The sequence below is a fragment of the Jatrophihabitans endophyticus genome, from assembly GCF_900129455.1.
Classification (GTDB): Bacteria; Actinomycetota; Actinomycetes; order Mycobacteriales; family Jatrophihabitantaceae; genus Jatrophihabitans; species Jatrophihabitans endophyticus.
On sequence record NZ_FQVU01000005.1, the window covers coordinates 110,174 to 165,523 of the forward strand.

Annotated in this window: 55 protein-coding genes, 1 tRNA gene and 1 riboswitch (2 of these 57 only partly in view); of the genes, 31 read left to right on the forward strand and 25 right to left on the reverse strand. The window is 73.1% G+C overall.

The features are described from left to right. From BUE29_RS17185 to BUE29_RS17195, 3 genes are all read left to right on the forward strand, one after another. A protein-coding gene (locus tag BUE29_RS17185; RefSeq protein WP_073391933.1) for a histone-like nucleoid-structuring protein Lsr2 crosses the window boundary here: on the forward strand, positions 1-297 show its 3' portion. Its footprint begins 42 nt before the window's first position; 297 of the gene's 339 nt are visible here — the last part of the coding sequence; the start codon falls outside the window, past its left edge; its stop codon occupies positions 295-297. A gap of 297 nt (positions 298-594) precedes the next feature. Next, a complete protein-coding gene (locus BUE29_RS17190) occupies positions 595-3,105 on the forward strand; it encodes an ATP-dependent Clp protease ATP-binding subunit (protein ID WP_073391675.1) in 2,511 nt (836 codons plus the stop codon). Between the two features lie 129 nt (positions 3,106-3,234). Continuing rightward, positions 3,235-3,891: a TMEM175 family protein gene (locus BUE29_RS17195; RefSeq protein ID WP_073391676.1), complete on the forward strand. Its 657-nt coding sequence runs from the start codon at positions 3,235-3,237 to the stop codon at positions 3,889-3,891. Here BUE29_RS17195 and BUE29_RS17200 read toward each other — a convergent pair. Next, positions 3,873-4,769: an HhH-GPD family protein gene (locus BUE29_RS17200; protein WP_073391677.1), complete on the reverse strand. Its 897-nt coding sequence runs from the start codon at positions 4,767-4,769 to the stop codon at positions 3,873-3,875. The two genes, BUE29_RS17195 and BUE29_RS17200, sit on opposite strands and share 19 nt — an antisense overlap. A 117-nt stretch (positions 4,770-4,886) precedes the next feature. On the opposite strand from BUE29_RS17200, the gene BUE29_RS17205 reads away from it, so the two are divergent. Continuing rightward, entirely contained in the window at positions 4,887-5,573 is a 687-nt protein-coding gene (locus BUE29_RS17205; RefSeq protein WP_073391678.1) for a hypothetical protein, read from the forward strand. A 7-nt stretch (positions 5,574-5,580) separates the two neighbouring features. On the opposite strand, the gene disA is transcribed toward BUE29_RS17205, so the two are convergent. The 3 genes from disA to BUE29_RS17220 form a co-directional block, all read right to left on the reverse strand. Beyond that, positions 5,581-6,663, reverse strand: a complete 1,083-nt coding sequence (gene disA, locus BUE29_RS17210; protein WP_073391679.1) for a DNA integrity scanning diadenylate cyclase DisA — start codon at positions 6,661-6,663, stop codon at positions 5,581-5,583. A 37-nt stretch (positions 6,664-6,700) separates the two neighbouring features. Continuing rightward, on the reverse strand, positions 6,701-8,200 hold the full coding sequence (radA, locus tag BUE29_RS17215) for a DNA repair protein RadA (protein WP_073391680.1): 1,500 nt from the start codon (positions 8,198-8,200) through the stop codon (positions 6,701-6,703). Between the two features lie 93 nt (positions 8,201-8,293). Continuing rightward, entirely contained in the window at positions 8,294-9,193 is a 900-nt protein-coding gene (locus BUE29_RS17220; RefSeq protein WP_073391681.1) for a copper chaperone PCu(A)C domain-containing protein, read from the reverse strand. 273 nt (positions 9,194-9,466) lie between these two features. Here BUE29_RS17220 and BUE29_RS17225 point away from each other — a divergent pair, with 273 nt between their 5' ends. Genes BUE29_RS17225 through ispF form a run of 3 tightly spaced genes read left to right on the forward strand, consistent with a single transcriptional unit; the run spans position 9,467 to position 11,153 of the window. Continuing rightward, positions 9,467-9,958 (forward strand): CarD family transcriptional regulator, encoded by a 492-nt coding sequence (locus BUE29_RS17225; protein ID WP_073391682.1) that lies wholly within the window; start codon positions 9,467-9,469, stop codon positions 9,956-9,958. Between the two features lie 44 nt (positions 9,959-10,002). Beyond that, positions 10,003-10,674, forward strand: a complete 672-nt coding sequence (gene ispD / locus BUE29_RS17230; RefSeq protein WP_073391683.1) for a 2-C-methyl-D-erythritol 4-phosphate cytidylyltransferase — start codon at positions 10,003-10,005, stop codon at positions 10,672-10,674. Further along, a complete protein-coding gene (gene ispF / locus BUE29_RS17235) occupies positions 10,674-11,153 on the forward strand; it encodes a 2-C-methyl-D-erythritol 2,4-cyclodiphosphate synthase (RefSeq protein WP_073391684.1) in 480 nt (159 codons plus the stop codon). The genes ispD and ispF overlap by 1 nt, the downstream gene beginning before the upstream one ends. Here ispF and BUE29_RS17240 read toward each other — a convergent pair. Then, the gene (locus BUE29_RS17240; RefSeq protein WP_073391685.1) at positions 11,134-12,243 is read right to left on the reverse strand and encodes a trans-sulfuration enzyme family protein; all 1,110 of its coding nucleotides are present in this window, start codon (positions 12,241-12,243) and stop codon (positions 11,134-11,136) included. The genes ispF and BUE29_RS17240 overlap by 20 nt on opposite strands. Before the next feature lie 39 nt (positions 12,244-12,282). Between BUE29_RS17240 and cysS the strand changes: the two genes are divergently transcribed. Together cysS and rlmB are read left to right on the forward strand one after the other, a co-directional pair. Beyond that, positions 12,283-13,662: a cysteine--tRNA ligase gene (gene cysS, locus BUE29_RS17245; protein WP_073391934.1), complete on the forward strand. Its 1,380-nt coding sequence runs from the start codon at positions 12,283-12,285 to the stop codon at positions 13,660-13,662. Beyond that, positions 13,662-14,621 (forward strand): 23S rRNA (guanosine(2251)-2'-O)-methyltransferase RlmB, encoded by a 960-nt coding sequence (rlmB, locus tag BUE29_RS17250; protein ID WP_073391935.1) that lies wholly within the window; start codon positions 13,662-13,664, stop codon positions 14,619-14,621. Before cysS ends, rlmB begins: the two co-directional genes overlap by 1 nt. Here rlmB and BUE29_RS17255 read toward each other — a convergent pair. Together BUE29_RS17255 and BUE29_RS17260 are read right to left on the reverse strand one after the other, a co-directional pair. Continuing rightward, entirely contained in the window at positions 14,613-15,368 is a 756-nt protein-coding gene (locus BUE29_RS17255; RefSeq protein WP_084181337.1) for a lysophospholipid acyltransferase family protein, read from the reverse strand. The two genes, rlmB and BUE29_RS17255, sit on opposite strands and share 9 nt — an antisense overlap. Positions 15,369-15,430: 62 nt before the next feature. Beyond that, the gene (locus tag BUE29_RS17260) at positions 15,431-16,228 is read right to left on the reverse strand and encodes a hypothetical protein (protein ID WP_073391686.1); all 798 of its coding nucleotides are present in this window, start codon (positions 16,226-16,228) and stop codon (positions 15,431-15,433) included. A 70-nt stretch (positions 16,229-16,298) separates the two neighbouring features. Between BUE29_RS17260 and BUE29_RS17265 the strand changes: the two genes are divergently transcribed. Continuing rightward, a tRNA-Thr gene (locus tag BUE29_RS17265) sits at positions 16,299-16,372 on the forward strand. A 105-nt stretch (positions 16,373-16,477) separates the two neighbouring features. Continuing rightward, the gene (locus BUE29_RS17270) at positions 16,478-17,230 is read left to right on the forward strand and encodes a class I SAM-dependent methyltransferase (protein ID WP_200800287.1); all 753 of its coding nucleotides are present in this window, start codon (positions 16,478-16,480) and stop codon (positions 17,228-17,230) included. Positions 17,231-17,330: 100 nt separating this feature from the next. Here the strand turns inward: BUE29_RS17270 and BUE29_RS17275 are convergent, their stop codons facing one another. Continuing rightward, a complete protein-coding gene (locus BUE29_RS17275; RefSeq protein ID WP_073391687.1) occupies positions 17,331-17,837 on the reverse strand; it encodes a hypothetical protein in 507 nt (168 codons plus the stop codon). A 167-nt stretch (positions 17,838-18,004) separates the two neighbouring features. Here BUE29_RS17275 and BUE29_RS17280 point away from each other — a divergent pair, with 167 nt between their 5' ends. Beyond that, the gene (locus BUE29_RS17280) at positions 18,005-19,141 is read left to right on the forward strand and encodes a glycosyltransferase family 4 protein (protein ID WP_073391688.1); all 1,137 of its coding nucleotides are present in this window, start codon (positions 18,005-18,007) and stop codon (positions 19,139-19,141) included. A gap of 7 nt (positions 19,142-19,148) precedes the next feature. Here BUE29_RS17280 and BUE29_RS17285 read toward each other — a convergent pair whose 3' ends face one another. The 9 genes from BUE29_RS17285 to BUE29_RS17325 all read right to left on the reverse strand — a co-directional run bounded on the left by BUE29_RS17285 (position 19,149) and on the right by BUE29_RS17325 (position 29,675). Beyond that, positions 19,149-19,784, reverse strand: coding sequence for a response regulator (locus BUE29_RS17285; protein WP_073391689.1), 636 nt, complete (start codon positions 19,782-19,784; stop codon positions 19,149-19,151). Then, complete coding sequence (macS, locus tag BUE29_RS17290; RefSeq protein WP_143168227.1) at positions 19,781-20,920, reverse strand: MacS family sensor histidine kinase; 1,140 nt, start codon at positions 20,918-20,920, stop codon at positions 19,781-19,783. The genes BUE29_RS17285 and macS overlap by 4 nt, the downstream gene beginning before the upstream one ends. Before the next feature lie 32 nt (positions 20,921-20,952). Then, positions 20,953-21,399, reverse strand: a complete 447-nt coding sequence (locus BUE29_RS17295; RefSeq protein ID WP_073391690.1) for an acyl-CoA thioesterase — start codon at positions 21,397-21,399, stop codon at positions 20,953-20,955. After that, a complete protein-coding gene (locus BUE29_RS17300) occupies positions 21,396-22,652 on the reverse strand; it encodes an MFS transporter (RefSeq protein WP_073391691.1) in 1,257 nt (418 codons plus the stop codon). Before BUE29_RS17300 ends, BUE29_RS17295 begins: the two co-directional genes overlap by 4 nt. A 44-nt stretch (positions 22,653-22,696) precedes the next feature. Next, positions 22,697-23,353 carry a DUF4232 domain-containing protein gene (locus BUE29_RS22585; protein ID WP_159440892.1) on the reverse strand — a complete coding sequence of 219 codons (657 nt, stop codon included), beginning with the start codon at positions 23,351-23,353 and terminating at the stop codon, positions 22,697-22,699. Then, positions 23,350-26,211: a fibronectin type III domain-containing protein gene (locus BUE29_RS17310; RefSeq protein ID WP_073391693.1), complete on the reverse strand. Its 2,862-nt coding sequence runs from the start codon at positions 26,209-26,211 to the stop codon at positions 23,350-23,352. The genes BUE29_RS22585 and BUE29_RS17310 overlap by 4 nt, the downstream gene beginning before the upstream one ends. 174 nt (positions 26,212-26,385) lie before the next feature. Beyond that, positions 26,386-28,014 carry a long-chain fatty acid--CoA ligase gene (locus tag BUE29_RS17315; RefSeq protein ID WP_073391694.1) on the reverse strand — a complete coding sequence of 543 codons (1,629 nt, stop codon included), beginning with the start codon at positions 28,012-28,014 and terminating at the stop codon, positions 26,386-26,388. Between the two features lie 75 nt (positions 28,015-28,089). Beyond that, a complete protein-coding gene (locus BUE29_RS17320) occupies positions 28,090-29,337 on the reverse strand; it encodes a PGAP1-like alpha/beta domain-containing protein (protein ID WP_073391695.1) in 1,248 nt (415 codons plus the stop codon). Next, positions 29,334-29,675, reverse strand: coding sequence for a hypothetical protein (locus BUE29_RS17325; RefSeq protein ID WP_073391696.1), 342 nt, complete (start codon positions 29,673-29,675; stop codon positions 29,334-29,336). The genes BUE29_RS17320 and BUE29_RS17325 overlap by 4 nt, the downstream gene beginning before the upstream one ends. A gap of 203 nt (positions 29,676-29,878) precedes the next feature. Between BUE29_RS17325 and BUE29_RS17330 the strand changes: the two genes are divergently transcribed. The 4 genes from BUE29_RS17330 (at position 29,879) to BUE29_RS17345 (ending at position 33,080) form a co-directional block, all read left to right on the forward strand. After that, positions 29,879-30,181: a nucleoid-associated protein NapA gene (locus BUE29_RS17330; RefSeq protein WP_073391697.1), complete on the forward strand. Its 303-nt coding sequence runs from the start codon at positions 29,879-29,881 to the stop codon at positions 30,179-30,181. Positions 30,182-30,206: 25 nt separating this feature from the next. Further along, complete coding sequence (locus BUE29_RS17335; RefSeq protein WP_073391698.1) at positions 30,207-30,779, forward strand: LytR C-terminal domain-containing protein; 573 nt, start codon at positions 30,207-30,209, stop codon at positions 30,777-30,779. Positions 30,780-30,823: 44 nt separating this feature from the next. Then, positions 30,824-30,957, forward strand: a riboswitch (SAM riboswitch). A gap of 17 nt (positions 30,958-30,974) precedes the next feature. Next, on the forward strand, positions 30,975-32,243 hold the full coding sequence (gene thrC, locus BUE29_RS17340; protein WP_073391699.1) for a threonine synthase: 1,269 nt from the start codon (positions 30,975-30,977) through the stop codon (positions 32,241-32,243). A 636-nt stretch (positions 32,244-32,879) separates the two neighbouring features. Then, the gene (locus BUE29_RS17345) at positions 32,880-33,080 is read left to right on the forward strand and encodes a cold-shock protein (RefSeq protein ID WP_073391939.1); all 201 of its coding nucleotides are present in this window, start codon (positions 32,880-32,882) and stop codon (positions 33,078-33,080) included. A gap of 48 nt (positions 33,081-33,128) precedes the next feature. Here the strand turns inward: BUE29_RS17345 and BUE29_RS17350 are convergent, their stop codons facing one another. The 5 genes from BUE29_RS17350 to BUE29_RS17370 are packed head-to-tail and all read right to left on the reverse strand — an operon-like array spanning position 33,129 to position 37,507. Continuing rightward, positions 33,129-33,782: a nucleoside/nucleotide kinase family protein gene (locus BUE29_RS17350; protein WP_200800288.1), complete on the reverse strand. Its 654-nt coding sequence runs from the start codon at positions 33,780-33,782 to the stop codon at positions 33,129-33,131. Beyond that, positions 33,779-34,663 (reverse strand): sugar phosphate isomerase/epimerase family protein, encoded by an 885-nt coding sequence (locus tag BUE29_RS17355; protein WP_073391700.1) that lies wholly within the window; start codon positions 34,661-34,663, stop codon positions 33,779-33,781. The genes BUE29_RS17350 and BUE29_RS17355 overlap by 4 nt, the downstream gene beginning before the upstream one ends. Continuing rightward, positions 34,660-35,421 carry an ATP-binding cassette domain-containing protein gene (locus BUE29_RS17360; protein WP_073391701.1) on the reverse strand — a complete coding sequence of 254 codons (762 nt, stop codon included), beginning with the start codon at positions 35,419-35,421 and terminating at the stop codon, positions 34,660-34,662. Before BUE29_RS17360 ends, BUE29_RS17355 begins: the two co-directional genes overlap by 4 nt. Continuing rightward, positions 35,418-36,431 carry an ABC transporter permease gene (locus BUE29_RS17365; protein WP_073391941.1) on the reverse strand — a complete coding sequence of 338 codons (1,014 nt, stop codon included), beginning with the start codon at positions 36,429-36,431 and terminating at the stop codon, positions 35,418-35,420. The genes BUE29_RS17360 and BUE29_RS17365 overlap by 4 nt, the downstream gene beginning before the upstream one ends. 26 nt (positions 36,432-36,457) lie before the next feature. Then, a complete protein-coding gene (locus BUE29_RS17370) occupies positions 36,458-37,507 on the reverse strand; it encodes a substrate-binding domain-containing protein (protein WP_073391702.1) in 1,050 nt (349 codons plus the stop codon). A 147-nt stretch (positions 37,508-37,654) separates the two neighbouring features. On the opposite strand from BUE29_RS17370, the gene BUE29_RS17375 reads away from it, so the two are divergent. Continuing rightward, the gene (locus tag BUE29_RS17375) at positions 37,655-38,917 is read left to right on the forward strand and encodes an ROK family transcriptional regulator (RefSeq protein ID WP_073391703.1); all 1,263 of its coding nucleotides are present in this window, start codon (positions 37,655-37,657) and stop codon (positions 38,915-38,917) included. 23 nt (positions 38,918-38,940) lie between these two features. Here BUE29_RS17375 and BUE29_RS17380 read toward each other — a convergent pair whose 3' ends face one another. Together BUE29_RS17380 and BUE29_RS17385 are read right to left on the reverse strand one after the other, a co-directional pair. Continuing rightward, the gene (locus tag BUE29_RS17380; protein ID WP_073391704.1) at positions 38,941-40,110 is read right to left on the reverse strand and encodes an ABC transporter permease; all 1,170 of its coding nucleotides are present in this window, start codon (positions 40,108-40,110) and stop codon (positions 38,941-38,943) included. Further along, on the reverse strand, positions 40,107-41,030 hold the full coding sequence (locus BUE29_RS17385) for an ABC transporter ATP-binding protein (RefSeq protein WP_073391705.1): 924 nt from the start codon (positions 41,028-41,030) through the stop codon (positions 40,107-40,109). Before BUE29_RS17385 ends, BUE29_RS17380 begins: the two co-directional genes overlap by 4 nt. Positions 41,031-41,242: 212 nt before the next feature. Here BUE29_RS17385 and groL point away from each other — a divergent pair, with 212 nt between their 5' ends. Then, on the forward strand, positions 41,243-42,871 hold the full coding sequence (gene groL / locus BUE29_RS17390; RefSeq protein ID WP_073391706.1) for a chaperonin GroEL: 1,629 nt from the start codon (positions 41,243-41,245) through the stop codon (positions 42,869-42,871). 133 nt (positions 42,872-43,004) lie between these two features. On the opposite strand, the gene BUE29_RS17395 is transcribed toward groL, so the two are convergent. Next, positions 43,005-43,421 carry an MSMEG_6728 family protein gene (locus tag BUE29_RS17395; RefSeq protein WP_073391707.1) on the reverse strand — a complete coding sequence of 139 codons (417 nt, stop codon included), beginning with the start codon at positions 43,419-43,421 and terminating at the stop codon, positions 43,005-43,007. Positions 43,422-43,631: 210 nt separating this feature from the next. Here BUE29_RS17395 and BUE29_RS17400 point away from each other — a divergent pair, with 210 nt between their 5' ends. The 13 genes from BUE29_RS17400 to BUE29_RS17460 form a co-directional block, all read left to right on the forward strand. Beyond that, positions 43,632-43,886: an acyl carrier protein gene (locus BUE29_RS17400; RefSeq protein WP_073391708.1), complete on the forward strand. Its 255-nt coding sequence runs from the start codon at positions 43,632-43,634 to the stop codon at positions 43,884-43,886. A 58-nt stretch (positions 43,887-43,944) separates the two neighbouring features. Next, positions 43,945-44,952 (forward strand): hypothetical protein, encoded by a 1,008-nt coding sequence (locus BUE29_RS17405; RefSeq protein WP_073391709.1) that lies wholly within the window; start codon positions 43,945-43,947, stop codon positions 44,950-44,952. Continuing rightward, complete coding sequence (locus tag BUE29_RS17410) at positions 44,949-45,869, forward strand: diiron oxygenase (protein ID WP_073391710.1); 921 nt, start codon at positions 44,949-44,951, stop codon at positions 45,867-45,869. Before BUE29_RS17405 ends, BUE29_RS17410 begins: the two co-directional genes overlap by 4 nt. A 25-nt stretch (positions 45,870-45,894) precedes the next feature. Continuing rightward, positions 45,895-46,152, forward strand: coding sequence for an acetyl xylan esterase (locus tag BUE29_RS17415; RefSeq protein WP_073391711.1), 258 nt, complete (start codon positions 45,895-45,897; stop codon positions 46,150-46,152). Further along, positions 46,136-47,005 (forward strand): aminoacyl--tRNA ligase-related protein, encoded by an 870-nt coding sequence (locus BUE29_RS17420; protein ID WP_143168229.1) that lies wholly within the window; start codon positions 46,136-46,138, stop codon positions 47,003-47,005. Before BUE29_RS17415 ends, BUE29_RS17420 begins: the two co-directional genes overlap by 17 nt. Next, positions 47,002-47,724, forward strand: coding sequence for a 4'-phosphopantetheinyl transferase family protein (locus BUE29_RS17425; protein ID WP_073391712.1), 723 nt, complete (start codon positions 47,002-47,004; stop codon positions 47,722-47,724). The genes BUE29_RS17420 and BUE29_RS17425 overlap by 4 nt, the downstream gene beginning before the upstream one ends. Next, on the forward strand, positions 47,717-49,126 hold the full coding sequence (locus BUE29_RS17430; protein ID WP_073391713.1) for an NAD(P)/FAD-dependent oxidoreductase: 1,410 nt from the start codon (positions 47,717-47,719) through the stop codon (positions 49,124-49,126). Before BUE29_RS17425 ends, BUE29_RS17430 begins: the two co-directional genes overlap by 8 nt. Further along, positions 49,123-49,803 (forward strand): SGNH/GDSL hydrolase family protein, encoded by a 681-nt coding sequence (locus BUE29_RS17435; RefSeq protein ID WP_073391714.1) that lies wholly within the window; start codon positions 49,123-49,125, stop codon positions 49,801-49,803. The genes BUE29_RS17430 and BUE29_RS17435 overlap by 4 nt, the downstream gene beginning before the upstream one ends. 64 nt (positions 49,804-49,867) lie before the next feature. Beyond that, positions 49,868-50,674, forward strand: a complete 807-nt coding sequence (locus BUE29_RS17440; RefSeq protein WP_073391715.1) for an SAM-dependent methyltransferase — start codon at positions 49,868-49,870, stop codon at positions 50,672-50,674. A gap of 31 nt (positions 50,675-50,705) precedes the next feature. Continuing rightward, positions 50,706-51,995 (forward strand): cation:proton antiporter domain-containing protein, encoded by a 1,290-nt coding sequence (locus tag BUE29_RS17445; RefSeq protein WP_073391716.1) that lies wholly within the window; start codon positions 50,706-50,708, stop codon positions 51,993-51,995. Further along, positions 51,992-52,987 (forward strand): ferritin family protein, encoded by a 996-nt coding sequence (locus BUE29_RS17450; RefSeq protein WP_073391717.1) that lies wholly within the window; start codon positions 51,992-51,994, stop codon positions 52,985-52,987. The genes BUE29_RS17445 and BUE29_RS17450 overlap by 4 nt, the downstream gene beginning before the upstream one ends. Positions 52,988-53,003: 16 nt before the next feature. Beyond that, the gene (locus tag BUE29_RS17455) at positions 53,004-54,644 is read left to right on the forward strand and encodes a GMC family oxidoreductase (protein ID WP_073391943.1); all 1,641 of its coding nucleotides are present in this window, start codon (positions 53,004-53,006) and stop codon (positions 54,642-54,644) included. Positions 54,645-54,716: 72 nt separating this feature from the next. Continuing rightward, positions 54,717-55,350: the beginning of an aspartate aminotransferase family protein gene (locus BUE29_RS17460; RefSeq protein WP_073391718.1), read on the forward strand. Its footprint extends 659 nt past the window's final position; the window shows 634 of its 1,293 coding nt (coding positions 1-634); the start codon lies at positions 54,717-54,719; the stop codon falls past the right edge of the window.

Genomic DNA, 55,350 nt, shown 5'->3' on the forward strand with positions numbered 1-55,350 from the left:
GAAGGCACGGCGGACGAAACCGTTCTGTTCGGCATCGACGGGTCGAGTTACGAAATCGATCTTTCGTCGAAGAACGCCGCGCAGCTGCGTGACTCGCTCGCGAAGTACGTGGCCAATGCGCGACGCGCTTCGGGCAGGTCGCGGCAGCCCGGCGCGGTCCGCCGGGGGCGCCCGGCGCGGGGCGACCGCGAGCAGACGCAGGCAATTCGGGAATGGGCCCGTAATCACGACTACAAGGTGGGCGAGAAGGGTCGAATCCCGGCGCACATCGTCGAGGCGTACAACGCGCAGAACTGACGTCGCACCGAATTCGCGGGGCACGGCGGCACCGACCGTCGCCTCGTCCGAGCCCGGGCCGGGCACCGCGCCGGCCCGGGCTCGTGCCCGTCGTGGGCGGCGGCCGTTCGCCCGCGGCTTAACGACCGCCGGCATCATCGGGGCCGCTGCGTCGTTGACCCCGGTGGATGCCCCGCCACCGCGCCTCGGGCGTCCGGACCGGTCCACCACGGGTGAGCCGGGTGTTCGTCACCTGTGCGGACTACAGTTGGACGTGCAGGACGCAGCGGAAATCGGCGCGGAAGGAGCTGCCCCCAGATGTTCGAACGGTTCACAGACCGCGCGCGGCGCGTAGTCGTCCTGGCCCAGGAAGAGGCCAGGATGCTCAACCACAACTACATCGGCACCGAGCACATCCTGCTCGGGCTCATCCACGAGGGCGAGGGCGTGGCGGCCAAGGCCCTGGAATCCCTCGGCATCTCCCTCGATGCCGTCCGCCAGCAGGTCGAGGAGATCATCGGCCAGGGCCAGCAGGCGCCGAGCGGGCACATCCCGTTCACGCCGCGGGCCAAGAAGGTGCTCGAGCTCTCGCTGCGCGAGGCGCTGCAGCTCGGCCACAACTACATCGGCACCGAGCACATCCTGCTCGGGTTGATCCGCGAGGGCGAGGGCGTGGCCGCGCAGGTGCTGGTCAAGCTCGGTGCCGACCTCAACAAGGTCCGCCAGCAGGTCATCCAGCTGCTCAACGGCTACCAGAGCAAGGAGCCCGCCGGCACCGCGGCCGAGGCCACGCCGTCCACGAGCCTGGTGCTCGACCAGTTCGGCCGCAACCTCACCCAGGCCGCCCGCGAAGGCAAGCTCGACCCGGTCATCGGGCGCGAGAAGGAGATCGAGCGCCTCATGCAGGTGCTCAGCCGCCGCACCAAGAACAACCCGGTGCTCATCGGCGAGCCCGGCGTCGGCAAGACCGCCGTCGTCGAGGGGCTGTCGCAGGCCATCGTCAAGGGCGAGGTCCCCGAGACGCTGAAGGACAAGCAGCTCTACACGCTCGACCTCGGCTCGCTGGTCGCGGGCTCCCGCTACCGCGGTGACTTCGAGGAGCGCCTGAAGAAGGTGCTCAAGGAGATTCGCACCCGCGGCGACATCATCATGTTCATCGACGAGATCCACACCCTCGTCGGTGCCGGTGCCGCCGAGGGCGCGATCGACGCGGCGTCCATCCTCAAGCCGATGCTCGCGCGCGGCGAGCTGCAGACCATCGGTGCGACCACCCTCGACGAGTACCGCAAGTACCTGGAGAAGGACGCCGCGCTGGAGCGGCGCTTCCAGCCCATCCAGGTGGGTGAGCCGACGGTCGCGCACACCATCGAGATCCTCAAGGGCCTGCGCGACCGCTACGAGGCGCACCACCGCATCTCGATCACCGACGCCGCGCTGGTGTCGGCCGCCGGGCTGGCCGATCGCTACATCAGCGACCGGTTCCTGCCCGACAAGGCCATCGACCTGATCGACGAGGCCGGCGCCCGCATGCGCATCCGTCGCATGACCGCGCCGCCGGACCTGCGCGAGTTCGACGACCGCATCGCCGACGTGCGGCGCGAGAAGGAGAGCTCGATCGACGCGCAGGACTTCGAGAAGGCCGCGTCGTTGCGCGACAAGGAGAAGAACCTGCTCGCCGAGAAGGGCAAGCGCGAGGCCGAGTGGAAGGCCGGCGACCTCGATGTCGTGGCCGAGGTCGACGACGAGCAGATCGCCGAGGTGCTGGCGATCTGGACGGGCATCCCGGTCTTCAAGCTGACCGAGGAGGAGACCGCCCGGCTGCTGCGCATGGAGGACGAGCTGCACAAGCGCGTCATCGGCCAGGAGCAGGCGATCAAGGCCGTCTCGCAGGCGATCCGGCGTACCCGCGCCGGCCTGAAGGACCCGAAGCGTCCCGGTGGCTCGTTCATCTTCGCCGGGCCGTCCGGCGTTGGTAAGACCGAGCTGTCCAAGACGCTGGCCGAGTTCCTCTTCGGCGACGACGACGCGCTCATCCAGATCGACATGTCCGAGTTCCACGACCGGTACACCGTGTCGCGGCTCGTCGGTGCGCCCCCCGGCTACGTCGGCTACGACGAGGGCGGCCAGCTGACCGAGAAGGTGCGGCGCAAGCCGTTCAGCGTGGTGCTCTTCGACGAGGTCGAGAAGGCCCACCCGGACGTCTTCAACACGCTGCTGCAGGTGCTCGAGGACGGTCGGTTGACCGACGGCCAGGGCCGGATCGTGGACTTCAAGAACACGGTGCTGATCCTGACCACCAACCTCGGGACGCGGGACGTCTCGAAGGCGGTCTCGCTCGGCTTCGCCGCGGCCAACGACACCGAGTCGAACTACGAGCGGATGAAGCAGAAGGTCAACGACGAGCTGAAGCAGCACTTCCGCCCGGAGTTCCTCAACCGCATCGACGACATCATCGTGTTCCACCAGCTCAGCCAGGCCGAGATCGTGCGCATCGTCGATCTCATGCTCGCCCGCCTCGACGTCCAGCTGCGCAACAAGGACATGGGCATCGAGCTGACCCAGGACGCGAAGAACCTGCTCGCCGAGAAGGGGTACGACCCCGTGCTGGGGGCGCGTCCGCTGCGCCGCACCATCCAGCGTGAGATCGAGGACCCGCTCTCGGAGAAGATCCTCTTCGGCGAGCTCGAGGCCGGCCAGATCGTGCTGATCGACGCCGAGCCGGTCGACCCGATGAAGAAGGACGGCGCCCAGCAGTTCTCCTTCCGCGGCGAGGCCAAGCCCTCCGCGCTCGCCCTCGACGAGCCGGCGGCGAACGTCTCCGCCGACTGACGCGACGCACGACCGACGAGGCCCCGTGGACACCGTCCGCGGGGCCTCGTCGCGTCACCGCCTCTCACCACTCGAGCTGCGTTCCGGCCGCCGGGCGTGGACGGGGCGGCTGCTCGCTAGGGTGCGGGCGTGCCCGACACCGACTCACCGGAGCAGGAACGCAGCCGCGATCTCGACCGGCTGCTGACCTTCGTCGACGCCATCGTGGCGATTGCGATCACGCTGCTGGTGCTGCCGCTCGCCGAGCTCGCCGGCGAGGTGCACGAGGGCGACTCGGCGTGGCACACGATCCGTGAGCACGGGGGTGAGTTCGGGGCCTTCGTGCTCAGCTTCCTGGTCATCGCGCGCATCTGGCTCGCCCAACACCGCGTGGTGCGCGGGGCGATCGACAGCGACCGGCGTTTCGCCGCCGGGCTGCTGGCGTGGTCGCTGACGATCGTCTTCCTGCCGTTTCCCACCGCCCTCCTCGCCGACGCGGGCAGCCAGGCCGTGACGAAGGTCTGCTACATCGGGACGCTCGCACTGAGCTCGGCCCTGCTCGCCCTCGTGGCCGTCGGCGTGCGCCGGCAACTGCCCGCAGGTGCCGCGGCCCGGCCACGGGTGGCGCCGGCCGCGATCGATGCGGTCATCTTCGCCGTCGCGCTCGGCCTCTGCCTGCTGCTGCCGGTGCTGAGCTACTGGCCGCTGCTGCTGCTCACCGTCGCCGACAACGTCGACGGGCTGCAGCACCGCTACGTCACGCGCCGCCGCCGGCACCGCGTCGAGGGTCAGGACGGCAGCGCGTAGGTGCCGTCGGGCAGCGGGTCGACCAGGCCGTCGGCCACCAGGCTGTCCAGCGAGCGCTCCCGCTGCACGTCGTCGGTCCAGACGACGTCCAGGGCGGCCTTGCCGACCGGGTGCCGCGCGTCGCGCAGGACGCCGAGCAGCAGCCCGCGCACCTGCCGGTCGGTGCCCACGAACCGCTGCGGCCGGACGGTCGGGCCCTCGTACGCCGGTGAGCCGGCGGCCAGCCACGCACAGTCCGCCGCGACCGGGCACGAGCCGCAGCGGGGTGTCCGCGCGACGCACACCAGCGCGCCGAGCTCCATGAGCGCGACGCCGAAGCGGGCCGATCGCTCGGCGTCGGCCGGCAGCAGCGCCTCGACCGCGGCGAGGTCACGCGTCGTCGCGGGCGGCCCGGGGTCACCCCGGCCCAGCACCGCGCGGGCGACGACCCGTCTCACGTTGGTGTCGACGACGGGATGCCGCTGCCGGTAGGCGAACGCCGCCACCGCTCGCGCGGTGTAGGCGCCGATGCCGGGCAGGGCGAGCAGCGCGTCGACGTCGTCCGGAACGATCCCGTCGTGCCGCGCGACGAGCTGCCGGGCGCACTCGTGCAGGCGCAGTGCCCGCCGGGGGTAGCCGAGCCGGCCCCACATCCGCACCGCGTCGCCCGGCGCGGCCGCGGCGAGCGCCGCCGGCGTCGGCCAGCGCGCGAGCCACGCGGCGTACGCGGGCAGCACCCGGTTCACCGGAGTCTGCTGCAGCATGATCTCGCTGACGAGCACCGCCCAGGCCCCGGCGCCCGGCTCCCGCCAGGGCAGCTCGCGCGCCTCCCGGTCGTACCAGGCGAGGACGGGCCCGGCGAGAGCCGACTCGGCGCGGGCAGGGACGGAGGGCGGCATACCGACCGCATCCTCGCACGCCCGGCGGGCCGCCCCGGCCACGGTGCCGGCCGCCGCCGGCCCCTTGCGCGCGTCGGCGGGAGCCTGCCCGCTCCAGCCGCTAGCGTTACCCACGACATGTTCTCGCCCGTCGGAAACCTCCCGCCCTCGGTGTACTGGCGCCGCCGGCTGATCGTCATCGGGTCACTCGTCCTGCTGGTGGTGCTGGTGGCGCTGACCGTCCGGGCCGCCGTGGCCGGTGGCGGCGACGACGGGCCGGTCGCGGCGGGCAGCGGCGGCCCGAGCCCGTCGGGGACGACGACCGGGCCGGCCTCGTCGTCCGAGTCGCCCTCGTCGTCGGCGCCCACCTCGTCGACGCCGGCCAGCACGCCGCGCTCGACCTCGAAGTCGGCGTCGAGGTCGACCTCGGCGGCGCCCGTGCGGTGCGGCAAGGGCGATCTCGCCGTGCAGGCCGTCGTCGGCAAGAAGTCCTACGACGTCGGCGACCGGCCGGTCGTCGAGTTGCAGGTGACCAACACCGGGTCGCGACCGTGCGTCCAGGACCTCGCCGACCGCCAGGTCGTGCTCAAGGTCTACAACGGCGAGTCGCGCGTCTGGGGCAGCCACGACTGCGAGATCCAGCCCGGCACCGACGACCGGACGCTGCCGGTCGACCGTGCGGTACGGGTGAGCATCACGTGGTCGGGCCGGACGTCGCAGGAGGGGTGCAAGGGCACCCGCCAGCGGGTCGGTGCCGGCACCTACACGCTGTACGCGCAGCTCTCGGGCAAGAACGGCAAGGCGGCGCAGTTCACCATCGGGTGAGGCCGGCCTAGTTGAACCGGTCGATGATCGACACCTCGGCGAGGCGGGAGATGCCCTCGCGCACCGACCGCGCCCGGCCGTCGCCGACCCCGTCGACGACCTGCAGGTCCTCGACCGAGGCGGCCAGGATCTTCTGCAGCCCCCCGAAGTGCTCGACGACGCGGTCGAGGATCGACGCCGGCAACCGGGGCACCCGCGACAGCAACCGGTAGCCGCGCGGGCTCACCGCACTGTCCTGCGCCTCGGGCGTGCCCGGCAACCCCATCGCCCGGGCGACCTGGGTGAGGTCGAGCAGGTCGACGGCGGAGAGCTCGGCGAGCTCGCGCAGCACCGCCCCGGCGGTCCGCCCGGTGCGCCGCCCCACGGGCAGGTAGTCGCGGGCGATGAACTCGCGATCGGTGTCGGCGCCGGCCATCAGCTCGTCGAGCTGCAGCGCCAGCAGCCGGCCGTCGGTGCCGAGCTCGACCACGTGCCCGGTGACCTCGTCGGCGATGCGACGCACCATCTCGAGGCGCTGCGCGACGATGGCGGCGTCACGCACGGTGACGAGGTCCTCGATCTCCAGCGCCGACAGCGCCTGCGAGACCTCCTCCAGCCGCGAGGAGTACCGCTCGAGCGTCGCGATCGCCTGGTTGGCCCGCGACAGGATCTCGCCGGTGCTCTCCAGCACGTAGCGGCGGTCGCCGACGTAGAGGCTGATGATGCGCATCGACTGCGACACGGAGATGACCGGGTAGCCGGTCTGCAGCGCCACCCGCTGCGCCGTGCGGTGCCGGGTGCCGGACTCCTCGGTCGGGATCGCCGGGTCGGGCATCAGATGCGTCGCCGAGTAGACGATGCGCAGCCCGTCGGTGGACAGCACGACCGCGCCGTCCATCTTGCACAGCTCGCGCAGCCGGGTGGAGGAGAACTCGACGTCGAGCGGGAAGCCGCCGGTGCACAACCGCTCGACGACGTCGTCCCAGCCGATGACGATCAGCGCGCCGGTGTTGCCGCGCAGGATCCGTTCGAGGCCGTCACGGAGTCCCGTGCCCGGGGCGACGGTCGCGAGTGCCCCGCGCAGAGCGTCCTCGTGCTCGCTCGTCGGCATGGATCTCCCGTCCGCGGTCCGACCCGCCGGTGCGGGTTCAGGACAGTCTAGGTTCGCCCCGCGCGTCGCGACGCGGCGACGCCACGGGATCGCCGTCCAACGCCGGCACCGGGCGCAGCGTGACCATGGGCGTGCTGGTGGTGCCCGTCGGCTCCGGCGCCGCGCGCAGCGCAAGCTCGGCCTCCACCAGCGAGCCGACCTCGACCAGCCTGCTCGCTGGCACGCTGCTGCCCAGCCGCGATCGCGTGCCGACCGGGACCAGCAGACGACGGTAGCCGAGCCGCAACGCCTCGGCGACGCGCTCGCTCGTCATCGGCGACGGCCTGACGTCGCCGGACAGCGTGACCTCGCCGATGGCCAGCATGTCGAGCGGCATCGCCTTACGGCTGGCCGCCGACAGGATGGCCAGGCAGACCGCGAGATCGGTGGCGGGGTCGGACAGTCGCATACCCGCCACCGTGGCGAGGAAGACGTCCTGGTCGAAGAGCCGCAACCGGCCGGCCCGCTCGCTGATCGCGATCAGCATCGCGCTGCGCCCGGAGTCGAGGCCGGAGACGCCGCGCCGCGGGTTCGGGTTCTGGGTGTGTGCGACCAGGGCCTGGACCTCGGCCAGCAGGGCGCGGTGCCCCTCGACGGTGACGGTCACGCAGGTGCCGGGCACCGGGGCGTCGCGCTGCTCGCGGAACAGGCTGCTCGGATCGACGACCTCCTGCATGCCGCCGTCGGTCTGCTCGAAGGCCGCGACCTCGAGGGAGCCGAAGCGGTTCTTGACCGTGCGCAGCAGCCGTAGCGAGGTGTGCCGGTCGCCCTCGAGGGTGAGGGTGGTGTCGACGATGTGCTCCAGGGCGCGCGGGCCGGCGACGGTGGAGTCCTTGGTGACCTGGCCGACGAGGATCATCGGCAGGTCGCGCGACTTCGCGACGCGGGTGAGGACCTGAGCGACCTCCATGACCTGCGTGACGCCGCCGGCGCGGCCGTCGACGTCGGCGGAGGCGACGGTCTGCACTGAGTCGACCACGACGAGCGCGGCGTCGGGGTGGGCCTCGATGTGGCCGAGCACGGCGCCGAGGTCGGTGTCGTCGGCGAGCAGCAGCTGCGGCGTCGCGGCGCCGATGCGCCGGGCACGCACCGCGATCTGCTCGACCGACTCCTCGCCCGAGACGTAGAGGACCGGGCGCCCGGACGTGCGCGCCACGGAGTCGGCGACCGCCAGCAGCAGCGTGCTCTTGCCCGAACCGGGGGCGCCGCTGCACAGGCACACCTGACCGGCGACGAGACCGCCGCCGATGACGCGGTCGAACTCGCCGACCCCGGTGCGGAAGCGGCGGGCCGGCTCGCCCGCGGCGACCTCGGACACCGGACGCGCGGCCCGGGCCGGCGCGCTGCCCTGGGCGCTCGCCCGCAGCCCGCTGAGCTTCGGCGCCGAGACGGACTCGGCCATCGTGGAGAACTCGCCGCACTTGGGGCACCGGCCGTACCACTTGCCGGCGGTGGCACCGCACGCCGTGCAGCGGTAGGACGTCGTCGGCCGGGGCATCAGGGGCCTGCTGGCGGGGCCGTCGTGATCACCGCCAGACCGTAGCCCGCGGTACCGACACGATCCGTGACGGACGCGCGAGCGCGGGGTGCGTCAGCCCGATTCCTCGCTGCTCTCGCCCGCGCCGGCCTGGCGCGGGAGCGCGGCGAGCTGCACGGGGACGGCGATCGTGACCGAGCCGGCCCGCGCGAACGTGAAGGTCACGCGCACCGTCGCGGCGGGCTGCACGGCGCGGGTGAGACCGGTCAGCAGGATCGCGCCCTTGGCCTCGGGCGTGCCGAAGGAGACGCGGACGCCGGGCGGCAGGGTGACCGAGCGGGTGCCGGTCGGCAGCGGGGCGGCGCTCGACGATGCCGATGCCGACGACGCATCGGCCGACGTGCTGTCACCGGCGCCCTCGGAGCTGGCGCCGGAGTCGTCCGGCAGCGTGTTCGCGCCGGAGCGTGGCCCGGTGCCCGTGGTCGAACCGGAGACCGAGTCCGACGGATCGGCCGGCGCGCTGCCCGAGCCGGACGACGCCGAACCCGCCGAGCCCGTCGAGTCCGACGACTCCGACGACTCCGAGGAGCTCGACGACGGCGCCGGCACCGGCGAGCCCGTCACCTGCGCCCCGGCGGCCTGCTGCACCTGGTAGGCCTGGTTGTAGTCGGTGAAGGCGGCCCAGCCGCGGGCGACGCCGGAGCGCACCGACACCAGCCGGTCGGCCGTCGAGCCGTTGTTGACGAGGACCACCGTGAGCTGGGCGTCGGTGCCCGCCCGGTAGTAGGGGGCCTCCGACGGGGGACTCTGCACCGCCACCGCGCGCAGGTCGATCGGTCCCAGCGACTGGTTCGTGCCGTCGATGCTCGAGTGCTGGTCGGCGGTCTGTGCCTGCTGCCCCGCGGCGCACGCCGAGCTCAGCACCGCGGCGATCGCGGCGACGCCGGCGACGCGGGCGATGCGGATGCGTCGCGCCGAACCGGTTCGGCCACGGACGGCCGGGTCTGCGTTCACGTCGACTCCTGCGATGACGGTCGTGTCGGGGTGCTCGGCGAGGCCGGCCGCGCTGGCCGCGCCGGCCGGAGGGGCGTCGCGCTGGTCGCCGACCGGCCGTCGCTCAGCCTAGCGAGCGGTCGCCGGGCCTCGGCGCCCGGCGTCCGACGCACGTCGCGGGGCGTGCTGTCAAGCCCGTGTAACGGGGGCTGCAGGCCGCTGCACGGCGAATCTCGCGGGGTTCGAACGATGTGCTGCGTGTTACCCTGGATACAGCGAAAGGGGCCCTATCACATGACTTTCAAGGTCGGCGAGACCGTTGTCTACCCGCACCACGGAGCAGCTCTGATCGAGGCGATCGAGGAGCGTCTGCTCGGCGGGGTCAAGAAGACCTACCTCCGACTGAAGGTCGCTCAGGGCGATCTCACGGTGCTGGTGCCGGCCGAGAACGCCGAGGTGGTCGGTGTCCGCGACGTCGTCGGGCAGGAGGGCCTGGACAAGGTCTTCGAGGTGCTGCGTGCACCGCACACCGAGGAGCCCACCAACTGGTCGCGCCGGTACAAGGCCAACGGCGAGAAGCTGGCCTCCGGCGACGTCAACAAGGTGGCCGAGGTCGTGCGTGACCTCTGGCGCCGCGACCGCGACCGTGGCCTGTCGGCGGGCGAGAAGCGCATGCTCGCCAAGGCCCGCCAGATCCTCACCAGCGAGCTGGCGCTCGCCGAGGGCACCAACGAGGACAAGGCCGAGATCGTGCTCGACGAGGTCCTCGCCGAGGCCGTCGCCTGAGCGACGCCCACCCCGAACCACCGCGAACGGCGGCGCACGGTCCTATGACCTGCGCCGCCGTTCTCGTGGCTGCGGGGTCCGGCAGCCGGCTCGGGGCCGACGTGCCCAAGGCGTTCGTCCCGCTCGCCGGACGCACCCTGCTCGAGCACGCGGTCGCGCGCTTCGTGTCCCACCCCGACGTCGACCGCGTCGTCGTCGTGGCCCCGGCCGACCGGGTCGACGACGCCGCGCGCCTCGCCGGCGTGCCGGCGGTGGCCGGTGGCGACACCCGCCAGCGCTCGGTCGGCGCCGGGCTCGCCGCGGTCGGCGACGCCCGTCTCGTCCTCGTGCACGACGTCGCGCGCGCCTTCGTCCCGACCGCGGTGATCGCCGCGGTGGTCGCGGCGCTGCGCGCCGGCGCCGTGGCCGCGATCCCGGTCCTCGCCGTCCACGACACGATCCGCCGCGTCGACGCCGCGGGGGAGCTGGTCGAGGTCGTCGACCGGGCGTCGCTGGTCGCCGTGCAGACGCCGCAGGGGTTCCGGCGCGACGTGCTCGCCGCCGCGCACGAGGCCGGTCGCGGTCGCAGCGCGACCGACGACGCGGCGCTCGTCGAGGCGCTCGGGCACACCGTCGTCGCCGTTCCGGGCGCCGAGGAGGCGTTCAAGATCACCCGGCCGTGGGACCTCGCCGTGGCCGAGGCCGTGGCGGCACGCGTCCACCCGGCGGCGACGTGATGGCCGAGTTCCGCACCGGGATCGGGGTGGACGTGCACCCGATCGAGCCGGGGCGCGACTGCTGGCTGGCGGGGCTGTTCTGGCCCGGCGTCGCCGGCTGCGCCGGGCACTCCGACGGCGACGTCGTCGCGCACGCCGCCTGCGACGCGCTGCTGTCGGCGGCCGGTCTCGGCGACCTCGGGGCCGTGTTCGGCACGTCCGACCCGCGCTGGGCCGGCGCCTCGGGCGTCACGCTGCTCGCCGAGGTCGTCCGGCTGCTGGCCGGCTCGGACTGGACGATCGGCAACGTCGCCGTCCAGGTCGTCGGCAACGACCCGAAGATCGGCCCACGCCGGGCCGAGGCGCAGGCGACGCTGCGGGCGACGCTGCGGGCGCCGGTGTCGCTGTCGGCCACCACCACCGACGGCCTCGGGCTGACCGGCCGCGGCGAGGGGCGCGCCGCGCTCGCGACGGCGCTGATCAGCCGAGCGCCTGGCTGAGGTCGTCCCACAGGTCCTCGACGTCCTCGATGCCGACCGAGAGCCGCAGCAGTGCCTCGGGCACGCCGTAGGACGCGTCGCCGGGGTGCCGGGCGCGACGTTCGATCATCGACTCGACGCCGCCGAGCGAGGTGGCGTGGGTGATCAGCCGGACGCGCGCGCAGACCGCCTCGGCGGCCGTGGCGCCGCCGGCGACCTCGATCCCGATCACCGCGCCGAACGCGTCGTGGTCGCGTGCCGCGACGGCGTGCCCCGGGTCGCCCGGCAGCCCCGGGTAGCGCACCGCGGCCACCGCCGGGTGCTCGGCCAACCGGCCGGCGAGCACCGCCGCGTTCGACCAGGCCCGCTCCATGCGGACGGCGAGCGTGCGCACACCCCGGGTCGCCAGGTAGCTCTCCAGCACGCCGGGCGTGCTGCCGGCGAGGGTCCGGCGGTCGTGCAGGGCGGCGTGCAGGTCGGCCGAGCGGGTCACGAGGACGCCGATCAGCGCGTCGGAGTGACCGGCGAGGTACTTCGTGGCCGAATGCATGACGACGTCCGCGCCGAGATCGAGCGGGCGGACGGCGAGCGGCGTCGAGAAGGTGGCGTCGACGCCGAGCAGGGCCCCGGCCTCGTGCGCGATCGCGGCGACGGCCGGCAGGTCCGCGACGGTGAGCAACGGGTTCGACACGGCCTCGACCCACACCAGCGCCGCCCCTCGCGCGGCCGCCCGCACCGCGTCGTGGTCGGTGACGTCCACGTGTCGCACCGCCAGCCGGCCGAGTGCGTGCTGCTCGGCGTAGAGCCCGACGTACCCGCCGTACCCCTCCCTCGGCACGACGACGGGGGTGCCGGCCGGTGAGCGGTCCAGCAGGCAGGCGAGCGCGGCGATGCCGCTGCCGAACGCCAGGGCCCGTCCCCCCTCGAGCTCACCGACCACCGACTCGAACGACGCGACGGTCGGGGACACGTGGTGGCGCGCGTACGGGTTGTCGGTGCCGTCGTGGCGGAAGGCGCTCGCCGGGGCGATCGGCGTGTTCAGCGGCGCGCCGGGCTCGTGGGGACGGCCGGCCGAGACCGCGACGGACGCGGGGCGCAGGTGCTCGCTCACCCCGCCACGCTAGCGGCCCGTCGTCCGTAGGATGTGCGCGTGGCGCTGCACCTCTACGACACCGCGAGCCGGGGTACCCGGCCCTTCGAGCCCCTGGAGCCGGGGCGGGCGTCGATCTACCTCTGCGGCCTCACCGTGCAGGGCGCGCCGCACATCGGGCACGTCCGCAACTGGATCAACATGGACATCCTGCGCCGCTGGCTGGGGGCGAGCGGCTACGAGGTCACGTTCGTCCGCAACGTCACCGACATCGACGACAAGATCATCGTCAAGGCGGCGGCGGCCGAGGAGCCGTGGTGGGCGCTGGCGTTCCGCAACGAGCGCGAGCTGGTGCACGCCGAGGAGGCCCTCGGCTGCCTGCCGCCGAGCTACGAGCCGCGGGCGACCGGTCACGTCCCCGAGATGATCGTGTTGATGCAGCGGCTCCTCGACCGCGGCCACGCGTACGTGGCCCAGGGCGACGTGTACTTCGACGTCCGCTCGTACGCCGAGTACGGCGCGCTGTCGGGCCAGCGGGTCGACGACATGCAGGCCGCGGGCGACTCGGTGGGCGACTCGCGCAAGCGCGACCCGCGCGACTTCGCCCTCTGGAAGTCGGCCAAGCCCGGCGAGCCGTCCTGGCCCACGCCCTGGGGCGACGGCCGACCCGGCTGGCACCTCGAGTGCTCGGCGATGGCGACGAAGTACCTCGGCCCGGCCTTCGACATCCACGGTGGCGGCCTCGACCTCGTCTTCCCGCACCACGAGAACGAGCTCGCGCAGTCCAGGGCGGCCGGCGACGCGTTCGCCCGCTACTGGCTGCACAACGGGCTCGTCACCATGGCCGGCGAGAAGATGAGCAAGTCCCTCGGCAACACGCTGCAGGTGCGCGAGCTGGTGTCGCACCGACGCGCCGTCGAGCTGCGCTACTACCTCGGCGCCGCCCACTACCGCTCGACCATCGAGTACTCCGAGCCGGCGCTGGACGAGGCGGCGGCGGCGTACCGGCGCATCGAGAACTTCGTCGCACGGGCGAGCGAGCTGTGCGGCGACGTCGCGCCGGGCGAGCTGCCCGCCGACTTCGCCGCCGCCCTCGACGACGACCTCGGTGTCCCGCTCGCGCTCGCGGCCGTGCACACCGTCGTGCGTGACGGCAACGCCGCCCTCGCGGCGGGTGACACGTCGAGCGCGGGCGCCGCCCTCGCCGCGGTGCTCGCGATGACGGCGATCCTGGGGATCTCGCCGCGGCAGTGGGCCGAGCCCGCCGCCGGGGACCTCGCGACCACCGTCGACGCCCTGGTGCGGCTCACACTGGACCAGCGCGCCGCCGCCCGAACCCGCAAGGACTACGCGGCCGCCGACGCGATCCGCGACCAGCTGGCCGAGGCCGGCGTGAAGATCGAGGACACGCCGGACGGCCCCCGATGGACGGTGACGTGATGGCCGGCAACTCGCAACGCCAGGGTGCGATCCGCAAGCAGAAGAAGGGCGCGCAGGTCGGCTCGGGCGGGCAGCGTCGCCGAGCCCTCGAGGGCAAGGGCCCGACGCCGCGGGCCGAGGAGCGCAAGGGCCACCCCGCCGCGCGTCGCGCCGCCCGCCGCGACCCCGCGGCCGGCGGCACGCGCAAGCCCCGGCAGGACGCGCAGGCCGCCGAGCTGCTGGTCGGTCGCAACCCCGTCGCCGAGGCGCTGCGGGCGCAGATCCCGGCCACCGCGCTCTACCTCGCCCAGGGGATCGAGGCCGACGAGCGGATCACCGAGGCGGTCCGCCTCGCCGGCAACCGCAACCTCGCGCTGCTCGAGGTCAGCCGGGCCGAGCTCGACCGCCGCACCGGCGGCATCCTGCACCAGGGCATCGCCCTGCAGGTGCCGCCGTTCTCCTATCACGAGCTGCCCGACCTGCTGCGCGAAGCCGCCGAGCACGGCGCGCCACCGCTCGTGGTCGCGCTCGACGGCGTCACCGATCCGCGCAACCTCGGTGCGGTCGTCCGCTCGGCGGTCGCGTTCGGCGCTCACGGCGTCGTGCTCCCCGAACGGCGGTCGGCGTCGATCACGCCGACGGCGTGGCGGACGTCGGCCGGCACCGCGGCGCGGCTGCCGATCGCGCAGGTCACCAACATCGTGCGCGCGCTCAAGCAGTGCAAGGACGCGGGCCTGTTCGTCGTCGGTCTCGACGCCGACGGCACCACGTCGTTGGACGACCTGGAGCTCGCGAGCGAGCCCGTGGTGGTCGTCGTCGGATCGGAAGGGCGGGGACTGTCGCGGCTGGTGACCGAGACCTGCGACCTCACCGTGTCGATCCCGATGAGCGCCGCCGCCGAGTCGTTGAACGCCTCGGTCGCCGCCGCGGTCACGCTCGCCGAGATCGCGCGGCGGCGACGCGCCCAGCCGTCAGGCTGACTTGCGCTTGCGGTCGACGTAGGTGCGCGTCGGCACGTAGAAGGTGGGGGGCGCGGGCTCGTTGCGCAGCACCGCGACCTGCTGGCGCACCGCGGCCATGATCTCGTCGGTGATGGCGCGCAGGTTCTCCTGGGTCGGCTCCACGCCCCGCCAGTGGCTGAGGTCGAGCGGCTCGCCGACCGAGGCCTGCGCCGTGCGCCGGCGACCGAGGCTCAGGCCCAGCCGCGCCGGCCCGCGACCGCCGCGCTTCTCCGCCCCCCACTGCCCGACCGGTACGACGGGGACGTCCGGCGCGAGCAGGACGAGGCGGGCGATGCCGGTCTTGCCCTGCATCGGCCAGTTGGCGGGGTCCTTCGTCGTCGTCCCCTCCGGGTAGATGACGATGGCCTCGTGACGCTCGAGCGCGGCGACGGCGTGACGCAGCGACTGCGCGGCGTCGGTCGTGCCGCGGTGGACCGGGATCTGTCCCGCACCGCTCATGATGCGGCCGACCACGGGCCAGTCGAAGACACCGGACTTGATCATGAACCGGGGGATGCGGCCGCTCTGCCACACGAGCCGCGCCATCAGCACGGTGTCGACGATCGAGATGTGGTTCATCGCGATGAGCACGCCGCTGTCCTTCGGCGCGGGCATGCGGTCGAGGTGCCGCCAGCGGACGCGGAACAGCAGGCCGTCGAGCGGGTAGAGGATGACGACGCAGAGGCGGATCCAGAATCCGGCCTTCGGTTTGTGCAGACGGCTCACACTGGCTCCCGCTCGTGGTTACGCGACCGTAGGTCAGTCTGCCTGGTGGCGACGTCGCCCGCTCAGCCGACCTCGTAGATGGACGGCGAGAGGAAGAAGGCGAGTACCTCGACATCCTCCTCGCGGGGTTCGCCGGCCGGCTCGTCGACGACGATCCCCGCCGCGGTGTCGGCGTAGGCCGTCAGCGCCGACACCCGGGTCACCGAGCGCGACCACGCGGGTTCGGCCGGGGTCTGGCGCGCCTGCGTCTCGAGCTGGTCGAGCTCGGCGGCGAGCGACAGGACGACGCCGCCGCGCGCCAGCAGGCCCGTCGTCCAGGCCGGGGTGGCCACGATGCGCCGCGCGGCGTCCGTGGCCGCGGCGAGCAGGGCGCGCTCCCGGGTCGGCGCGGTCCACTCGTCGCGCGGCGACCAGCGTCCGGAGGCCTCGATCGCGGCACGCTCGCGCGGTCCGATGCGCAGCGGGTCGGCGGCGACGTAGCGCATGGTGACCACCGCGGCCGCCGCGAAGAGCAGCAGCAGCACGAGTGCCACCACCCCGAGGACGGTGGAGCCGGTCGTGAACGCGACGACGACCAGGACGAGGTCGAGCGCGGCGAGCAGGGCGGCCGGCCGCGCCACCTTGGCGATCAGCGGGAGTCGCGGGAAGTCGTCGCCCGCCGGCGGGAGGCCCGCGTCGGCCCGCGCGACGACGATCGCGCCGACGTCGTCGGGCAGCGGCCGGATCGGGGTGGGCGACGTGACCTCCTCCGGTCGGTGCGACGCGGGCGAGTCGAGCACGGCGGCGACCGCGAGACGGGCCTGCCGGAGCCGCTCGGCCGGGTGCGCATGCCCCTGCGGCGCAGGTGCGAAGGAAGCCATCGGGACATCGTGCTCGCCGCGGATGTGACTCGCCAAGGCGCCCCGGACGGCGGGTAGCCTCGACCCGCTTGCCGCCTTAGCTCAGTTGGCCAGAGCAACCGCCTTGTAAGCGGTAGGTCGTCGGTTCGAACCCGACAGGCGGCTCCGGGGACGCCGCGGGCGGGCGCGCGGGTCGTGCGCCCGCGTCGTCGTCGCGGCCGTGGACCAGTAGGGTTCGGGCGGCACCGGTACCGGACGAGGGACGACGACATGACGACGACGGCGAAGAAGCTGAGCAGGCACGAGTTCCTCCAGGGACTGCACGAGCTGCTCCGACCCCGCACCTACGTCGAGACCGGCATCCAGACGGGCTCCAGCATCACGTTGTCGCGCGCCGCGAGCATCGGCATCGACCCCGAGTTCTCCATCAACTCCGAGCTGCTGGCGCCGGTGCACCTGGCCCGCACCACGAGCGACGAGTTCTTCGCCCGCGCCAACCCGCTCGCCTCGCTGCCGACCCGCACCATCGACCTCGCCTTCGTCGACGGGATGCACCTGTCCGAGTACGCGCTGCGCGACTACCTGGCCGTCGAGCGCTTCACGACGACGACCAGCGTGGTGCTCTTCGACGACATGCTGCCGCGCAACGTCGACGAGGCCGCCCGGTACCGCCACACGACGGCGTGGACCGGCGACGTCTACAAGGCCGCCGACGCGCTGCGCCGGTTCTGCCCCGAGGTCGTCGTCATCGAGCTCGACACCACGCCGACCGGCACCGTGCTCGTGCTCGCGCCGAACGCGTCGCGCGACGGCGTGCTGCCCGGCTACGACGACTGGCTGGTCGAGGCCACCGCGCCGGACCCGCAGGACGTGCCCACCGAGATCCTCACCCGGTCGCGGGCCAAGGACCCGGCGCGGGTGCTGGCGAGCACCGGCTGGGCCGAGCTGGTGCGGCTGCGGGCCAAGCGCAAGCCGCCGACGGCCGAGACCGTCCGGGCCGCGTTCGCCGACATCCTGCGCTGAGCCCACCACCAGCCGGCGATGTACGGGCCGGCGCCGAACAGCCGACGACCGCCGCGCGGGCCGCGCGGCGGTCGTGGGTGGTGCGTCTGCGGGTCGGGCGTCAGCCCAGCACGCGGCGCGCCGAGGCGCGCAGCGTCGTCCTGATGCGGCGCGCGCGGTCGGCCGGCAGCTGCGCCAGCGCGCGGTCGGCCACCTGGCCCGCGGTCGAGGCGACGCGCTGCTTCGCGGTGCGCGGGTAGGCGTTCGCCGGGACGAGGGAGCCGCGGGTGCGGTCCCCCCAGAGCAGCACGAGCGGCCGGTCGCCCTGGACGAGCAGCCGGGCGTTGAGCCGCTGCGCGTTGCGGACGTTCTTGCCGAGCGCGACGTTCCAGATGCCGTCGCGCACCTTGCCCCGCGGCAGCCGGGCGACGAGTGCGCTGCCGGACGGCTGCGTCGACAGGGCTGCGGTGGCGACGGCCTTGCGGTCGCCGCAGGTCAACGTGAGGGCCTCGACCCCGGCGAGGTTCTCCTTGGGGTCGGCCAGCACGATCTCGACGTCGGCCCCGCGGCGTCGGGCATAGCTGCCGACCAGGTCGAAATCGGCAGACGGCGGCAACGAGTCGCCCATGATGCTCCCTCGCTCGCGATCGGTGTCGTCGCAGGAGCTTACTGCGCCGGGACGCACCCGCACCCGCCGCCTCCGGGCCGGGCGCCGCCGGGCGATCACCTGGTGTTCAACGACGCGCCGCCCCGACCTGGGCTGCATGACAGCGACGAGCAGGACCGTCGGTACCCGTGCGGATCGCGATGATCGCCGAGACCTTCACCCCGGCCGTCAACGGGGTCGTCAACTCCGTCCGTCAGGTCGCAGACCAGCTCGCCGCGCGGGGTCACCGGCCGATCGTCGTCGCGCCGTCCGGCGCCGACTACCGCAGTGCGTGCGGCCGCACCGTCGAGGTCGTCACCGTGCCCGCCGTGGCGCTGCCCGGCTACCGCGGGCTGGACGTCGCGCGTCCCGGCCTGGACCTGCGAGGGTTGCTCGCCGATCTCGCCCCGGACGTCGTCCATCTCGCCTCGCCGGCCGTGCTCGGCCGGGCCGCGACGACGGCGGCCGCCGCCCTCGCGCTGCCGACGGTCGCGATCTGGCAGACCGACCTCTCGTCGTTCGCCCGTCGCTACCACCTCGGCGTCGGCGCGCCCTTCGTGTGGAGCCGGCTGCGTCGCGTCCACAACGCCGCCGACCTGACGCTCGTGCCGTCGAGCGCCTCGGCCCGGCAGCTGCGCCGGCAGGGCATCGGCCCGCTCGCGCTGTGGCAGCGCGGCGTCGACCGCGACCTGTTCGACCCGCGGCGGCGCGACGACGCGTGGCGGCGCGGGATCGCGCCGCACGACGAGCTCGTCGTCGGCTTCGTCGGCCGGCTCGCCGCCGAGAAGCGGGTCCACCTGCTCGCGCCGTTGGCGCGCACGCCCGGCGTGCGGGTCGTGATCGTCGGGGACGGCCCCCGGCGCCCCGCCCTGCAGCGGCTGCTCCCGGCCGCCCACTTCACCGGTCAGCTGACCGGCCGCGAGCTCGGCCGGGCGGTGGCCTCCCTGGACGTCCTCGTGCACCCCGGGGCGGACGAGACGTTCTGCCAGGTCGTGCAGGAGGCGCTCTGCGCGGGCGTCCCCGTCGTCGCCACCGCGTCCGGCGGCCCGCTCGACCTGGTGCGCCACGGCCACAACGGGCTGCTGTGGACCGACGGCGACCCGACGCTGCTCGCCGCGCAGGTGGTCGGGCTGCGCGACGACCGTGCCGCGCTCGCCGCCCTCGCCGCGCGGGCCCGCCCGTCGGTCGTCCACCGGACGTGGGCGCGCGTCACCGACGAGCTGCTCGGTCACTACCACCGGGTGATCGAGCACCGCGGCACCGGCGGCGCGCGCCGCGCGAGCTGACCGCTCGCTAGTCGGCGATGCCGTGCTCGACCGCCCACCGGGTCAGCTCGACCCGGTTGTGCAGCTGCAGCTTCTGCAGCGTGTTCTGCACGTGATTCTGCACCGTGCGGTACGAGACGCCGAGCCGCTCGCCGATGGCCTTGGCCGACAGACCGGTGGACACCAGCCGCAGCACGTCGGTCTCGCGCTCGGTCAGCACCGCCGCCGGGGACGGCTCGTCGCGTTCGATGCGTCGGTACTCGCCGAGCACGAGCGCGGCGAGCCCGGGCGAGAACGTCGCGCGCCCCTCGGCCGTCCGCTCGACCGCGGTCAGCAGCTCGGCACGACTCGCCGACTTCACGAGGTAGCCGCGGGCGCCGCCCTTCACGGCGGCGAGGACGTCGGCGTCCTCGCCGGACTGGGAGAACATCAGCACGCGCACGGACGGGTCCGCGGCGACGATCGCCGCGGCCGCCTCGACCCCCGACATCCGGGGGAGCTGCAGGTCCATCAGGACGACCTCCGGCCGCACCGCCGGCGCGACCCGCACCGCCGACTCCCCGTCGCCGAAGGCGCCGACGACCTCGTACCCGGCCTGGACGAGGTCACGCTCGAGCGCGTCGCGCCAGATCGGGTGGTCGTCCACGAGCATCACGCGGGTCATCGCAGTGGCACCGCCATCTCTATCTCCGTCCCGTCCCCGGGCGACGAGCTGATCGTGCATCGGCCGCCCAGCTCCTCGATGCGTCCTCGGATGGAGCGCGAGACGCCCATCCTGCCGTCGGCCGCCGCCTGTGCCAGCCGGGTCGGCGCGAACCCCACGCCGTCGTCGCGCACCGTGACCCGGACCTCGTCGGCGACGGTCTCGAGGAGCAGCCATACCCGGGCCGACTCGCCGGCGTGTGCGGCGACGTTGTGCAGCGCGGCGCGGACGGCGGCGACGATCTCGCGTCCCTGCGGACCGTCGACCGGCACGGGGTCGGCGGGGACGGACACCGTCACCGTGGTCGAGCGCAGTGCCCGCAGGTCGGCGGCGAGGTCGCGCACGGCGGCGTCCTGCGCGGGCGGCGGTCGCGACGAGATCAGGCCGCGCAGGGCGGCCTCCTGCTCGGCGGCCGCGTCGGCGAGGGCACCCCACCTGCCACCCTCGTCCCGGCCGGCCCGGTGGACGAGCCCGAGCACCTGCAGCACCCCGTCGTGGATGGAGCGGGCGAGCCGCTCCCGCTCGGCGAGTGCCGCGCGCTCGGCCGCGACCGTGCGCAGATCGTCCTCGGCCCGGACGGCGTAGGTCACGAGCGTGCCGACGACGACGCCGACGACGGCCAGCAGGACGCCGCTGTACAGCGTCTCGCCGCTGTACCCCGCGCGCACGACGTACGCCGCGCAGTACTGGCAGCCCCCGGCGAGCAGCCCGGCGAGCGGGCCGCCGAGGAACGCCGCCTCGATCGTCGGGCCGGCCGCCCAGATCGTGGTGAGGGTGACCATGCCGCCGTGCTGCTGGGCGTCCGTCTGCACCGGGATCGTGGCGAGGGTCAGGGCGGCGGTGAGCACGACGTCGACGCCGACGACGGACCAGCGGTGGGCCTGCCCGGCCCAGGCGAGCGTGGCCACCGTCCCCGTGGTGACCGCCATCGCGACGCCCACCCCGAGACCGACGCCCGGGCGGTCGTAGAGGCGCTGCCACTGCACGATCAGGTACAGGCACACCGCGAGCCCGGCGACGCGGTACACCGACACCGCCCGCCACAGCGACAGGCGCACGCCGGTCACGGGCAGGGCCACTCGCGGTGCCGCGCGCATGGCGCGAACGGTAGCCGATCCGGCGGTTCCCCTCAGCGGGGTGCGAGGCCGTCCAGCGCGCCCCTGACCTCGGCCGGAACCGGGACCGGCCGGCGCGTGTCGCGATCGACGTACACGTGGACGAAGCGGCCGACGGCAGCCGGCGGGTCGGCGGCGCCGAAGAGGGCCAGGCGGTAGACGACGCTCGACGTCCCGGTGCGCTCCAGAGCGATGCCCGCCGTCACCTCCTCCGGAAAGCGCAGTTCCGCGAAATACCGACAGGACGTCTCGACGACCAGACCGATGGCGGGCAGCGTCCGGATGTCGACACCGGCCGCCTCGATCAGCCAGCCGTTCACGGCGGTGTCGAACAAGAGGTAGTGGACGACGTTGTTGACGTGGCCGTAGACGTCGTCGTCCGACCACCGGGTCGGCAGCGTGCGCAGGACGGGGAAGTCGTGCCGCCGCAGCCGCTTCGCATCGCCGGTGTCGTCACTCATCGCGGCGATGCTGCCAGTTCGTCGTCGACGAAGCGCGGGGTGGTCGACCGCCGGCTGGCCACGGTCATCACCCCGAGCGCGGTGAACAGCACCGCGATCGGCAGCGCCCACGAGCCGGTGACGCCGTAGAGCGCGCCGAACAGCAGCGGGCCCGTGCCGGCGATCAGGTAGCCGATGGCCTGCACGAACGCCGACAGCGTCGCGATCGTGTCGGCGGTCCGCGCGCGCATGCCCAGCAGCGTCAGCAGCAGCGGGAAGGAACCGCCGCCCACGCCGGCGAGCACCACCCAGATCCAGGCGGTGGGACGCGGCGCGGCGGCCATCAGGACGTAGGCGGTGGCGAGACAGACCACGAAGAGTCCGACGACGGCGCGGTGGTGACGGGCGGGGATGCGCGGCACGACCAGGGAGACCGGGATCGACAGGGCCGTGAGCACCGCGAGCATCGCACCGGCCGTCCCCGACTCGATGCCATGGTCGGTCAGGAAGCGCGCGAACCAGCCGAACGTGATGTAGGCCTGCATCGACTGCGTGCCGAAGAACACCGTGAGGGCCCACGCGGTGCGGCTGCGCAACAGCGCCGACATCGGGACGGCTCGCGCCGGTGGCGCCGCGCTCCCGGCGGCGTCCGGGCCGGTCGGCGCGACGGGACCGGCGAGGGTGGTGGCGCGGGCGCGGCGATCGGCGGCGACGGTGGGCAGCCACGGCACGACCGCCACGGCGCTGACGACCGCCCACGCCGCGAGCCCCTGGCGCCAGCCGTCGCCCGCCTCGCCGATCGGCACGGTGAGCCCCGCCGCGGCCGTCACGCCGACGGCGAGCGCGGTCGTGTACAGCGCGGTCATCGTCCCGATGCGGTCGGGGAAGTGCAGCTTGACGAGGCTGGGCATCAGCACGTTGCTCACGGCGCTGCCGGCGAGCGCGGCGGTGCTGACGACGACGAACAGCGCCACGCCGCCGGCGAACGGGCGCGTCGCCAACCCGACGGTGGTGACCGCGAGCGCGACGACCAGCAACCGGTGGGGGCCGAGGGCGCGGGCGAGCCGTGGGGTCGCGGCGCCGAAGGCGGCGAAGCAGAGCACCGGCATCGTCGTGATCAGCCCGGCCGCGCCGCCCGAGGCGTGCAGGTCGTCCTGCAGGTCGTCGAGCACGGCCCCGACGCTCGTGACGGCCGTGCGCATCGACAACCCGGTGACGAGCAGCGCGAGGACGAGGGCCGCCCTGGCGGCGCGCGAGGTCGTCGGAGCGGTCACGTGCGCCCATCCTGCTCCGGGACGGCACCGGCCCCGACCCCGGGTCAGGCGGGCGGACCCACCGGGGCGAGGCGCAGGACGCACGCCCGCAGCTCGATCGGCTCGGTCGTCGTCCGGCGGGAGCCGTCGGGACGCGGGACCGTCACCCGGACCGCGTCCGAGAGCGGTGCGTTGCAGCTCGAGAAGTCGCGGAGCAGGCTCTCGCCGACGTCACCCGGCGCGATGGTGTACGCCCGGGCGCGGCTGCCGTTCGGCTGGGACTGCTGACCCACGGCCTTGCCGCCGCGCAGCAGTTGCGCGGTGGGGACGCCGGTGATGCGGCACGGTCGCGAGCCGTCGTTGACGTACTGCACCGCCGCGATCTCCGCTCCGCGCACCGCACCTCCGGGCAGGACGCGCACGGAGAGCTTGTCGCAGGTCGTCGTCAGCGTCGCCGCCGCGCTCGTCGGCGCAGTGCTCGGCGCGGTGGTCGGGGTGGTCGACGCCGCGGTCGAGGACGGCGGCGGGCTCGTGGTGCTGGCCGGCGTCGTCGTCGGGGTGGCGGCTGACGACGCCGGGGTGGTGGGCGCCGCCGGTGGCGTGGACGCCGTCACCGGCGGTGTCGCCGTGTCGGTCGAGCCCGCCGAGCCGCCGCTCTGGCATCCCGCGAGCAGACCCGTCGCGGCGAGCACCAGCACGGTGACCCGGCGGCGCACGGTCAACTGTCGATCCGCAGGTCGGTCGCGTACGGCAGGCTGCCCACGCGCAGCTTCGGGTGCGACTGCAGGTCGCTCCACATCCGCTGCCATGCGCTCCGCCCGCCGATGCTGCCGCAGCTGCGCGCCTGCGCGCAGGCGGTGTACTCGGTGAGCGGGCCGCCGAAGTTGATGCGCTTGTTGCCCTGGCCGACGCCGGTCAGCGAGATGTACTTCCACTGGTCGGCCATCGTGTAGTTGTAGACCTGCGGCAGGTTGATGATGCGGCTGGGCGCGGCGCCGCCGGCGAGGTTGTACAGCCCGGCCATCGTGTAGCCGTTGTTGCAGGAACGGTTCGACACCGTCCACGCGCAGCCGTCGGCCGAGCCGTTGAAGACGAACTTGGCCTTCGTCGCGGCGAGGTAGCCGGAGAGCCAGCTCCGGGTGGCGCTGTACGAGCCGCGGAAGCCGGGTTCGACGTCGTTCGCCCCGGCGACGGTGATGCCGGAGTACTTGCGGGCGTAGCTCAGCAATGGGTTGACGATCTGCGTCGCCCACGCCCGGCCGGTGGTGGAGTTGACGTCCATGTCGTTGTTCACGCCGATGGCGATCATCGCCGGTGCCGTCGCGCGCTGCGCGCTCGCGTAGCCGTCGACGTAGGACTTCGAGCACGACAGCAGGGCCGCGTAGGTGACGAAGCGGGTCGTGGCGCTGAGCACCACGCCGCCGTAACGCTGGTTCTGCCCGCCGATGTCGAGCAGCATCAGGTACCGGTGCCCGCTCGGGTTGTTCCGGGCGTCGGCCGCACCGAACGCGCGCATCACCGACTTCTCCGACGTCGAGCAGGTGCGGATGTTGCGCAGGTAGCGGCTCGTGGACACCGGCGCGGGCTTGGTCTGCGGGGCGGGACCGGTCGCGGTGCGGGTGGCGGCCGAGACGCCGCCGGCGGAGCGGCCCGCCACGTTCACGGCGGTGACGGTGACCCGGTAGACGGCGTTCGCCTTCAGCCCGGACAGCGTCGTGGAGCGGGCCGTGCTGGCGAGCGTCACGGCGGCCCCGGCGGGCGAGGTGGTGACGACGTACTTCGTCGGCGGTGCGCCGCCGTCGGAGGCCGGCGCGGCCCAGGAGACCTTCAGCGAGCCGTAGCCCGCCGACGCCTTGACGCTGCGCGGGGCGCTGGCGACGACCGGGTGCACCGCGATGATGAGCCGGCAGCCGAGGCTGACGTCCTTGCCGCCACCGACGTTCTTGGCCGTGACGCAGACGGTGTGCTTGCCGTCGGTCGTCGCGAGCACCGGCGCGAAGCCGCGGTTCGCCCCGGCGGAGGGCCACACCTTGGCGACGTCGGTGCGGGCCACGGCGGCCCGGTGGCTGCCGGCCGCCTTCCCGTCGACGGTCATCGTCACCGTCGCGGCCGCGGCCGAGTCGGGGTCGAAGGCCCAGCCGGTGACGCGGACGTCGTCCCCGGAGCGGGTCAGCGAGTTGAAGCCGCCGATGGGGCTCAGGGCCAGCGTCTGCGTGCTGCAGGCGGCCTGGGAGTTGTGCGTCCCCGCGCCGCGGTTGAGCGCGATCGCGCACACGGCGTGCCGGCCGGAGCGGGCGGTGACGGCGGCGGCGAAGTTGTGCCCGGTGTGCGTCGCCCCCTTGCCGTTCGCGGTGACGGTCGCGACGGTCCGCCCGTCGAGGGTGATGCGGACCGGGAGGGCCGCACTGGTGTCGGGGTCGGTCGCCCAGCCCGTCACCGACAGGCCGGTGCGCGTCGGCGTGGCCTTGGTCAGCGCCGCGGTCGGGGTGTAGCTCAGGGTCGCCCGGCGGCAGGCGAAGGAGGTGTCGGCGCCGTAGCCGATGTTCTTGACGGAGACGCAGACCGTGTGGCTGCCCTCGCTGAGTGGGATGGCCTGGTCGAAGCCGTGCTTGGCCGCGATGCCGTACTTCTTCGCGACGTCGGCCCGCGCGACGGACGCGGTGTAGGTGCGGGCCGCGCCGCCGTCGATGCGCACCGACACGGTGAGCGGCTTGACGGTGTCGTCCCGGTCGAAGGCCCAGCCGCGGACCCGCAGCGCGTTGCCCGACTGCGCGACGGAGTTCAGCCCGCTGATCGGGTCGTCGTCGAGCGTCACGCTCTTGCACCCGATCTTGTTGTCCCGGCCGTAGCCGATGTCGCGGCCGATGACGCAGACGGTGTGCTTCCCCTGCTTCGCCGCGAGGGAGGCGGCGAAGCCGTGCTGCGCGCCGGCGCCCTTGCGCACGGTCGCGATGTCGGGGCGGGACTTGTCGGCGACGACGTCGTGGGCGACGCCGTCGATGGTGATGCGGGCGGTGACGGGCGCCGTCACCGAGTCCGCGTCGACGAGCCAGCCCTTGGTGAAGATGTGACCCGGCCGGGTGCTGACGCGGTTGATCGCGCCGAACGGGCCGTAGTCGAACACGGTCTTGCGCAGGCAGCCGAGGGTGACGTTGCGACCCTTGCCGACGTTGACGGCGACGATGCAGACGTCGTGGCGTCCCTCGGTCACCGGGACCGTGAACGCGAAGCCGTGCGCCGCCCCGGCATTGGGGTGGGCCTTCGCGACGTCGCTGCGCGACCGCGAGGCCGAGACCGTGCTCGTCTTCTTGCCGTCGACCGTGGCGTAGACGGTGACGGGCGCGGTGCGGGCGTCGGGGTCGAAGACCCAGCCCGTGGCGCGAGCGCCGCCGGGCACCTGGGCGAGCCGGTCGAGGTCACCGATCGGGTACCGGTTGACGAAGTTCGCGGCGCGGGCGCGCGGGGCCTCGGTGGTCGTCGAGGACGGCGTGACGGCGGCCAGGGTGCCGGCGACGGCCAGGGCGAGGGTCGGCACGAGGGTGCCGAGCCGCCGCAGGGAGGTGTGGCGAGCTGACTTCATGCAACGTCTTCCGTCAGGCCTGCGGTCGGGGGAAGCGCAGGTCTCCTCAGGCGGCGTGCCGAGGCAGCTCGCCCGTCCCCGTGGGGGAGGCGGGGACGGAAAAGATCAAACCATCAACGTTACTGCTGTGACAAGTGGGGTTCCTGTTACGACACGCCGGAGATCGAGACTTTCTCAGGCCGTCGGCAGCGGGTGCTCGGCGTACGTGTCCCGAAGCGTCCGCTTCGAGAACTTTCCGACGCTCGTCTTGGGCACCTCGTCGATGAACACCACATCGTCAGGCACCTGCCACTTCGTGAGCGTCCCGGCCAGGAATTCCAAGACCTCCTCGCGGGTCAGCGTCTCCCCGGGAGCGACGACGACGCACGCCAGCGGACGCTCCGCCCACTTCGGGTGGGGAACGGCGATCACCGCGGCCTCGGCGACCTTGGGGTGCGCCATGATCGCGTTCTCGATCGTCACCGAGCTGATCCATTCGCCGCCGGACTTGACGAGATCCTTGGTGCGGTCGACCAGTCGGACGTAACCCAGTGGGGAGATCGCGGCGACGTCGCCGGTGCGCAACCACCCGTCGGCCGAGAACTGCTGACCGGGCTCGTCGGTGCGGTAGTACTGGCGCGCGATCCACGGGCCGCGCGCCTCGAGCTCCCCGGTGGCCTCGTCGTCCCACGGCTGCACCGCACGAGTCGTGTCGTCGACGATGCGCAACTCCACCCCGGGCGGCGCCACGCCGACCGTGGCGCGCAGGTCGGCCTTGTCGTCCTCGGTGGCCTCGGCGAACTCGCCCCGGATGATCGCGACCGACGCGATCGGCGAGGTCTCGGTCATGCCCCACGCCTGCAGGATGGGGATGCCGACCTGCTCGCGGAACGCCTCGGACAGCGAGCGCGGCACCGCCGAACCCCCGCACAGGACGAGTCGCAACGCGGCGAGGTCCCGGTCGGCCAGCAGCGGCAGCAGGCCCATCCATATCGTCGGCACGCCCGCGGTCACCGTCACGTGCTCGCGTTCCAGGAGGTCCGCGATCGCCTCGGGGGAGAGGTCGGGCCCGGGCATCACCATGGCGGCGCCGGCCATCAGGCAGCCGTAGGGCAACCCCCAGGCGTTCGCGTGGAACATCGGGACGACGGGGAGCACCCGGTCGCTGTCGACCAGGCCGAAGGCGGCGGCGAGCCCGCACGCGTTCGAGTGCAGCCACGCCGAGCGGTGCGAGTAGAGCACGCCCTTCGGGTTGCCGGTGGTCCCGGTCGTGTAGCACAGCGCCGCGGCCTGCTGCTCGTCGCGGACCCGGTCGGTGAACTCGACCTGCTCGGCCCCGGCGATCACGTCGTCCCAGTGCACGATGCGCGGGTCGTCGGGGATCGGGGTGTCGGCACCGTCGTCCATCACCACCACGTGCCGCACGGTGTCGAGCTCGGGCAAGTAGGTCGAGAACAGCGGCAGCAGCGACCGGTCGACGAAGACGGCCTCGTCCTCGGCGTGCTGGATCGTGTACACCAGCTGCTCGGCGAAGTAGCGGATGTTGATGGTGTGCATGACCCGGCCCGATCCCGGGATCGCGAGGTAGAGCGCGAGGTGTCGCGCCGTGTTCCATGCGAACGTCCCGACCCGGCCGTCGGGCGAGACGCCGACCGAGTCGAGGAAGCCGGCGACGCGACGGGCGTCGTCGCACACCTCGCCGACCGTGCTGCGGTGCAGACCGGTCGCCGTGCGGGTGACGATCTCCTTGTCGGCGTAGTAGCGCTCGGCGCGGGTGAAGATCCAGTTCGTCGTCAGCGGCAGGTCCTGCATCAGTCCCAACATGGATGGATCGTGGCCGACGCCACGAGGCCGGGCAAGCGATCCATGGCGAACTCCTCCGTGCGCGCTCGCGGGCCGTCATCGCCGCTCCACCCGGTAGCGGTACTGCGCGCCGTGGGTCGCGGTGAAGAACCCGGACGCGCTGGCCAGGAAATCGCGTACCGAGCGGCTCTCGCTGTGCTGTGCGTCGGTCGCCACCGCGACGTAGGAGGTCGTGATGCCGTGGTTGCCGCCGACCGACCCGGCGCCGTGCGACGAGGACACCGTCGTGACGTTGCGTCGATCGGGGTTGGCGGCGCTGTCGAGCCGCGGGACGGCGTCGGCCGAGTTCTCCAGCGCCAGCACCCGGACCGACGCCGGCAGCCGGCCGACGGTCAACCCAATCGGCGATCCGGCCGTGACGACGTGCGTGACCCGGAACTCCCCGGTGCGCGCGGCGTCGCGGGCGGTCGTCACGGCGACGAGGCCGCCCTGGCTGTGGCCGACCAGCATCACGTCGTCGTCGCGGCGGACACCCGCCCTGCGCAGCGCGGCGAGCACACCCTGCGAGTACGCGGTGGTGTCGCCGAGCAGGGCGTGCTCGTTGGTGCCGAGATCGGCGACGTTGCGCCCGCCCCGTCGCCAGGTGCGCGTGCCGGTGATGTCGACGACGACGTGGCGCCGCCCGTCGGGGCCGTTGAGCACGCGCACGTCGATGCCGCCCGGCGTGCCGTCGCGGTCGACGTCGCCCAGGCCGGTGACGAGGTCGCGCAGCGAGCGCGGTGGCGTGACCGGCGCGCGCCCGGCGGGCTCGGCCGTCCCCAGACCGTCGTCGTCGGTCGCGTCGAGGGACGTCAGCTGCGGGACACCGACGAGGGTGACCAGGAGGTCGAGGGACCGCGGGTCGAGACCGGCGACCGTGTCGCCGTGGTGCACGCTGCCCAGGGCGTGGGTGGCGCCGCCGACGAGGGAGCGGATGGTGTCGAGGACACCGGCGTCCAGCGCGTCGCTGCCCCACGGGTAGCCCTGCGCCGCGTTGCCCAGGCGCGTGCCGAGATCCTCGGCGAGGTGCGCGGCTCGCCCCAGCCGGGCGATCGCCCGCTCGAGCGTGCCGTGGGCGGTCGCGAGGCCGGCCAGGTCGGTGCGGCCGGCCGCGCCGGGGTCGCCGCCGAACGGCCCGAGTCGTTCGGCCTCGAGCAGCAGCGCGAACGCGTCCGAGCCGAGCGTGTGCGCGGCGCGCCGGTGGAGCGCGGCCAGGTGCTCGATGCCCTCGCGGTTGGCGGCGATGCCGCCCGCACCGCCGACGACCGACACCGGCGTCGCGGGGACACCCGCCGGCGCGCTCATCGCAGCCACTGCCCGAGGTGGGCGTCGCGCCGCTCGAGCTCCCGACGAACCGCCGCGCCGTGCTGCCGTAGCGCGGCCGCGGCGTCGTCGAGCTCGCTCGCCGCCCGGCGGACCCGACCGAGCAGCTCGTGCTCGCGCTGCTCGAACGCGCGCGCGCCGTCGCCGTCCCAGCCGCTGTGCGCCGTGGCGGTCGCCAGCAGGCTCGCGCGTTGCCGAGCGTGCTCGGCCGCACCCTCGATCCGGGCAGCGGCCGCCGCCACCGCCGCGAGGTGGCAACCATCGGTCAGGCCGCCCGGTGCCGGCGGTGCAGCGATCGTGCTCGCGTTCGCAGGACCCATGTCCGACACCGTCGCGCAACCCGCGACCGGCGGCGAGACCGGAGCGGAGGCTGTGGACGACGCGGCAGGTTGTCCACAGCGTGCCGCGCCGGGTTGACGGACGTGTGCCGTGGTTGAATGGTGCCGGGAATTACACGGGTGGGATTCGGTGCGGTCGCGCCGCCCGCGCGACCGCAGCAGTGAGGCCGGAGGAGTCAGCCAGCATGCAGTCCGTGCACGCCGCATCGGGGGCCGACGACGGCGACGAGGTCGACGACGGCCTGACCCGTCGCGACCGCGAGATCCTGGCCTTCGAACGGCAGTGGTGGAAGTACGCCGGCGCCAAGGAACAGGCCATCCGCGAGCTGTTCGACATGTCCGCCACCCGTTACTACCAGGTGCTCAACGCCCTGATCGACACCCCGGCCGCGCTGGCCGCCGACCCGATGCTGGTCAAGCGTCTGCGACGATTGCGGGCAAGCCGGCAGCGGCAGCGGTCGGCACGTCGATTGGGTATCGAGGTCTAGGAAACTGAACGCGAAGCACGGCCGCTTGGCCCGGCAGCAGGCACGACGCCGTTCCCGGGAACGTCTGACGGGCATCGTCCTCGCCGTTCTCGGTGCCGTCGTGCTGGTCGTCGCCGTGGTCGCGCTGACGCAGCAGAAGGGCAGCAAGCAGGACGCCGCCGGGAGTTCGCCCGCCGCGAGCACGGGTGCGACGTCGTCCGCCACGCGCCCCTCGACGAGCGCGTCTCGCTCCACCGGGACGTCGACGTCGGCGAGCAGGTCGGCACGTCCCTCCGACACGTCGGGGTCGTCGACCTCGACCGGCGGCGCCGAGAAGCTGCCCCTGGTCATCCTCAACAACACCACGACCAACGGCCTGGCCACCCAGGCCGCCGAGCGCTTCCGCAACGGCGGGTGGCGCGTCGACGACATCGGCAACCTCACCGACGACATCCTCTCGACCTGCGTCTACTACGACCCCGACGTCGACGGCGCGAAGGCCGCCGCGGCGGCGCTGCGCGCGCAGTTCCCGGGCATCCAGCGCTCGACGGAGAAGTTCGACGGGCTGCCCAGTGGCCCGCTCGTGGTCGTGCTCACCTCGGACTACACGTCGGGCTGAGCGCCCCCGCGGCTGTGCCATGATGGGGGCACAACCGAACAGCACGCTCATCCAGAGGGGCAGAGGGACCGGCCCGACGAAGCCCCGGCAACCACGCGCGCACACCACCTCCTCACGAGGCCGACGCCGCAGGTGCCAAGTCCGGCTCGCACGTCTCGTCGTGCGGGAAAGATGAGGAGAAAGGCCTCGTTTCCCATGACTGCTCTGATCGACCGGCCCACGCTGCCCTCGCCCGCGTCCGTCCTGGTCTGCCGCAACTGTCTCGCCGAGTACCCGCTCGGCCCGCAGCACGCCTGTCTCGAGTGCTGGGGTCCGCTGGAGATCGGCTACGACCCGGCCGCGCTCGCCCGGGTCACCACCGCCGACGTCGAAGCCGGCCCGCACTCGCTCTGGCGCTACGCGGGCCTGCTGCCCGTCGGCCAGGACCCGGCGACCCGTGTCGACTCCGGCACCGGCATGACGCCGCTCATCCGCGCCGACCGGCTGGCCGAGGAGCTGGGCTTCACCGCCCCGGTGTGGGTCAAGGACGACTCGGCCAACCCGACCCACTCGTTCAAGGACCGGGTCGTCTCGGTGGCCATCACCGCGGCCCGCGAGCTCGGCTTCACCCGCATCGCCTGCGCCTCGACCGGCAACCTCGCGAACTCCGTCGCCGCGCACGCGGCGCGCATCGGCATGCCGTCGATCGTGTTCGTCCCCGCCGACCTCGAACCGGCCAAGATCACGCAGACCGCGATCTACGGCGGCACGCTGGTGGGCATCGAGGGCTCCTACGACGACGTCAACCGGCTCTGTTCCGAGCTCGGCGAGACCGACGAGTTCGAGGACACCGGCTTCGTCAACGTCAACGTCCGGCCGTACTACGCCGAGGGCTCCAAGACCCTGGGCTACGAGGTCGCCGAGCAGCTCGGCTGGCGCCTGCCCGAGCAGTACGTCGCGCCGATGGCCTCGGGCTCGATGCTCACCAAGATCCACAAGGCCTTCAAGGAGCTCACCGGTGCCGGGCTCGTCGCCGAGACCCCGTGGACGGTCTTCGGTGCGCAGTCGGCCGGGTGCTCGCCGATCGCCACGGCGTTCTCCGCCGGCGTGGACGACGTCGTCCCGGTGCGCCCGACCGGCATCGCGAAGTCGCTGAACATCGGCAACCCCGCCGACGGCCCCTACGCGCTCGACGCCGTCCGCACGACCGGTGGCGCGATGGCCTCGGTCGACGACGACGAGATCCGCGAGGGCATCCGGTTGCTGGCGCGCACCACCGGCGTCTTCGCCGAGACCGCGGGCGGCGTCACCGTCGCCGTGCTCAAGAAGCTCGTCGAGCAGGGCGCCATCGACACCACCAAGGAGACGGTCGTCTACAACACCGGCGACGGCCTGAAGACCGTCGACGCGGTCAGCGACGGTGCCCGCCCGACGGCGGTCATCAAGCCCACGCTCAAGGGCATGCGCGAGGCCGGCCTGCTCTGAGCCGTCCCGGGGATCGGGTTCTCGTCCGGGGTGGCCGGGTCGGCCGGTCCGAACCGACCACCTGCGACGAGGACCCGTTCGGTCCCGTCGTCCTTGCTCCGGCCGTCGTCCTCACCCGCCACACCGAACTCGTCCCAGGAGGAGTCGAGCCGGGCGACGGCAGTTCCGTGCTCGTCGACGGTCACCGGCTGCCGCACGGGTTGCGGCAGACCGAGCCAGGACAGGACCGGGTTCTCGTGCCCCGTGATCGGTCGCGGGGCCTCGAACCGGCCGATCGACGCGAAAACGTGATCCGAGGGGAACGACACCCGGTGAGTCGACCCGAGCCGGGCCGACCGAAAGCGCTTCCTACCGGTGGCTGCGGACAGTTCCGACCGGTGCGGACGGCCGTGGGCGCCGCCGGGGCCCGTCCGCTTCGCGCCGCGCGCACGCAAGAACGGGCATTCCGCTTCTTGAAACGGCTCTGGCCGGTCCAGTAGCGTCCGCGGCGGTCGAAGTGACGAATGTGATCGCGACGCGGAGTATCACGACCCCTCGGGCCGTGCACTGCGGTGAAGCGGGACCGAGGAACGTAGACCCCGAGCCCCGCGAGGTGCGGACTCGGTCGACCCACCGGGATCGCAGCAGGGAGTGCACGTGGCACAGGGCACCGTGAAGTGGTTCAACGCCGAGAAGGGCTACGGCTTCATCGCCGTGGACGACGGCCAGGACGTCTTCGTCCACTACTCGGCCATCCAGGCCGACGGCTACAAGAGCCTCGACGAGAACCAGCGCGTCGAGTTCGAGGTCGTCCAGGGGCCGAAGGGTCCGCAGGCCGACGCGGTCCGCATCGTCTGACCGACCGGCGCTACTCACTCGGCCCGGGCCCAGGTGGCCCGGGCCGAGTCACGTCCCGAGGTCGCAGTCGACGACGAGGTCGGCGGCGGCCTCGGTCGGCGTCACGAGCGCCGCGTTGGGGTCGTCGGTGTGCGCGACCCACGTGCGGGCGGCCTCGGGTTCCTTGCCGAAGCGCACGTGCCGTTCGACGAGCTTGGCCCGGCGGACGGCCGGATCGGCGCGGCAGAACCACACCTCGTCGAACAGCTCGCGCACCTGCGGCCACCCGTCCTCGGGCAGCAGCAGGTAGTTGCCCTCGCTGATCACGATGCGCGCGTCGGCCACGACGGGCAGGCCCTGGGCGATGGGCTGCTCGAGATCGCGTTCGAAGTCCGGCGCCCACACCGTCTCGCCGTCGCGCACGCGGCGCAGCAGCGCGGCGTAGCCGGCGGTGTCGAAGGTGTCCGGCGCGCCCTTGCGGTCGCGCCGCGCCAACCGCTCCAGCTCGCGGTCGGCGAGGTGGAAGCCGTCCATCGGCACGTGCGCGACGCGGGTGCCGCGCCAGTCGTCGGCGCCGGCGAGCTCGCGCACCAGCGCCCGCGCGAGCGTCGTCTTGCCCGCCCCGGGCGGACCGGCGATGCCGACGAGCAGCCGCGGGGCCGACGACGCCGCGCGCAACGACTCCACCCGCGCGACCAGTTCGGCCAGGCCGCGGATCCTCACTGCGACCGGGCCGACCAGGCCGCTTCGAGCTGCGCGGCCAGGAACGCCCGGGCGTGCCGGGCGAGGTCGGCGCCGTCGTCCCACAGGTTGCGCCAGATGGCGAGGTCGTTGGACAACCCCGGCGACACGACGGCCGACGAGAAGCTCTCGAAGGTGATCGGGCCCCGATAGTCGACCTGCGCGAGCGCCGCGAAGAACCCGGCGAAGTCGATGTGACCGGAGCCGAGGTAGCCGCGGTGGTTCTCGCCGATGTGCACGTAGCCCAGCCTGTCACCGACGGCGAGCACCGGTGCGACGAGATCGTCCTCCTCGATGTTCATGTGGTACGTGTCGAGGTGGATGGTGACGTTGTCCGCGCCGACGTCGTCGGCGAGTCGCAGCGCGTCGTGGGCGGTGTTGACGACGTTGGTCTCGTAGCGGTTGCAGATCTCCAGGCCCAGCGTCATGTCCAGGTCGGCGGCCGACTTCGCGAGCTCGCGCAGCACGGCGACGACGTTCGCGCGACCGGCGTCGCCCAACGGTCGCCCGTACTTGCCGAGCGCGCTGTACAGAGCACCGGTCAGGTGCGTGCCACCGAGCTCGTGGGTGATGCGCAGCGACTCCTGCAGCAGCGTCGCCCCACGCTCGACGACGGCCGGGTCCTCGCTCGAGACGTCGGCGTCGAAGGCCAGCCCGCGCGAGCAGGCGACGCCGAGCCCGGCCGCGACCAGCGCGTCGCGTGCCGCCCCGACGTCCAGGTTGACCGCGTCGTGCAGCGAGAGCTCCAACAGGTCGAAGCCCGCGGCCGCGGTCGAGTGCACGGCTCGGGCCACCGAGCCCGGCGACGTGTCGCCGACCCAGACGAGCGCGTGGACCCCGAGCTGGTTGGGGAAGTCGCTCATGCCGCCACCGCCCCGGTGATCATGCCGACGATCTCGTCGCCGGTCGTGTCGGCCGTCCGCCGGCCGCCGACGCAGCGGCCCGCCCGCATGACCCAGACCTGATCGGACAATCTCAACACCTGTTCGAAGTTGTGGCTGATGAGCAGCACCGCGCGACCCTCGTCGCGCAGCCGCCGGATGAGGTCCTCGACCTTGGCCGTCTCCTGGACGCCGAGCGCGGCGGTGGGCTCGTCCATCACGACAAGGCGCGAACGGAACCCCGCTGCGCGGCAGATCGCGACGGCTTGTCGCTGGCCGCCCGAGAGGCGGCGCACGCGCGAGGTCACGTCGGGCACGTTGACCGCGAGCGTCGACACCATCTCGCGGGCGTCGCGCTTCATCCTGGTCCGGTCGAGCAGCGCGAACGGCGCCCGGCCGCGCACCAGCTCGCGGTTGAGGAACAGGTTCTGCCACACGGTGAGGTCCTCGACGAGGGCGAGGTTCTGGTGGACGGTCTCGATACCGGCGTCGCGGGCGTCCTCGGGCGAGCGGAAGTCGACCGGGCCGCCGTCGAACACGACGCGGCCGGAGTCGGGGCGATGGATGCCGCAGATGCAGCGCACGAGCGTCGACTTGCCCGCGCCGTTGTCGCCGACGAGCGCGGTGATCTCGCCCTCGCGCAGCTCGACGGACACGTCGCGCAGGGCCCGCACCGATCCGAAGGAGAGCGAGACGTCCTCGGCGCGCAGCAGCACGCCGGCCTTGGTCGGTGCGGTCATCGGCGGGTCCTCGACAGGAAGGCGGCGGCCACCACGACGATGCCGACCGCGAGCGGTTGGTAGAACTCCGGGACGTGCATGGCGGTCAGTCCGCTCGTCAGCACCGTGAGCAGCAGGGCGCCGGCGACCGGTCCGAAGACCGAACCGCGACCGCCGAACAGGCTCACCCCGCCGAGCACGACCCCGGCGACGGAGTTGAGCAGGAAGGTCGTGTTGGACGCGGGCTCGGCGGCGCCGACGCGCGCGACCAGCAGGATCGCGGCGACGCCGGCGAGCAGACCGGAGATCGTGTACACGGCGATCTTGATCCGGTCGATGCGGATGCCGGTGGCCTCGGCGGCCTCCGGCGAACCGCCGGTGGCGAGCACGTGCGTGCCGAAGCGGGTGTGGAACAGCACGAGGTGCGCGATCACCGCGACCACGACCGCGATGACGACCGGGTAGCTCAGCACGCCTGCGAACGACGTCGTGGACAGCTTCAGCAGGAAGGTGTCGATGACGGTCACCGGGTTGCCGTTCGCGACGATCAGCGCGAGGCCCGAGGCCGCCGACAGCGCGCCGAGGGTGACGATGAAGTCGGCGATGCGGCCCTTCGCGATCACGGTGCCGTTCACCGCGCCGACCACGGTGCCGGCGACGACCGCGAGCACCAGCGCCCAGACGAGGCCGGGTGCGCCGGTGACGGCCTTGCCCAGGATGATCGCCGCGAACGTCATGGTCGAGGCGACCGACAGGTCGATGCCGGCCGTCATGATCACGAACGTCTGGCCCACCGCCAGCACCATCGGGATCGCGGCGGCGGCGAGGATCGCCTGCAGGTTGCCCACGGCGAGGAAGCCGCTGCTGGCGATACCGAAGAACACCAGCAGGACGACCAGGCCGATCGGCGCGGCCCAGTCGACCCAGAAGTTCGGGTCGGCCAGCCTGCGCACGACCGGGCCACGGTCGCGCGACGGCTCCGGTGCGGCGTCGTCCGTCCGTTCGTCCTTCGACAACGATGCCGATGTCATGTCCTGGACCTCCTCGAGGGCGCCCGTCACTTGGAGAGCAGGGCCGTGAACGGGTCGTCGTAGCTGCCGAACGGCCGCGGCGTCTTGGCCAGCGCCTGCGTGGCGGTGGCCGCGGTGACGAGCTCGACCGGCGCGTCGACGGACTTCGGCAGGGTCTTGCCGGCCTGTGCCGCGCGGCACGCCTCGACGCCCATCTGGCCGATGACGTAGGGGTACTGGGCGACGACCGCGGTCAGCTGGCCGGACTTCACCGCGCTGAGCGCGTCCTTGATGCCGTCGACGCTGATGATCTTGACCTTGCCGGTGCGGTGCAGGTTGGCCACGGCGCGGGCGACGCCCAGCGCCATGTCGTCGTTGGCGACGAAGAAGCCGGCCACCGAGGCGTTGTTCTGCAGGATGGTCGTCGTCTGCGTCAGGGCCGTCTGCCGGTCCCAGTTCGCGGCCACGGTCTGCCGGAAGGTCACCGACGAACCGGCGATGCCTTGCTGGAAGCCCGTGATGCGCGCGCCGCTGGTGACGTCGCCCGACGTGCCGCCGATGGCCCAGACCGCGCCGCCGGACGGCAGCTGCTTGGCCATCTCCTTGCCGCCGAGTGCGCCCGCGGCGGTGTTGTCGGTGCCGACGTAGGTGGCGATCGTCGCGTTCGCCTTCTTCGCCGCGGCCGCGTCGACGGGGGAGTCGATGTTCACGATCGTCTTCTTCTTGGCGGCGATCCGCGCGATGCCCTGCACCAGGTTGGTGCCGGTGATCGGGTTGACGACGAAGCAGCCGAAGTCCTGGTTGGCGAGCGACGTGAGCTTGTCGGCCTGACCGGTCGTGTCGGTGATCGACTGCGCGGCCTGGACCGTCGTCGTCACCGAGCCGGTCTTCGCCGCGGCGTCGACACCCTGGCGCATGGTCTGGAAGAACGGGTTGTCGAGGCCCTTGATGACGACGGCGACCTTGTCGCCGCCGGCGCTGCCCCCGCCGCCGTCGGACGAGCAGGCGCCCAGGACGAGTGCGCCGGTGACGGCGGCGAGCGTGGTGGCCCGCCGGGCGATGCGGCGCCGGCCGCGGCCGTGGGGTGAGGGGTTCATCGAGGTCTCCTAGTACGTCGGTGTCACCAGGTCGGGCTTTCGCCGTCGACTGTGCAGACTTTAGACTTTGACTTGGCAAAAGTGCCAGACCTGATTTCCGAATCCGACCGGGAGGGAGCCACGGTGCGCGCGGACTATCCTCGCCCGATGGCGCGACCGCGGACGGCGACGGGACTGCCCGCCGCTGCGGGTCCGCGGGGCGTCGCGGCGGCCGTCGGGGAGGACCGCGCCGCCTGGGGGACGGGTCTGAGCGACGTGCTCGCCCTCTTCCGGAGCTCGGACTCGTTGACCCGGGCCGACGTCATGGCCGTCACCGGGCTCTCGCGCACCACGGTGGGCCAGCGCCTCGACGCGCTGCTGGCGGCCGACCTCGTCACCGCGACCGCCGGCGGCTCGACCGGGGGGCGTCCGGCGGAGCGGTTCCGCTTCCACCCCGAGCGCGGTGTGCTGCTCGCCTGCGACGTCGGCGCCACCGCGTTCCGGGCGGCGCTGTGCGACCTGTCCGGTGCCGTGCTCGACGAGAGCGCCCACGTCATGGACGTCTCGCGCGGGCCGCGGCCGGTGCTCAAGGCGGTGGACACCCGCTTCGCCACGCTGCTGCGCCGGGCCGGGCGGGCGCCGGCGGACGTGCTCGGCATCGGCCTCGACGTGCCCGGCCCCGTCGACTTCGCGACCGGCCGGGTGGTCAGCCCGCCGATCATGACCGACTGGGACGGCTTCGACATCCCCGGGTGGTTCGCCGAGCGTTACGCCGCACCGGTGCTCGTGGATAAGGACGTCAACGCGATGGCCGTCGGCGAGCGGCAGGAGTGCTACCCCGACGTCGACGACCTGATGCTGGTCAAGATCGGCACCGGCGTCGGGTCGGGCCTCATCGCCGGCGGCCGCGTCCACCGCGGCGCCGACGGCGCCGCCGGCGACATCGGCCACATCCAGCTCGGCGAAGGCGCGGCGGACGCCGCCGCCGGTGACCCACCCGAGTGCCGCTGCGGCAACCGCGGCTGCGTCGAGGCGTATGCCGGTGGCTGGGCGCTCGTGCGTGACCTGCAGGCGGCGGGACGTGATGTCTCGACCGTCGACGACGCGGTGAACGCGATCCGTTCCGGCGACATCGCCGCCCAGCGGTTGCTGCGCACGTCCGGGCGCATCCTGGGCCGCGCGATCGCCGACGCGGTCAACCTGGTGAATCCGCGCGTGGTCGCGGTCGGCGGCCAGCTCGCCCACGTCGACGAGCAGCTGCTCGCCGGCATCCGCGAGGTCGTGTACCGGCGCTCGCTGCCGCTCGCCACCCGGGACCTGCTCATCGTGCGCAGTCGCCTCGACCCCCGCGCCGGCGTCGTCGGACTCGCCCACCTGCTCGCCGACGAGCTGTTCACCCCGGCCCGGCTGGCGGCGCTCGTCGGACGGTGAGACCGGCCCGGGAGCGGGGCCGGTCAGCCGAGGTCGGCGACCGCCTCGCCGCGCCACGCGCGGGAGAGCGGGACGCGGGTGCCGCTGTGCAACACCGTCGCCCGGTAGATGCGCGCCGCGACCGCGAGGATCGCCGCCGCTGCGCCGCCCAGCAGCACCACCGCCAGCAGCACGTCGAGCACCGGCACGGTGCCGCCGGCGATGCGGCCGGGCATCGCGACGCACGAGAACGGCGGCACGATCGACACGACGCGCGCCAGCGTGCTGTCCGGGTCGCCGGCCGTCGCGAAGCTCGCGAAGTAGCAGACGGTCAGGCTGAGCGTGACGGGTGCGAGTACGCCCGACACCTCCTCCTGCCGCGACACCGTGGAGGCCAGTGCCGCGGCCAGCGCGGCGAAGAACGCGAAGCCGAGCACGAACCCGACGAAGCCCGTGAGGACGGTGACGAACGCCGACGCGGGTATGGAGATCGTCCCGGCCAGCGTGGACACGACGAGACCGACCGCGCCCAGCGCCAACACCTGGGCCGCGGCGAGCGTGCCGATGCCGAGCAGCTTGCCCACGAGCAGCTGCAGCGGGCGGATGGAGGACAGGATGAGCTCGACGACCCGGCTCGCCTTCTCCTCGACCACGCCCATCGCCACCCAGGTGCAGAACGTGGTCAGCTGCGTGAACAGGACGATGACGGTGATGACCGCGATGGCCCGGCGCTGACCGTCGTCGCCGGAGCCGGTGCTCTCGACACGCAACGGCCGCACCGTGAGCGCTTCGCGGATGTCGTCCGAGGACAGGCCGGCCGCGCCGAGCCGGGTCACGAGCGCGGTGCTCACGTTGACCTGTTGGACGGCGGTGACGACGTCGCCGTCGGTCTCGTCGACGACGAGGCGGCCGCCGGGCAGCACGGCGGCGTCCCAGTCGCCGTCGTCGACGCGGTCGTGCGCCTCGGCGGCGGTGGCGGTGTGAACGGTGAACCGGGGGGTTTCGCTGCGGGCGAGGGCGGCCGCGAGCCCGGGGTGGTCGCCCACGACCGCGACGTCGTAGCGCGGGGTGGAGTCGTCGTCGGAGAACAGCGACGGGACGACGCAGGCCACGACGACGATGAGCAACGCGATCGCGAAGCCGATGCGGAAACCGCGCTGCTGCAGCCTGCTGGTGATCTCGCGGCGGGCCACGAGTCGCACCGCCTCGTTCATGCCGCCGCCTCCGACGTGTCCGTGCCGGCGCCCGCCGACACCGCGTCGCGGTACAGCTCGGCCAGCGACGGCCGGCGCCACCCGAACCGCTCGACCCGGCCGGCCCTGGCCGCGGCGGCGAGCACCGCCTGGTCGTCGTCGGGATCGCGCAGCGCGAGGACGACGGTGGCCCCGTCGCGTTCGCGCACCGTGACCCCGGGTAGTGCGTCGAGCCAGGCGTCGTCGGTGCCGGTGACGGTCACCTCCAGCGCGTCGCGCGAGCCCGTCGCGCGGAGCTCGTCCAACGTCCCCTGCGCGACGACGCGACCCGCACGCACGATGACGACCCGGTCGCACAAGCGCTCGACGAGCTCGAGCTGGTGGCTCGAGAACAGCACGCCGCAGCCGGCCCGGCGACGTTGCCGCAGCACCTCGGCCATGGTGTCGACGCCGACGGGGTCCAGGCCGGAGAACGGCTCGTCCAGGACGAGCAGCTCGGGGTCGTGGACGAGCGCCGCCGCCAGCTGCACCCGCTGCTGGTTGCCGAGCGAGAGCGCCTGCACGAAGTCGCGGGGCTGCGCGACGACCCCCATCTGCTCGATCAGTGCCGCGGCGCCGCGGTCCGCGTCGGCCCGCGACATGCCGTGCAGGCGGCCGAAGTACGCCACCTGCTCGACGACGCGCATCTTCGGGTACAGCCCGCGCTCCTCGGGCATGTAGCCGAAGCGGCGCCGGGCGGTGAAGGTCAGCGGCTCGCCGTGCCAGCGGACCGTCCCGGAGTCGGCGGCGACGAGCCCCATCGCGATGCGCATCGTCGTCGACTTCCCGGCGCCGTTGGCCCCGACGAAGCCCACCAACTCGCCCGGGCGGACGTCCAGCGAGACGCCGTCGAGCGCGGTCGTCGTGCCGTAGCTCTTGTGCAGGTCCACGATGGAGAGCATCGGGCGAACCTATCGCGACGCGGCGGCCCGGACCGCCGGCCACCCGCCCCCGGCGCCTTGCACTCGTGGGGGTCGAGTGCCAGACTCGAATTGGCACTCGGCTAGGCTGAGTGCCAACCGGTGATCGGTGAGGCTCCGCCTGAGCGGGCCGTCCGTCGCGGGCACTGCACGCCGGTACCCGAACCAGTCATCACTAGAGTGAGGACCACCGAATGGCCAAGTTGATCGCGTTCGACGAAGAGGCCCGGCGCGGCCTCGAGCGCGGCATGAACCAGCTCGCGGACGCCGTCAAGGTGACGCTCGGCCCCAAGGGCCGCAACGTCGTGCTGGAGAAGAAGTGGGGCGCTCCCACCATCACCAACGACGGTGTCTCCATCGCCAAGGAGATCGAGCTCGAGGAGCCGTACGAGAAGATCGGCGCCGAGCTCGTCAAGGAGGTCGCCAAGAAGACCGACGACGTCGCGGGTGACGGCACCACCACCGCCACCGTGCTCGCCCAGGCGCTCGTGCGCGAGGGCCTGCGCAACGTCGCCGCCGGCGCCAACCCGATGGCGCTCAAGCGCGGCATCGAGCAGGCCGTCGCGTCGGTGTCCGAGGTGCTGGGCAACCAGGCCAAGGACGTCGAGACCAAGGAGCAGATCGCGGCCACCGCGTCCATCTCCGCGGCCGACACCACGGTCGGCGAGATCATCGCCGAGGCGATGGACAAGGTCGGCAAGGAAGGCGTCATCACCGTCGAGGAGAGCAACACCTTCGGCCTCGAGCTCGAGCTCACCGAGGGCATGCGCTTCGACAAGGGTCACCTGAGCGCCTACTTCGTCACCGACGCCGACCGCATGGAGACCGACCTCGAGGACCCGTACATCCTCATCCACGAGGGCAAGATCTCCAACGTCAAGGACATGCTGCCGCTGCTCGAGAAGGTCATGCAGACCGGCAAGCCGCTGGCGATCATCGCCGAGGACGTCGAGGGTGAGGCCCTCGCGACCCTCGTCGTGAACAAGATCCGCGGCACCTTCAAGTCCGTCGCCGTCAAGGCCCCGGGCTTCGGTGACCGCCGCAAGGCCATGCTGGCCGACATCGCCATCCTCACCGGTGGCGAGGTCATCAGCGAGACCGTCGGCCTGAAGCTGGAGAACGCCGGCCTGGAGCTCCTCGGCCGGGCGCGCAAGTTCACCACCACCAAGGACGAGACGACGATCGTCGAGGGTGCCGGCGAGGCCGACCAGATCCAGGGTCGCGTCAACCAGATCCGGGCCGAGATCGAGAAGTCGGACTCCGACTACGACCGCGAGAAGCTGCAGGAGCGCCTCGCCAAGCTGGCCGGCGGCGTGGCCGTCATCAAGGTCGGCGCGGCCACCGAGGTCGAGCTCAAGGAGCGCAAGCACCGCATCGAGGACGCCGTTCGCAACGCGAAGGCGGCCGTCGAGGAGGGCCTGCTCCCCGGTGGTGGCGTGGCGCTGGCCAACGCGACCGTCTCGGCGTTCGAGAAGCTCGACCTCAAGGGCGACGAGGCCACCGGTGCCAACATCGTCAAGGTCGCGCTGCTCGCCCCGCTCAAGCAGATCGCGGTCAACGCCGGTCTCGAGGGCGGCGTCGTGTCCGAGAAGGTTCTCGGCCTCCAGGTCGGCCACGGGCTGAACGCCGCGACCGGCGAGTACGTGGACATGTTCAAGGAGGGCATCGTCGAGCCGACCAAGGTCACCCGCTCGGCGCTGCAGAACGCCGCCTCCATCGCGGCGCTCTTCCTCACCACCGAGGCCGTCGTGGCCGACAAGCCGGAGAAGGCTCCGGCCGGTGGCGCCCCGGGCGGCATGCCCGGCGGCGACATGGACTTCTGAGTCCACCCCGTTCCACACCGAAGGCCGGTCCCCACTGCGGGGGCCGGCCTTCGGCGTCCCGCGCGTTCCCCGCTTCCTCGGCGAGTTGGTTGATCAACAGGGCTGTTGATCAACCAACTCGCCGAGGAAGGCGTCAGACGGGCCAGACGTAGGGCAGGTCGGCGGGCTCGGACCAGCCGTAGCGGCCGTAGAAGTCGGGGTCCTTGCGCAGCAGGTTGCTGCGGTGGCTGGCGTGCACGGCGTCGTCGCCGACCCAGTCGGGCAGGAAGACCCGCCGGCCCTCCTCGCGGGCGTGGTCGGCGAGCTTGGCGCGCACCGTGTCGGCGTTGCCGCGACGGTCCCACTCGTCGCAGACGGCCAGGCCGTAGCGCAGCAGCGCGGGCTCGTAGCCGCGCCACATCCGGACGGCGGGGTGGTTGCGCCAGCCCCGTGTCACGCCGTCGAGGGCGCGGATGATCTGGAACGCCTCGACGCGCTGCTTGCCGAGCCGGGCGTCGTCGAGGACGCGGGCCGATTCGGCGAAGTCGGGTACCGGGAGGAACGTCTGCACGCTGATGTCCCTACCCGGCCGGTCGTCTCGCGACCGCCGCGCTTGGCCCGTAGCCACAAGTTGCTGGCCGCTGCGAACAACTTTGCGGAATTGGGCCGTAACTAGCGTCGATCGGGTCAGGACGGTCGAGGCGGACACGACGCCACGAACCGTGCGGCATCGTCCCGCCGTCTCGTACGGCACACACCGCCCGCTGGGAGCCATGGACGCATGACCACGACGCAGGAACTGACCGGCAAGGTCCGCGAGCTCATCGGCCAGATGTCCCCGCTCGGCGAGACCGAGGCCTCGTCGCAGCAACGGCTGATCGAGGACCTCGGCTACGACTCGGTGTCGTTCCTCGAGCTGGCGCTGGCCATCGAGTCGGAGTTCGACATCTTCGCCGTGGACGAGGAGCAGGCCGCCAATCTCGTCACGGTGGGCGACATCGAGACGTTGGTCGTCACCCTGTCCGACGCCGGCTGACCGGCGCGGGCACCCGTCGATGACGACGATCCATCGCGCACGTGGCGCGGCTTGCGGCGTGGCCGCACGGCCGACCGACTGGCCGGCCGCCCTGGAGCGCATCTGGCCGATCCCGGCCGATCATCGCGACGCCCAGGTCGATCGCGTCGCCGCGCTGGACATGCTGCGCTGCGGTGAGACCGCACTGGACGAGCTGGTGGCGGCCGGATTGCCCGCCGACGACCGTGACGGCGGGCAGTACTTCGACCGCTTCGACCTGTTCAACCTGGCCCTGGCGTCGGGCTCGGGCACCTCGGTGCCCGAGCGGGCGATCCGTTACGCCCTGCGCTGGATGCAGGGCGGTCCGCCGACCTGGGTGCAGCCGCTGCACTGGACCTTCGACATCGAGCTGCAGTGCCCCGCGGGCTCGTGCCCGGCCGACGCGGCGGGCGAGCCCTCCTGGTGGCACGCGCGACTGGACCCCGAGCACGGCGGTGGCGCGCTGACGGAGTTCGCCACGACGCCGCCGGGCCGGCTGCGCGCCGACGAGCGCATCGAGCTGGCCGGTGTCGGACCCGTCGCCCTGCGCGGGTCGCTGACGACCCGCGGCGAGCTGATGCAGCTCGTGTCGCCGACACTGCGCGCGCTGACCGACGACTTCCTCGCGGCCGGGTACGCGTGGGGTCGGATGCCCGAGCTGCTGCAGCGCGAGTACGACCGGGTGGTCGCCGCGGGCATGGCGCCGTGCATCTCGGCGTCGCTCTACCTGCAGCGAGAGTTCCGGCGGGCCGGCTACGACGCGCGGACCCGGCGAGGCTGGCTGCTCGGGATGCTCGACCTCGCCCACTCCTGGATCGAAGTCGTCGACGACGACGGGGTCGTCAAGGTCGTCGATCCCGTCTTCAGCCGGCTGGTCGAACACGCGGACCGGCCGCATCCCGAGCTCGCCCGGGCCGTCCTCGGCTCCCGGGTCAACCGGCTGCTCCCCGCGGCGATCCCGGCCGACGGCGACATGGTCGGCCACCGCTGCGGCGGGCGGCACAGCACGCCGCTACGCCGAACCGTGATCAGGAGGACGGCCGCATGACCGACACCCTCGACGTCCGGGCCGACGTCCTCGGCCGGACGCTGTCCGCCGACCCGCGCTTCAAGCAGATCCTCGATCGCCTGGTCGCGATGTCCGAACGCGACTACTACGACCCGTACCGCCTCTTCGACTGGCCCGCGACCGTGGTCGAGGACGCGTGGTGGATGTCGCCGGAGCTGATGACCACGCACGGCACCGCGGTGGCGGAGCGGCTCGACGAGCACGAGCTGATGGCGCTCAGCAAGTGGGAGAGCGTCAACTTCTACAGCCTGAACGTCCACGGCATCCGTGAGCTGCTGACCGAGATGGTGGCCCGCGTCCACATGCCCGGCTACGAGGTCACCTCGGAGTACTTCCACCACATCATCGGCGAGGAGAACGACCACATGTGGTTCTTCGCCACCTTCTGCCTGCGGTACGCGGGCACGATCTACCCGAACGCGTCGATGAGCTTCCCGGGCGCGGGCATTCCCGAGGCCGACACCTTCCTCGTCTTCGCGCGGCTGCTGCTGTTCGAGGAGCTCGTCGACGTCTTCAACCAGCGCATGGCGGTCGACGACCGCCTCGACCCCACGATCCGCAAGATCAACGCGGTGCATCACCAGGACGAGTCGCGCCACATCGCGTTCGGCCGGCAGATCGTCGCGCTGCTGCACGCCGAGCTGCGTCGCACCCTGCCCGCGGCGCGGATCGCCGATCTCGAGGCCTACCTCAAGCGGTACATGCGCTCGTCGGCCGAGTCGTTGTGCAACCCGGCGGCGTTCGCGGACGCGGGCATCGCCGCCCCGTACGAGGCGCGGCGCCAGGTGCTCGCCGACCCCGCGTTCGACGGCTTCGTCGCCCGAACCTTCAAGCGCTCCACCGGCTTCATGACCCAGGAACACATCCTGTCCGACGACACCATCCCGGCGCTGTGATGACGGCGCCAGGACGGAGGCACGCATGACCGAGGCCCGGACCACCGACGACAGCGACCTGGTGCTGACGTACCTGCTCGCCCGCCGACCCGATCTGAGCTCGATCGACGAGGATCTCGACCTCATCGACAACCGGGTGATCGACTCGCTCAGCTTCGTCAACTTCCTCTACGTGCTCGAGGAGGCCACCGGCCGGTCCATCTCGATGGACCAGGTGTCCCCGGAGGACTTCCGCACCCTGCGTCGGATCCGCGAGAGGTTCTTCGGTGACCCGGCTGCGTAGCGACCGCGAGGGGGCCGCGCGGGGGGCGGCCCCCCTGGTGGTGCTGGCGGACGCCGAGCTCGCGCTGCGCGACGGACTCGACCGACTCTTCGCCGGCTGGGGCGCAGCGGTCGGGGCGCGGGCGACCGCCTACCAGACCCTGTTGCCGGTCGACGCGCTCCGCACGATCGACTACTGGGACAACTTCCCGCACCTCGCGCTGCTGGCAGCGCCCGCCCGGGAGACCGGGTACGACCGGTTGGCCGCGGCGGCCGCGGACGGGGCGTTCCCGCCGGAGGTGCTCGACGCCGCCGGGTACGCGCTGCCGTCGGCGGCCTGCTACGCCGCGTACCTGCACCTCGCGGGCCAGGTCGTGCCCGACGACCACAAGATCACGACGGTGGCGACGTGCTTCCGGCGCGAGACCCACTTCGAGGGGCTGCGGCGGCTGCTGTCGTTCACCATGCGCGAGATCGTCTGCGTCGGCGGGCGTGACGCGGCGCTGGAGCACCTCGAGTCGTCCACCCGCAGGCTGCTCGACTTCAGCGCGCGGCTGGGCCTGCCGCTCGAGGTCGAGGTGGCGTCCGACCCGTTCTTCGACCCCAACGCCTCGCGTTCGGTGGTCGCCAAGCTCTTCCCGGTCAAGCAGGAGTTCGTGTACCGCGCACCCGGTCACGACGCGGGCCTCGCGATCGCGTCGGTGAACTTCCACCGCAACTTCTTCGGCGAGCGGTGCGGCATCACCACCGGCACCGGAGAGGCGGCGTACACCTCGTGCGTCGCGTTCGGGCTGGAGCGGTGGATCGCCGCGCTCACGAGCGAGTTCGGCAGTGACCACGCCGAGCTCGGCGAGCGGTTGCGAGCGGCCGCGTGACGCCGGGGGGCGCGACGGCGAACGGAGCGGGCCGGATCACCACGAGCACGCTGCAGCTGTTCGGCCGGCCGGTGATCGCCTGCCACGCCCGGATCCGGCCGCCCGCCGGCCTCGCGGCCGGACCCGGCCTACGCCTGCTCAGCGACGAGGAGCAGGAGCGCTGCGCCGGCATCGAGATGCCTGCCGGGCAGCTGGAGTTCGTCGCGGGGCGCGTCCTGGCGCGCCGGACGCTCGGCCGCATCCTCGGGCTGCCGGCGCGACGGGTGCCCCTGGTGCTCGACGACTCGGGACGGCCGCGACTGGCCGGCCGGGACGGCCGGCGACGGGCCCTGGACTTCAACCTGTCGCACTCGGGCGACCGCGTGGCGCTGGCGGTCGGGTGGGGCGTCCGCGTCGGGGTCGACATCGAGCTGCGCGTCCCACGTCCGGCGGCCGACGCGCTCGCCCGTCGCTACTTCAGCAGCGCCGAGAACGACTACCTGCGCCGCCGCCCCGACGCGCGCTACCGCGAGCGCTGGTACCGGATCTGGACCACCCGCGAGGCGAACGCGAAGGCGCGCGGGATCGGCGTCCGCGGCATCGCGGCACCGCTGGACGGCCACGGGCACGCGTGGCAGCGCCGTCACCTCGCCCTGCCCGCCGCGTACGCGGGCACGGTCGTCGGGCTCGCGCCCACCACCACCATCGCGCCCATCGAGAGGACACGTTCGGATGGCTGACACCCAGGTGCTCGTGATCGGCGGTGGGCCGGCAGGCTCCACCGCCGCGACCCTGCTCGCCCGCCACGGGGCGGACGTCACGCTCTTCGAGGCGGCGAGGTTCCCGCGCTACCACATCGGCGAGTCGATCCTGCCGTCCGCGCTGCCGATCCTCGAGCTCACCGGGGCGCGCGAGAAGATCGAGGCGCACGGCTTCGTGAAGAAGATGGGCGCCTACTTCGAATGGGGGCCGGAGAACTGGGACCTCAACTTCGACCACCTCTCCGGCTCCGACCGGCACAGCTACCAGGTGATCCGCTCCGAGTTCGACCAACTGCTGCTCGACCACGCCGGCACGCAGGGCGTCACCGTCCACGAGGGACGCAGGGTGACGGCGCTCGACTTCGACGGGGACCGGCCCGTGCGCGCCCACTGGAGCGAGGGCGACGAGAGCGGCTCGACGTCGTTCGACTTCCTCGTCGACGCGTCCGGGCGTGCCGGGGTGATGGCCACGAAGTACCTCGACAACCGCGTCTACCACGAGGCCTTCCGCAACGTCGGGATCTGGGGCTACTGGCAGGACGCCGCGCCGCTCGACTGCGGCCCGCAGGGCGCGATCGCGGTCTGCTCGGTGCCCTACGGCTGGTTCTGGGCCATCCCGCTGCACGACGGGACCACCTCGATCGGGCTCGTGATCAAGAAGACCGCGCTCAACGACGAGCGCGCCCGGCTCGGCAGTCTCGACGCCGTCTACGCCGACGCGATCTCGCAGTGCCCGCGCATCGCGACGATGACGGCGGGCGCGAGCAGGGTCACCGATCTCAAGGTCGAGCAGGACTACTCCTATGCCGCCGAGACGTTCGACGGCCCGGGCTACCTGCTCGCCGGTGACGCCGCGTGCTTCCTCGATCCACTGCTCTCGACCGGCGTGCACCTCGCCACGTTCAGCGGCCTGCTGGCGGCGGCGACGGTGTCGAGCGTGCTCGACGGCGAGCTCGACGAGAGCGAGGCGAGGTCGTTCTACACGAAGGCCTACCACCAGGCGTACGAGCGGCTGCTCGTCGTCGTGTCGTTCTTCTACAACAGCTACAACCGCAAGACCCAGTTCTTCGAGGCCGACAAGCTCACCCGGCGCGAGCGTCACATGCTCAACCTCTACGAGTCGTTCCTGCACATCGTCACCGGGGTCGAGGATCTGCAGGACAGCGTCGACGGGGGGACGGCGCTCGACGCCGTGGCCGAGCGGCTCGCGCACTCCGGTCAGCTCGTCGCCGGTCACAACGAGGCCATCAACGCGATGCCGACCTCGCCGCAGACCTCCGTCGCCGGCTTGTTCCTGGAACTGGAGCCCCGGCTGCGGTTGCGCCGCGCCGTCGCCGTCCGCGAGCCCGAGGCCGTGCCGCCGGGCGGGGGCGCGCGATGACCGACGTCGCGGACCGGGTCGACGAGTCGAACGACCCGTACTGCCTGTCCGACGCCGCGGTGCGCCACGAGCTCGCCGGCGCCCCGTGGCGACGGTTCGGGGTCATCGGCGACAGCCTGGCCGAGGGGCTCGGCGAGGACGTCCCCGGTTACCGCTCGCTGCCGTGGGCCGAACGGGTGCGCGACGCGATCGCCCAGGTCGCCCCGGCACCACCGGCGTACTGCAACCTGGGCCGTCGCCAGCTCACCGCCGCCGAGATCCGCGACGGCCAGCTGCGCGAGATCACGCAGTTCGGTCCCGACCTCGCGGCGGTCACGGCGGGCGGCAACGACCTGTTCGGCCGCGGCTTCGACCCCGACGGCGTCGAGCGCGCGGTCGAGCAGATGGTCGCCACGCTGCGTGCGAACGGGGCCGACGTCATCACCTACGGGCTCATGGACATCGGCGCGGCGTGGCCACGACTGGCGATGCTGCGACCCCGCATGGTCACGCTGAACACCCGGATGCGGGCCGTCGCCGAGCGCCACGACGCCGTCCACGTCGACATGTGGGAGCACCCGATCTGCGGCGACCGGTCGGCGTACAGCACGGACATGCTGCACACCTCGATGCGCGGTCACGCGGTCCTCGCCGCCGAGACGGTCAAGGCACTCGGCGCCCGGTTGCGACGCGGCTAGACCACCGACCGACCCGTTCGATCCGATCCGGCCGCACGACGGCCGCCAAGCGCAGGAGCTCGCCATGACCGAATCCCCGGCCTGGGTGACACCCGACGTCGACACCAGCCAGCCGAGCATCGCCCGGCTCTACGACTACCTGCTCGGCGGCACGCACAACCTCGAGAAGGACCGCGCGCTCGGCCGGGAGGCGATCAAGGCCGCGCCGGGGATCATCATGCTGATCCGGGAGAGCCGCAAGTTCCTGCAGCGGGCGGTGCGCTACGCGCTCGACCAGGGCGTGGACCAGTTCCTCGACCTCGGCTCCGGCATCCCGACCCGGGGCAGCGTGCACGAGACCGCGCAGTCGCTCGACCCCCAGGCGAAGGTCGTCTACGTCGACCGCGACCCCACCGCTGTGGCGCACGGCCAGTACCTGCTCTCGGCCAACCCGCGCGCGACGAGCGTGCGCGGCGACCTGCTGGACCCCGACGCGACGCTCGCGCAACCGGGCGTCGGTGCGCTGCTCGACCTGGACCGACCGGTGGCGATGCTGCTGCTGTCGGTGCTGCACTTCTTCGGCGACGACGACGTGCTGCCGGCCCTCGCCGAGTACCGACGGCGGCTCGCACCCGGGAGTCTGCTCGTCGTGGCGACCGCGACCAGCGAGGAGCAGGACGGCTCGGCGACCCGCGTCCAGGACGTGTACTCGCACGAGTTCGCGACCTTCGAGCTGCGCAGTCGTGACCGGGTCGCGGCCCTGTTCGGCGACTACGAGCTCGCCGAGCCCGGCATCGTGTTCCCGACCCAGTGGCGCCCGGCCAAGCCGAGCGACGTCGGGGCCGACCCCACGCGGTACAGCTACCTCGTCGGCGTCGGATGCAAGCACTGAGCGGGGACAGGCCGGACCCCGCCCGACGACGATGACGACCCTGCTGCTCGACCTCGCGGTGCTCGCCGCGGTGGCGGCCGCGGCCGGGTGGCTGATGCGCCGGTTGCGGCAACCCGCCGTGGTCGGCGAGATCGCCGCCGGCGTGCTGCTCGGCCCCACCCTCGTGCCGGCCCACGTGTCGGCGACGCTGCTGCCGGCCGGCCCCCGTAGCGCCGTGCTCGCGCTGGCCGACGTCGGGCTGGCGCTGTTCATGTTCCTCGTCGGGGCCCGTCTCGAGACGGGACGGGAACGGCGGCTGGGACGACGCACCGCGACGATCAGCGTCGCGGCGATGCTGCTGCCGCTGGGCCTGGGCGTCGGGCTCGGGCTCGCCCGCGTGTCGACGGTCGCCGCCGACGACCGCGCGGCCTTCGTCGTGTTCATGGGCGTCGCGCTGTCGGTGACCGCGTTCCCCGTGCTCGCCCGCATCCTGCGCGAACGCGGCTTGGACCGCACCGTCATCGGCGCCGAGGCGTTGACCGTGGCCGCGACGTGCGACGTCGCCGGGTGGGCGCTGCTCGCGCTCGCCGCCACGCTCGCGTCGACCGCGTCCTGGCACATCGCGCTGCTGCCGGTCTACGTCGCGGCGATGATCCTGGTCGTGCCGCGCGTGCTGCGTGTCGTGCTCGACGGCCGCGGCCCGAAGGACCGCACGACCCAGCTGACGATCGTCCTCGTCGGCCTGCTCGCCTCGGCCGCGGCGACGGACGCCATGGGGCTGCACCTGATCTTCGGTGCGTTCGTCTTCGGCGTCGCGCTGCCCCGCGACAGCGAGATCCGAGGGTGGCTGATCGCCGCCGTCGAGCCGGTGACGGTTGCCGTGCTCATGCCGATCTACTTCGTGGTGACGGGGTTGGCGGTGGACCTGTCCGGATTCGGGCTCACGGCCGTCGGCCTGTTGCTCGTGGTGCTCCTGCTCGCCTTCGGCGGCAAGCTGCTCGGCGGTTACGTCGGTGCCCGCGCCGGCGGGCTGGGCCCACTCGACGCGGTCACCATGGCCACGCTGCTCAACACCCGTGGCCTCACCGAGCTCGTCGTCCTCGCCGCCGGCCGGGAGCTCGGCCTGCTCGACCCCGTCACCTACGCCGTGCTCGTGCTGATGGCGCTGGCGACGACGGCGGCCGCCGGTCCGCTGCTCACCCTGGTCGCGCGGCGCGGTGGGCGTGCCCTGCAGCCGGTGACCGGCGACCACGACGGCGTCCCGCCCGACGTCGGCAACGGCGTCACCGCACCACCACCCGTCCGCCGCGCCACCCGGACCCCGCAGGAGAGTGAGAGATGACCACCGACACGACCGACGTCGCGCGCATCGCCCTGGGCTTCGTTCCCGACATCACCGACGCCGAGCCGGGGCGCCCGGCCACGCTGGCCACCTCGGCCGACCTCTACCTGCGGTGGGAGCGGCAGCAGTGGCAGGTCGGTCAGGTGCGCCCCGCGCGCGACCTGCCGGTGTGGTCGGCGCTGCGGCCGTTCTTCAAGGCCGAGCTGCTCGCCGCCCTCGCCGAACTGGAGGTCGGCGAGGTCACCGTCACCCACACGCTCGGCAGCCTGGTCGAGCGGCCGCCCACCGACGACGACCAGATCTACCTGTGCACCCAGCTCGCCGACGAGGCCCGGCACGTCAGGTTCTTCCAGACCTACCTCGACGACGTGTGCGGTGCCGACGCCGGGCGCAGCCGGGTCGAGCTCGACGTCGCCCCGGACTACGAGAAGGTCTTCGCGCCGATGCTCACCGCGGCCACCGGCCGGGTGCGCGAGGCCGACAGCGATGTCGCGGACTGGTACCGCGCGCTCGTCCAGTACCACCTCGTCACCGAGGGCATGCTCGCCGCCACGGCGCTGCGCACCACGCGCTACCTCGCCCGCCGGCTGCAGCTGACCGCGCTCGACGAGGGGTTGACCAACGTGACGCGCGACGAGTCGCGCCACGTGGCGTTCGGGCTGCGGGCGGCGCAGGACGGCGTCGCCGCGGGGTACGGCGAGGTCATCCGCGACGCGCACCTGCACGCGCTCGACGCCGCCGCCCAGGTACTCGTCCGGCCGTCCCGGCGCAGCACGCTGCCCAGGATCAGGATGGCGGCGCAGAGCCGCCGGCGGCAGTGGCAGGAGCAGCTCGACATCGCCGAGGACCGCCTGCTCAAGCAGCTGCGGATGATCGGACTGGCCGACGCCCGACCGGCGGCCCAGGCGGCGTGGCGCGCGGCCGTGGACTCGGCGCTGGACCTCTACGAGCAGCGGTGGGGTGGGCCGCACCCGCTCCGGCACGCGTCGTGAGGCGAGGGCGGACACGATGACCGGTGCCGGCACGCTCGTCGCCGACTACGTCGTCGTGGGCGCCGGGTCCGCCGGCTGCGTCCTCGCGTCGCGGCTGAGTGCGGTTCCGGACACGAGCGTCGTCCTCGTCGAGGCGGGGGACGCCGACCGTCGTGCCGAGCTGAGCGTGCCGGCGGCCTACCCCCGGCTGTTCGGCACGTCGGCCGACTGGGGGTTCGAGACCGTCGCGCAACCGGGTCTGGGCGGCCGGCGCGTGGCCTGGCCGCGCGGCCGGGTGCTCGGGGGGAGCTCGGCCCTGAACGCGCAGATCTGGACGCGGGGACATCCGGCCGACTTCGACGCGTGGGCCGCGGCCGGCTGCAGTGGATGGGCGTGGGCCGACGTCCTGCCCTACTTTTGCCGGGCCGAGCAGCTGACCGGTGCAGTGGCGACGGCGCCGGCCGAGCGGCCGTCACCCCGCGTAGACCGTCCCGGCGCGCTCGGCCGGCACGGCTCGGTGCGCCTCACCGGCCTGCGCGACCCCAGCCCCGCCACCGCGGCGTTCCTCGCCGCGTGCGCGCAGGCGGGCCTGCCCCGGCTCGCCGCCGAGGGGGACGGACGGGACGAGGGGTACGCGCCGGTCCTCGTGACGCAGCACCACGGCCGCCGGTGGAGCGCGGTCGACGCCTACCTGCGTCCGGCTGCCGGACGCGACTCGTTGACGGTGCTGACCGGGGCGCGGCTGCGCGCGATCACCTTCGACGCCGCCGCCGCCACCGGCGTCGAGGTCGTGACCGCGGCCGGGGTCGTGCACGTCGCGGCCCGGCGGGAGGTGCTCCTGGCGGCGGGCGCGATCGGCAGCCCCTGGGCCCTGCTCGACGCCGGCATCGGCGACGCCGCGGCGCTGCGGGCCGCCGGCCGGCCGGTGCGGGTGCACCGCCCGGAGGTCGGCCGCAACCTCGCCGACCACCTCTACGTCCCGGTCTCGGCCACCTCACCGCACGCGCTGTCGCCCGGGGTCGGCGACCAGCGGGCGGGCGCCGCCGAGTACCTCGCCCGCCGGCGCGGGCCGCTCACCTCGAACCTGGCCGAGGCGCTCGCGTTCGTCCGCACCGACCCCGCCCTGGTCGCACCGGACATCGAGCTGCTCTGGCTCGTCGTGCCCCGGTTGGACCAGCCGTCGCGCCACGGCGTGACCGTGGCGAGCGTGCTGCTGCAACCGGCCAGTCGCGGTCGGGTCGCGCTCGACCCGGCCGCTCCCGACGCCGCGCCGGTGATCGACGCCGGCTACCTCACCGATCCGGACGGCGCGGACCTGACGACGCTGCTGCGCGGGGTCGCCCGGGCCCGGCAGGTGCTGACACGCCCCGCGCTCGCGGCGTGGTGCGACCCCGACCTGGCCGGCGGCGACGTCGCCCTGTGCCGTGGGTCGGCACAGACCCTGTACCACCCGGTCGGCACGTGCCGCATGGGCGCCGACGCCGACGCGGTGCTCGACCCGCAGCTGCGGGTGCGCGGGGTCGAGCGGCTCCGCGTCGTCGACGCCAGTGCGATGCCGACGATCACGCGGGCGCACACGCAGGCACCGACGGTGATGCTCGCCGAGCGGGCCGCCGACCTCGTCGTCGCCGACTCGCCCGCGCGCCGCGAGCGGGCGCCCGCCGGCGTCCCCGGTTGACCGACCACGACCGACGCCGCGCTCACCGACCGACACCGCGCTCACCGACTGCCGCAGCCCACGGAGCCACCGATGACAGCAACGACAGCACCCACGGACCCCGCCGCGGAACGGGCCGACGTGCTCGCGGACTACCGGCGCCACGTCGGCGCCGGTGCCGCCGCACTCGCCGAGGCCCTGGCGCTGCCCGTCGAGGCGCGCAGCGAGGGCGCCTACCTCTGGGACACGGCCGGCCGGCGCTACCTGCAGTGCGGCGGGTATGGCGTGTTCATCCTCGGCCACCGTCCCGCGCCGGTCGTCGCGGCGCTGCACCGCCAGCTCGACCGGCATCCGATGAGCGGCCGGCTGCTGCTCTCGGCCGAACTGGCCGAGGCCGCCGCTGCGCTCGTCGCGGTGACACCGGACGGCCTCGAACGGGTCTACTTCGGCTGCACCGGCGCCGAGGCGGTCGAGACGGCGCTCAAGCTGGCCCGCGCCAACGGCCGCCGGCGCATCGTGGCGATGACCGGTGGGTTCCACGGCAAGACGCTCGGGGCGCTGAGCGTCACCGACCGGATGTCGTTCCGCGTGCCGTTCAAACCGCTGCTGCCCGACGTCGAACGGGTGCCGTACGGCGACGTCGACGCGCTGCGTGCCACGCTGCGCGACGGGCCGCCCGCGTGCGTGATCGTCGAGCCGGTGCAGGGCGAGGGTGGGGTCCGCATAC

Excerpts from the sequence above, each read along its gene's own strand:
- BUE29_RS17380 (WP_073391704.1), bottom strand. The coding sequence starts at position 40,110 with ATGAACGAGGCGGTGCGACTCGTGGCCCGCCGCGAGATCACCAGCAGG.
- BUE29_RS17365 (WP_073391941.1), bottom strand. The coding sequence starts at position 36,431 with ATGACATCGGCATCGTTGTCGAAGGACGAACGGACGGACGACGCCGCA.
- BUE29_RS17360 (WP_073391701.1), bottom strand. The coding sequence starts at position 35,421 with ATGACCGCACCGACCAAGGCCGGCGTGCTGCTGCGCGCCGAGGACGTC.
- BUE29_RS17430 (WP_073391713.1), top strand. The coding sequence starts at position 47,717 with ATGGCTGACACCCAGGTGCTCGTGATCGGCGGTGGGCCGGCAGGCTCC.
- BUE29_RS17325 (WP_073391696.1), bottom strand. The coding sequence starts at position 29,675 with ATGGGTCCTGCGAACGCGAGCACGATCGCTGCACCGCCGGCACCGGGC.
- BUE29_RS17375 (WP_073391703.1), top strand. The coding sequence starts at position 37,655 with ATGGCGCGACCGCGGACGGCGACGGGACTGCCCGCCGCTGCGGGTCCG.
- BUE29_RS17355 (WP_073391700.1), bottom strand. The coding sequence starts at position 34,663 with ATGAGCGACTTCCCCAACCAGCTCGGGGTCCACGCGCTCGTCTGGGTC.
- BUE29_RS17285 (WP_073391689.1), bottom strand. The coding sequence starts at position 19,784 with ATGACCCGCGTGATGCTCGTGGACGACCACCCGATCTGGCGCGACGCG.
- BUE29_RS17270 (WP_200800287.1), top strand. The coding sequence starts at position 16,478 with ATGACGACGACGGCGAAGAAGCTGAGCAGGCACGAGTTCCTCCAGGGA.
- BUE29_RS17445 (WP_073391716.1), top strand. The coding sequence starts at position 50,706 with ATGACGACCCTGCTGCTCGACCTCGCGGTGCTCGCCGCGGTGGCGGCC.
- BUE29_RS17385 (WP_073391705.1), bottom strand. The coding sequence starts at position 41,030 with ATGCTCTCCATCGTGGACCTGCACAAGAGCTACGGCACGACGACCGCG.
- groL (WP_073391706.1), top strand. The coding sequence starts at position 41,243 with ATGGCCAAGTTGATCGCGTTCGACGAAGAGGCCCGGCGCGGCCTCGAG.
- radA (WP_073391680.1), bottom strand. The coding sequence starts at position 8,200 with ATGCCCCGGCCGACGACGTCCTACCGCTGCACGGCGTGCGGTGCCACC.
- BUE29_RS17450 (WP_073391717.1), top strand. The coding sequence starts at position 51,992 with ATGACCACCGACACGACCGACGTCGCGCGCATCGCCCTGGGCTTCGTT.
- rlmB (WP_073391935.1), top strand. The coding sequence starts at position 13,662 with ATGGCCGGCAACTCGCAACGCCAGGGTGCGATCCGCAAGCAGAAGAAG.
- BUE29_RS17225 (WP_073391682.1), top strand. The coding sequence starts at position 9,467 with ATGACTTTCAAGGTCGGCGAGACCGTTGTCTACCCGCACCACGGAGCA.
- BUE29_RS17205 (WP_073391678.1), top strand. The coding sequence starts at position 4,887 with ATGTTCTCGCCCGTCGGAAACCTCCCGCCCTCGGTGTACTGGCGCCGC.
- BUE29_RS17260 (WP_073391686.1), bottom strand. The coding sequence starts at position 16,228 with ATGGCTTCCTTCGCACCTGCGCCGCAGGGGCATGCGCACCCGGCCGAG.
- BUE29_RS17435 (WP_073391714.1), top strand. The coding sequence starts at position 49,123 with ATGACCGACGTCGCGGACCGGGTCGACGAGTCGAACGACCCGTACTGC.
- BUE29_RS17275 (WP_073391687.1), bottom strand. The coding sequence starts at position 17,837 with ATGGGCGACTCGTTGCCGCCGTCTGCCGATTTCGACCTGGTCGGCAGC.
- thrC (WP_073391699.1), top strand. The coding sequence starts at position 30,975 with ATGACTGCTCTGATCGACCGGCCCACGCTGCCCTCGCCCGCGTCCGTC.
- BUE29_RS17370 (WP_073391702.1), bottom strand. The coding sequence starts at position 37,507 with ATGAACCCCTCACCCCACGGCCGCGGCCGGCGCCGCATCGCCCGGCGG.
- BUE29_RS17410 (WP_073391710.1), top strand. The coding sequence starts at position 44,949 with ATGACCGACACCCTCGACGTCCGGGCCGACGTCCTCGGCCGGACGCTG.
- BUE29_RS17440 (WP_073391715.1), top strand. The coding sequence starts at position 49,868 with ATGACCGAATCCCCGGCCTGGGTGACACCCGACGTCGACACCAGCCAG.
- BUE29_RS17200 (WP_073391677.1), bottom strand. The coding sequence starts at position 4,769 with ATGCCGCCCTCCGTCCCTGCCCGCGCCGAGTCGGCTCTCGCCGGGCCC.
- BUE29_RS17415 (WP_073391711.1), top strand. The coding sequence starts at position 45,895 with ATGACCGAGGCCCGGACCACCGACGACAGCGACCTGGTGCTGACGTAC.
- BUE29_RS17295 (WP_073391690.1), bottom strand. The coding sequence starts at position 21,399 with ATGAGTGACGACACCGGCGATGCGAAGCGGCTGCGGCGGCACGACTTC.
- BUE29_RS17190 (WP_073391675.1), top strand. The coding sequence starts at position 595 with ATGTTCGAACGGTTCACAGACCGCGCGCGGCGCGTAGTCGTCCTGGCC.
- BUE29_RS17330 (WP_073391697.1), top strand. The coding sequence starts at position 29,879 with ATGCAGTCCGTGCACGCCGCATCGGGGGCCGACGACGGCGACGAGGTC.
- BUE29_RS17320 (WP_073391695.1), bottom strand. The coding sequence starts at position 29,337 with ATGAGCGCGCCGGCGGGTGTCCCCGCGACGCCGGTGTCGGTCGTCGGC.
- disA (WP_073391679.1), bottom strand. The coding sequence starts at position 6,663 with ATGCCGACGAGCGAGCACGAGGACGCTCTGCGCGGGGCACTCGCGACC.
- ispF (WP_073391684.1), top strand. The coding sequence starts at position 10,674 with ATGGCCGAGTTCCGCACCGGGATCGGGGTGGACGTGCACCCGATCGAG.
- ispD (WP_073391683.1), top strand. The coding sequence starts at position 10,003 with ATGACCTGCGCCGCCGTTCTCGTGGCTGCGGGGTCCGGCAGCCGGCTC.
- macS (WP_143168227.1), bottom strand. The coding sequence starts at position 20,920 with ATGCGCGCGGCACCGCGAGTGGCCCTGCCCGTGACCGGCGTGCGCCTG.
- BUE29_RS17310 (WP_073391693.1), bottom strand. The coding sequence starts at position 26,211 with ATGAAGTCAGCTCGCCACACCTCCCTGCGGCGGCTCGGCACCCTCGTG.
- BUE29_RS17400 (WP_073391708.1), top strand. The coding sequence starts at position 43,632 with ATGACCACGACGCAGGAACTGACCGGCAAGGTCCGCGAGCTCATCGGC.
- BUE29_RS17455 (WP_073391943.1), top strand. The coding sequence starts at position 53,004 with ATGACCGGTGCCGGCACGCTCGTCGCCGACTACGTCGTCGTGGGCGCC.
- BUE29_RS17315 (WP_073391694.1), bottom strand. The coding sequence starts at position 28,014 with ATGTTGGGACTGATGCAGGACCTGCCGCTGACGACGAACTGGATCTTC.